The organism is Nocardioides sp., assembly GCF_014360585.1.
GTDB lineage: Bacteria > Actinomycetota > Actinomycetes > Propionibacteriales > Nocardioidaceae > Nocardioides.
Genome location: NZ_JACIXG010000012.1, coordinates 1 through 57,671, shown reverse-complemented (window position 1 = coordinate 57,671; position 57,671 = coordinate 1). Strand labels below are relative to the sequence as shown.

Sequence of the window (57,671 nt, the reverse complement as noted above, 5' to 3'; positions counted from 1 at the left end):
CTAGCTCCTCGCTGCCAGCTTCTCCACGAGCCTGGGAGTGACGGAGGCGTACGCCTTCGGGTCGATCGGCAGCAGCCACTGCGCCGCCTTGGTCCGCTTGCTGACATCGAGACCGACGTCGTCGAGGACCTCGTCGATGTTGTGCATCGAGAACGGGATGATGTTGGTGCCGCGAGCGTGGTGGCCGTCGGTGCGCTCCCGCAACCACGCGACCCGCGAGGCCACGTGCGCCTCCATCTCCTCCGCCGGCGGGACCTCGTGGCCACCGCCCAGGTAGGAGCCGATCCAGACGGCGCTCATCTCGGCCGACAGCGGCGAGAAGAACGATGAGTTGTAGCCCGCGAAGGTCAGGTCCTTCACCGTCAGCGGGAGGATCTGCCGGTAGAGCTGGTAGTCGCCGTTGTCGTCGGTGAGCTGGTCCTGGATCTCCGCAGGGAAGAACGGCAGCTCCTGCTTGAAGCCGGTCGCGGTCACCACGACGTCGGCGGGCAGTGCCCGGCCGTTGGCCAGCTCGGCGTACGCCTTGCCGTCCTTGCTCACGAACGTGGCGATCTCGGTGTCGCGCTCGACGGTGATGTCACCGGCCTCGACGCCCTCGAAGAAGCCCTCGGTGGCCAGCGAGACCGTCGATCGGGCGATGTCGGTGAACTGGCCCTTCGGGAGCAGCCCGAGCTTCTTCAGCTTGAGCTGGCCGCTGGTGACCGACTCGACGCTGCCGATCATCGAGCCCGCCATCTTCGAGCCGCCCGCGTGCAGGACCTTCTCCGGCCCGCGCACGCTCTGGTAGGGGAACAGCCCCTCGCCCAGACGGGTCAGCAACAGCATCTTGTAGTTGAGGACGCCCTTGATCTTGCGGGGCATCTTCCACAGCAGCTGGCGCGCGACCACGGTGGTCGAGGCCGCCTCCTTGGCGATCTCGACGGCGACGTCACAGGCTGACTTCCCATAGCCGACGATCACGACGTCCTTGCCCCTGACGGTCTCCAGGTCGTGCAGCTCGCTCGCCGCGAGGATCCTGCCGCCGGTGGCCTCGAGCTCGTCGACCCCGTCGTACGCAGGGGCGAACGGCTCCGAGAAGACGCCGCTGGCCACGATCAGGTGGTCGTAGTGCTCGGTCGTCTCGCCGTCGGTCCCCACCGCGGAGCTGGGTGCGGAGGTAATGGCCCAGCCGCCCCCTCCAGCCGGCTGGGCCTTACGCACCTCGGTGTCGAGCCTGATCATCGAGGCGAGCTCGAACTTCTCGACATACATCTCGAGGTAGCACTGGACCTGCTCGCCACTGAGCCACTCGGGGAACACCTTCGGCATCCTCAGATCCGAGAGCGTGTAGGAGTCCTTGTTGTTCTGCGTCGTCAGGCCTGGGTAACGACGGGTCCGGCTCCAGACGCCGCCGATGTCCGGCGCCTTCTCGTAGACGGTGACGTCATGACCGAGCTCAGTGAGCACCTTCGCCGAGGCGATGCCTGCGAACCCGGCGCCGATGACCGCGATCTTCACTTTTGGGTTTCCTCTCGCAGTGGGGCTGCGTAGTGGAAACGCTAGAGAGGTCGCCGGGCGCCCGCTATCCGCGTCGCGCGGCCGATATCCGGTTTGCGCGACGGGTTCGTCACCCGGCCGGTCTCAGCCGCGCAGCAGCTTGTAGGCGATGACCGCCGCGGCCACCACGACGGCTCCGACGGCGATCTTCTTGCCGTAGTTCTTGACCAGCACCGGCATGACCGTCGCTCCCAGGTCGAGCGCCTCGGGCGCCCTGCTGGTCGAGCCGGATTCGTGAGGTACGAACGAATCCGTGTCGAGACCAACACGGCCCCCTCCCGCGCTCGATGGGACTGTGTTGGTCTCGACACCGCTCGCTTCGCTCGCGGGTCTGAACGGAGTGGCCCCGACCAGCGGCTCGACCTCCGGGGCGGACTTCTGCTCCAAGCACGCGACGAACTGGCCGAGGAGCTTGTCGGAGACGTCCTGCATGACCCCGCGCCCGAACTGGGCCGGCTTGCCGGTGACGGCCAGGTCGGTGACGATCTCGACCTTGGTGCCGGTGCCCTCCGCCGCCATCGTCAGGGTCGCGTTGGCGCCGGCGGTGCCGTTGCCGCGCTTGTCCCGCCCCTTCGCCTCGACGACCAGACGCCGGGCGACCTCGTCCTTCTCGACGAAGGTGCCGGAGCCGGCGTAGACCATGGCGATCGGGCCGAGCTTCACCTTCACCGTGCCGGTGAAGGTGTCCCCCTCGACCGAGGTGACCTGGGCTCCCGGGAAGCACTCGGCCATCGAGCCGATGTCCAAGAAGCTGTCCCAGGTCTCCTCGACCGAGATCGGAACCGTGAACTGGTGCGTCAGATCCACGCCTCAGCCCCCGAGCGCCTGGATGATGGCCCGACGGGTGAGCACCGTGACCAGATGACGCCGGTAGTCGGCGTCGCCGTTGAGGTCGGAGGGCGGGTCAGCACCCTCCGCGGCCAGGGCCGCGGCGCTGCGTACGACCTCCTCGGTCGCCTGCTGGCCGACCAGCGCCTGCTCGACGCCGGTGGCACGCAACGGGGTCGACCCCATGTTGGTGAGCCCGACCGCCGCCCCCTCGATCACGCCGCCGGAGACCTTGAGGGTCGCGCCGACCGCGCAGATCGGCCACTGGTGGGCCACCCGGACGAACTTCTCGTAGTGGGCCGTCCATCCGGTGTGCTTCGGGATGCGTACGCCGGTGAGCAGCTCGTCCTCGGAGACGGCGGTCTCGAAGAGGCCCTGGAAGAACTCCGTGCCCGGGACCACCCGCTCCCCTGCCGGCCCGGCGATGACGAACTCGGCGCCCAGGGCGAGCGCCGGAGCTCCGAGGTCGCCCGCCGGGTCGGCGTGGGCGAGCGCGCCGCCGAACGTGCCGCGGTGGCGTACCTGCTCGTCGGCGACCGTCGCGGTGGCACGCGCGACCAGGGCCGCATGCTCGGCGACCAGAGGATCGGTCGCGACGTCGCAGTGGCGGGTCATGGCGCCGACGAGGATCGAGTCACCCTCGTCTCGTACGCCGCGAAGCGAGTCGATGCGACCGAGGTCGATGACCCACTCCGGGGCGTTGAGGCGCATCCTCAGCACGGGCAGCAGGCTCTGCCCACCGGCGATCACCTTGGCCTCGTCGCCGTACTGCGCGAGCGCGGCCAGCGCCTCCTCGACGGTGGTCGGGGCGACGTAGTCGAACGATGCGGGAATCACTGGACGTCTCCTTCTGTGCGGTCGACGTTCCCGGACATGCCCGTCGACGAATCGAAGTGTGCGGCGGCGGCACCGGTGGTCTCGCCACCGGCCGAGCCCTCGTTGATCGCCCGCCACACCCGCTCCGGCGTGCAGGGCATGGTCACGTCGTGCACGCCCAGCGGACGCAGCGCGTCGACGACCGCGTTGACCACCGCCGGGGTGGAGGCGATCGTGCCGGCCTCGCCGACGCCCTTGGTGCCGAGCGTGTTGGTCGTCGCAGGTGAGGTGGTGTGGTCGATCTCGAAGCTGATCGTGTCGGCCGCGGTCGGCAGCAGGTAGTCCACGAACGAGCCCGACACCAGCGTGCCGGCGTCGTCGTAGACCGCCTCCTCCCACAGCGCCTGGGCGATGCCCTGGACCAGTCCACCGTGCACCTGACCTGCGACGATGAGCGGGTTGATGATGTTGCCGATGTCGTCGCAGCAGACGTACTTCCGCATCTTCACCTGCCCGGTCTCGGTATCGACCTCCATCGCGCACAGGTGGGTGCCGTGCGGGAAGTTGAAGTTCTCCGGGTCGAAGGTGGCCTCGGAGTCGAGGTTGGCCTCGACCCCGTCGGGCAGGTTGTGCGCGGCGAAGACCGCCGTGGACAGCTCGCCGATGGACATGCCCTGGTCGGTGCCGCGCACCGTCCACCTGCCGCCGGTGAACTCCATGTCGTCGACGCTGGCCTCGAGCAGGTGGGCCGCGATCGGCTTGGCCTTCTCGAGCACCTTGTCGGCCGCCCGCACCAGCGCCTCGCCACCCACGACCAGCGACCTGGACCCGTAGGTGTCATAGCCCTTGGCCGCGATCTGGGTGTCCCCGTGGAGCACCTCGACGTCCTCGAAAGCCACGCCGAGGCGGTCTGCCACGATCTGGCTGAACGCGGTCTCGTGCCCCTGACCGTGAGCACTGGCGCCGGTGATGACCTCGACCTTGCCGGTAGGCGTCAGGCGCACCTGGGCGTGCTCCCAGCCGCCGGCGCCGTAGTCGAGGCTGCCGAGGACCCTGGACGGCGCCAGACCACACATCTCGGTGAAGGTCGAGATGCCGATGCCGAGCTGGACCGGGTCGTTGTTGGCACGGCGCTCGGCCTGCTCACGACGGAGCTCGTCGTAGCCGAACATCTCCTTCGCCTTGGCGGTCGCCGCCTCGTAGTTCCCGGAGTCGTAGGTCAGGCCCGCGATGGTGGTGAACGGGAACTCCTCGTGCTTGATCCAGTTCTTCTCCCGGATCTCGAGCGGGTCGACCCCGACCTCGGCGGCCAGCTCGTCCATCAGCCGCTCGATGGCGTACGTCGCCTCCGGCCGTCCCGCGCCGCGGTAGGCGTCGGTCCACGTGGTGTTGGTGAACACCGTCTGGCAGTTGAACTGATAGGCCGGGAACTTGTAGATCGCGTTGAACATGAAGGCGCCGAGCACCGGGACACCGCCGCCGACGATGGCGACGTAGGCCCCCAGGTTGGCGTCGAGCTCGACCTTGAGGCCGGTGACCTGACCGTCCTTGGTGGCCGAGAGGGTCAGCTTCTGGATCTGGTCGCGGCCATGGTGAGCGGCGAGGAGAGACTCCGAGCGGGTCTCGGTGTACTTCACCGGCTTGCCGAGCCGACGGGCGATCGCGAAGACGATCATCTCCTCCGGCGTCTGCTGGAGCTTGCCGCCGAAGCCGCCGCCGACGTCGGGCGCGATCACCCGGATCTTCGACTCGGGCACCCCGGTCGTCGCGGCGAACGCGAACCGCAGGATGTGCGGGATCTGGGTCGCGCTCCACACCGTGATCTGCTCCCCGGTCGGGTCGCACACCACGCTGCGGGGCTCCATGAACGCCGGGATCAGGCGCTGCTGGCGGTAGGTGCGCTCGATGACGATGCCGTCGCTCTTCGCGGAGGCGATCGCCTCCTCGACGTTGCCACCTGTGCCGGCCTGGGCGCTGTCGAAGACCCACAGCGCGGACTTGTTGGTGCCGAGGTCGGGGTGCGCGAGCACCTCGTCCTTGACCGCCTCCTCGAGGGAGACGACCGCGGGAAGCTCCTCGTAGTCGACCTCGACCATCTCGGCGGCGTCCCGCGCGGCGGCCGCGGACCGGGCGGCCACGACAGCGACGATCTCACCGGCGAAGGTGACCCGGTCGGAGGCGATCGGCGGGTGGGCCGGCGTCTTCTGGTCGGGCGTGATCGGCCAGGCGTTGATGCAGACGCCGAGGCTCTCGTCGAAGTCCTTGGCGGCCAGCACGGTCACCACACCCACGGACTCCTCCGCGGCGCTGGTGTCGATGCCGGTGATCCGGGCGTGGGCGAAGGGACTGCGCACCATCGCCAGGTGCAGCATCCCCGGCAGGTTGATGTTGTCGGTCCAGCGGGTCCGACCGGTGATCAGGCGCGCGTCCTCCTTGCGGCGCCGGTCGCGACCGATCTCGTTGGTCTGCTCCGGACGAGCGTCTACGGCGGTCACAGCGCGTTCACCTCCGTGCCGGCGGCCTGCTGCACCGCGCGGACGATGTTGTGGTAGCCGGTGCAGCGGCAGAGGTTGCCCTCGATGCCCTCACGGATCTCGTCCTCGGTCGGCTGAGGGTTGCGCTTGAGCAGGTCGACCGTCTGCATGATCATGCCCGGCGTACAGAAGCCGCACTGCAGGCCATGACACTCGCGGAACGCTTCTTGCATCGGGTGGAGGTCGGTCTCGACCGTGTCGGCGAGGCCCTCGATCGTGGTCACCTCGCACCCGTCGGCCTGCACCGCGAGCACGTTGCACGACTTCACCGAGTCGCCGTCGAGATGGACCGTACAGGCGCCGCAGTTGCTGGTGTCGCAACCGATCACCGTGCCGGTCTTGCCGAGTCCTTCGCGCAGATACTGCACGAGCAGCGTCCGCGGTTCGATGTCGTCGGTGACCTTCATACCGTCGACGCGCATGCTGATCCGGGCCATGTTGTCTCCCTGCCAGACGTCACTGTTCTAGTCGAAGTTCCAGTCGAAACCGTGTGGGCCAGATCACAGTAGGACGCGCAGGGTTGGGCTCCGGTTGGCTGGCTATCGACTGGCCGCCAACCGCGCCCTGAGCAGCGGCAACGCCGGGTGGGCGCTCCCACCCACGCGGCGCAGACAGACGTCGACGACCTCGGTGTCGTACGGAGCCAGCTCGCTGTAGCTCAGCACCGCGTCGGGCTGCGGGTCGGCGATCAGCGCCTCGCGCAGCGCGACCGCGACGTAGTCGGCCATCTCGGCCAGCGCCGGGCTGTTGGTGCCGGGCAGGAGATCACCGCCGTACGCCTCGACGGCAGCGGCCACCCGGCCGTGCCGGACCAGGGCAAGGACCTGCTCGACGTCGGTCACGACCGGCATCAGCAGGCGGTAGGGGCGGGAGGCGACCTGGCCACCCAGCGCGTGGCGCAGGTGGGAGACCTCGGCCTTGAGCGTCGAGAAGGTGACCGCCTGGTCGCCGTAGACCATCGCGTGCAGCCGCTCGAGCGAGAGGCCCTCGGGGTGGAGCGCGAGCAGCGCGAGGATCTCGGTCTGGCGGCGGTTGAGCAGCAGCCGCTTCCCGTCGAGCCAGGTCTCCGCGGTGCCGAGCAGCGTGAGCACCAGGCCGGGCTGCTCGATCGCCTCGTCGCCACCTCGCTGGGTCGGCAGCTTCGGCAGCGCTCCCTCGATCAGGCGCGCCATCACCCGCGCGGTGGCCAGGCCGATCGGGTGGGTGCGGTCCCAGGTGGTGGAGAGGTCGAGGACGCCGAGGTGCTTGCCGGTGACCGGGTCGTGCAGCGGCGCCGCCCAGCAGACCCAGTTGTGCACGGCCTCGGCGTAGTGCTCGGGGCCGAAGACCATCGCCGGGGCTTCGGTGCGGTTGGCGAGGTCGAGCGCGTTGGTGCCGGCCGACCGGTCGTCCCATCGCCCTCCGGGCACGAAGTTCACCGACTCGGCCTTGTGGCGCATCACCCGGCCGCCGTACGTCCACAGGACCCGGGTGTCCGGGTCGGTGATCGCGATGACGAGATCACCGTCGTCGGCGGTGCACCGCAGCTCCTGCTCGACACGCTCGACGGCCACCTGGAGCGGGGAGTCGCGCCACATCTCCCGGGTCTCGTCCTCGTCGGCCAGCGGCGCCTCGCGCACGTCGGGTCTGATGGCCGTCGCCGAGCGCGTCCAGCTCGACAGGATCTCCGGCCTGACGAAGTCCTCGGCGGCATCGCCGCTCTCCACGAAGGCGGTCCACGCCCGCGCCGCGCTGATGCGGCGCTCCTGCAGATCGCTACGAACCATCACTCCCCCTTCGGAGCTCGGCCCTCGAGACTGGGTCCTGCCAAGGTAGCACCCTGTGACGTGCCTCACGATCCCCTCGGTGGTACCAGCTCGGCGATGGCACAGTGAGTGCATGGAGACGCGCACGGCCACGACCAAGGCCGACTTCGAGACCGCGGCCAGGCTGCAGGTCGACTTCAACACCGAGTACGGCGACCCCGCCCCGCCCACCGAGGAGCTCGCCCGGCACCTGAGCCGGCTGGTCGAGAACGGGGACACGACCGTGATGCTGATCGGCGACCCGGCGGTGGGCCACGGCATCACCCGCTTCCGACTGCGGTCCACGGCCGATGAGCTCGAGGCCTACCTCGCCGAGCTCTACGTCGTGCCCGACCGCCGCGGGCAGGGACTCGGCACCATCCTGCTGCAGGCGATCATCGACGAGGCGAAGGCCCGCGGTGTGACGTACATGGACCTGGGGACCAGCGAGGACGACACCTCGGCCCGCGCGCTGTACGAGAAGTTCGGCTTCGACAACCACGAGGGCCGCGGCTCCGGGCCGCGGGCGCTCTACTACGAGAAGGAGCTGTAGAGCTCCTTCTCAGCCTGGGGTGCTGACGGTCAGACCGGAACGCCTCGCTGCGGTTCGTCGTACGACAGTCCCCGAGCGATCCCGTGGAAGAGCATGGCGAGGACCAGGATGCCGGCGCAGACCAGTGCCACGACCGCCACCGAGGTGCTCTGCGACAGCTGGATCTGGCGGAGGCCGATCGCGCCCAGCGCCCAGGCGCAGGAGATCAGGAACGTCTGCTGTGTCCGTCTAACGCTCTTCGTGGATCCGTCCGGCGGTGATGGCCAGACGCTCGCCACTGCCGCCCCAGCGGCCGGCGATGATCTCGGCGGCGATCGAGATGGCGGTCTCCTCCGGCGTACGGGCGCCGAGGTCGAGACCGATGGGGCTGCTCAGACGGGCGATCTCCTCGTCGGTGAGGCCGGCGTCGATCAGACGGGCGAGGCGGTCGTCGTGGGTGCGACGCGAGCCCATCGCACCGACGTAGGCGATGTCGGGGAGGCGGAGGGCGACCTCGAGGAGAGGTACGTCGAACTTCGGGTCGTGGGTGAGGACGGCGATCACGGTGCGCTGGTCGATGCGGCCGGCCTCGACCTCCTGGTTGAGGAAGCGGTGGGGCCAGTCGACGACGACCTCGTCGGCCTCGGGGAAGCGGGAGTTGGTCGCGAAGACCGGGCGGGCGTCGCAGACGGTGACGTGATAGCCGAGGAACGCACCGACGCGGGCGACGGCGGCGGCGAAGTCGATCGCGCCGAAGACCAGCATCCGGGGCTTGGGCGCGAAGGACCAGACGAAGACCCGCATGCCCTCGCCGCGGCGCTCGCCGTCGATGCCGTAGGACAGGGTCTGATTGGTGCCCTGAGCCAGGAGCCCGAGCGCGTCGTCGTGGACGGCGTCGTCCATCCGCGCGCTGCCGAGCGACCCCTTGACCCCCTCTGGGCGGATGAGGACGCGGCGCCCGAGGATCTCGGGGTCGGGATGCTCGATGACGGTCGCGAGCGCGACCGGGCTGCCGCTGCGTACGTCCTCGGCGAGCTCGCCGAGCTCGGGGAACGTCTCCCTCGACACCTTCTCGACGAAGACGTCGAGGATGCCACCGCAGGTCAGACCGACGGAGAAGGCGTCGTCGTCGGAGACGCCGTAGCGGTTGAGCTCCGGGACCCCGGACCCGGCGACCTCGCGGGCGACCTCGTAGACGGCGCCCTCGACGCATCCGCCGGAGACCGAGCCGACCGCGGTCTCGTCGGGGCCGACGAGCATCGAGGCTCCCGGCGGCCTGGGTGCGGACTGGAACGTCGCCACCACGGTGGCGACCGCCACGGTCTCGCCGGACTCCCACCACTTCATCAGATCTTCGAGCACGTCACGCACGGGCGATCACCTCCACCAACTCCTCGTACGTCGCCAGCGAATGCCCGGCGACGAAGTCATCCACGTGCGGCAGCACCGCGACGATGCCTCGCTGCAGCGGTTCATATCCAACCTTGCCACGGTGTGGGTTGGCCCACACCACCCGATGAGCGAGACGATGCAGCCTCGCCGTCTGCTCCTCGAGGAGGGTCGGGTCGCCGCGCTCCCAGCCGTCGCTCGCGATGACCACCACGGCGCCTCTGGCCAGCCCCTGGTGTCGCTGCAGGAACGCCTGCAGGTTGTCACCGAGGCGGGTCCCGCCCGACCAGTCGGGCACCGTCTCGCCTGCCGCGGCGAGTGCTCGGTCGGGATCGCGGTGGCGCAGCGCGCGAGTGACGTTGGTGAGCCGGGTCCCCATCGTGAACACCGCGCCGCCCCTCGTGGTCGAGCTCGTCGAGACCACCCGGTGGGCGACTCGCAGCAAGACGTCCGCATAGGCGCTCATCGACCCGGACACGTCGATCAGCCACACGACGCGGCGCGGCCGCTCGCCGCGCCTGCGGTAGTGGATCCCGGCCGGCTCACCGAGGTGTCGCAGGCTGGCCCGCAGGGTGCGGTGGGCGTCGACCCGCCCGCGCCGCCAGGGGTCCTGCCTCGGGGTCCGTCGTCGCGGGGCTCGCGGCCGGAGGCGCGCGATCAGCGCGGCCACCCGCTCCTGCTCGGCCGGGTCGAGGTCGGCGACGTCCCGGTGACGCAGGGTCTCCAGATCGCTGGCGCGCGCCCGGACGACCTCGTCGGGGCCCTCGGCAGCCTCCTCCCCCGCCTGCGGCTCGGTCTCGGGAAGGGTGGAGAAGACCGAGACCGTACGCGGCGGCCCCTGCGGCTTCGGCAGCGTCGTCGTCGACCCGAACCAGGCCTCGAAGACCTGGTCGTAGCGGCGCAGGTCGTCCGGGCCGGCGCACAACGTGGCCCTTCCCGCTCGGTAGGTCGCGACCGGGTCGCCGGCGCCGACGATCGCCGTCGCCTGCAGGAACCCGTGGGCGCGGTCCTGGGTCACCGAGACCCCTGCTGCTCGGAGTGCTCGGGTGAAGCCGAGCAGGATCGCGGTCGGAATACCCGGTTCACCGGGTATCGCTGCACTTCTCTGGCGTTGGAATGCCTGAGAAGTGCAGCTATTGCCTGAGAAGTCGCTCATGCCAGCAGCCGGTCCAGGGCGACCCGGACGCGATCGGCATCCTCGCGGTGCTTCACGAGCGCTCCGAGCGTGGCCGCGGCGCTCTCCAGGTCCATCTCGGTCGAGCCGAGGTGGTGCAGGGCGCGCGCCCAGTCGAGCGTCTCGGCGACTCCGGGAGGCTTGAGCAGCGCGCTCGCGCCCTCTGCGCTGCGCAGCTGCTGGACCACCGTGACCACCTGGCGGGCGAGCTCGTCGGCGACCTCGGGGGCTCGGCTGCGTACGATCTCGATCTCGCGCTCCAGCCCCGGGTGGTCGATCCAGTGGTAGAGGCAGCGGCGCTTGAGGGCGTCGTGGAGCTCGCGGGTGCGGTTGGAGGTGAGCACGACGATCGGCGGGACCACAGCGGCGATCGTCCCGAACTCCGGGATCGTCACCCGATAGGTCGACAGCACCTCCAGCAGGAACGCCTCGAACTCGTCGTCGGCCCGGTCGATCTCGTCGACGAGCAGCACCGACGGCGCCTGTCGCAGCGCGGCCAGCACGGGCCGGGCGAGCAGGAACCGCTCGTCATAGAGGGACTTCTCGGCCTCCTCGACCTCGGCCGTGCCACCTGTCGCCTCGAGCGCGCGCAGATGCAGGATCTGGCGGGCGAAGTCCCAGTCGTAGAGCGCCTGGGTGGCATCGATCCCCTCATAGCACTGCAGCCGCACCAGCGGCAGGTCCAGCGCCTCGGCGACCGCCTCGGCGAGCGCGGTCTTGCCGGTGCCGGGCTCGCCCTCGAGCAGCAGCGGCCGCTGCATCCGCAGCGCGAGGAAGGTCACCGTCGCCAGCTCCGGATCGGCCAGATAGCCCGTCGCCGCCAGCCGGTCGGCGATCATCTCGGGCGTCAGCGACTCCATGGTCCTCAGCGTAGAGCGCGTGTCGTTGGTTGGTGGTTGGGCGGCGGGGTAGTCCGGTAGCGAACTGCCCATTTACCGGCGAGTAATAGGCAGGTCGCTACCGGACTACCCCGGCATCGCCCGTCACCGACTGTCGACGTCCCGCCCGCCAGCCAGGTCGCCGCACTCCACCAGGCGTACGTCGTGGGACCTCAGGTAGCGGCGGGCCCCTTCGTCGCCGACCGCGGCTTCGATGACCCTGGACCAATGGTCGCGGCCGATCAGCACCGGGTGGCCAGGGACGCCCGAGTACGCCGCGCGCGCCAACCCGGTGGTAGTGCCCGTCGAGACCACTCGTGAGACCACATCGGCACCGACATCCGGCAGGTCGACCAGGTGAACCACGGCAGCCTCCACGTCCGGCCCGAGCGTCTCCAGACCGACCCGAAGCGATGCTCCCATCCCCTCGTCCCAGTTTGCGGCGACGACGACCTGCTGTCCCTCCGGGAGCCGTGCTCGCGCCTCGTCCGCGGCGGCCCCGAGCACGACGAGCACCTCGTCGCAGCCGCCGTCGCGCAACACCTCGATCGAGCGGACCAGCCAGTCGTCGACGAGTGCCTTGGGCCCACCCATCCGCCGCCCGGCGCCGGCGGCGAGCAGCAGCCCCGCGATCATCTGGCCGTCACTTGAACGCGGTGGTGTACAGCTTCTGCAGATTAGCGCTCTTGGCGTCGCTGTAGCCGCAGCCGATGACCTTGCCATCGCCCTTGGCCGCGACCAGGTAGTCCTTGCCCTTCTCGAACTCGGGCATCGGGATCGTGCTCGGCGCCGGCAGGATGATCCGGACGGTGTCGGTGCCACCGACACCATCGGCGTACATCCACGTCTTGACCCGCAGGACGGCTTCATCCTTCTTCATGCTCTTCACGGTGCCCTCGAAGGCCAGCGCGGCGTTCTGCGAGAGCCACTTCGAGGTCGGCGGGAGGCAGCGGGCGGCGTCCGCGACGACGGTCAGCTCGGTCGCCCCGGCACCTCCGGAAGAAGCCGATGCCGACGGGACCGGCGCGGTCTCGGTGACCGTCGCGGTCGGCGACGGCGGCGCGGCAGCGGGATCGTCGGCGGTGTCGTCGGAGCCCAGGAGCCCGAACGAGGCGACGATGGCGACGAGCACGACCGCGGCAGCTCCGACCGCCGCCACCCAGCGCCACGGCGACCGCGGCTGCTCCATCCCGGTGTTCGGCCCGACATCGTCGCTCATGACCACATCATGCCTCATCCCTGGGTGCCATTCAGGGACCAGGTTGACACACGCAGGCGGGGCCCCGGCTTTGATGAACCCTGACCCCGCCCGCCGCTGCAGAACTTCACCCGGATACTCCCTTGGGCTTCAAAGCCCCCCAGATCCAGACGCTTCCCCGCAGTCGGCCACTGTGTGTGGAGCACCAATGTTGCGTTACCGAGCTGTTGTCGAGACAGTGTCGAAAGTCCCCAAAAAAGTGGGACCGCTGGGCCCCTCCTCATCGCCTGGTCAGGTCATGCCAGATGGCGATCGAGGAACCCGATGACGCGCCGGATCGAGAGGTCCCACTGCGGCCCGAAGGCGTGCTGCTCACCTTGGTAGACCCAGAGGCGCTGACGTACTCCCGCGGCCTCCATCAGGTCCCGGGTCGTGTAGGCCCATCTGATCGGGCAGGACTCGTCATCGGTCCCGTGGTGCATCTGCACCGGGACCTCGATGCGGTCGAAGTACGTCCGGGCCGACAGCCCTTCCCAGAACTCGGGCTGCTGCTCGGGATCGCCGTGCTGCCGGTAGAGCCGGGCAACCTCCTCGGGCCGCGACGGAACCGCCCACCGGTTGATGTTGTCGACGATGTCGGAGGAGACCGATGCGTACGTCACGCCGGCCCGCACCAGGTCCGGCTGGGCGACGAGCGCGTTCATCACCACTCCCCCGCCCATGGAGCGGCCGAGCAGGGCGGTGCGGTCGGGGTCGACGTACGGGAGTCTCTTCATCGCCTGGACCGCGTTGATGGTGTCCCGGGTGTAGCCGAGCCGGCTCTCGTCCTCCTCGGTGCCCTCCGGGATGGAGGATGACCCGGCGTGGCCGCGGTAGTCGGTGTGCAGGACGACGTAGCCCTCCCGCGCCAGCCGGTCCTGCTCGCGCCGAAGGCCCTGGCCGGTGACGTAGATGTCAGTGTCGATGTGGCCGTGCGCGAAGACCACGCCGGGGAACGGCCCCGCCCCGCGCGGCCGAAAGAGCACGCCGGTGATCGTGAGCGGGCCGCTCGGATGGCTGACCTCGAAGCGCCGATACGCGTCCGTGCTCCCCGACTCCCGCAGCACCTTCACCTCACCGCCCGGGAACTCCTCGCGCATCAGCTGCGGGAGCGAGACCTCGTCGGTCACCGGCGGCAGCGTCTCGGACGGGGACGGAGAGGGTGTGGCCGGGCTCGCCGAGGCCGACGGTGTCGTTCCGGGAGACGACGGCGCAGTGGCCGGCTCACCGCCGCATCCAGCGAGCAGCACAGCTGAGATCGCCAGCGCCGACATCGCCTTCGGACTCATGCCGTCGAGAGTAACCCGCACCCGTGAGCGGAGCACCAAGGTCGAAGATCACAGTCATCAGGTGGCTGCGATCTTCGACCTTGTGGTCACGGTCGGACGATCTGGGAGGTGATCGTCGTGTCTGTGATCTTGTCGTCGCTCGCCAGCAGCATCGCCTTGGAGAGGATGACGCTGAGCAGCTGGTCGCCTTCGAACGGCAGCATCACACCATCGGCGCCCTTCTCACCCCGGCCCGGCACGATGCACAGGTACTGGTCGTTGGGCGCCATCAGGATGTTGCCCGACCCCAGATGAATGCGATAGCGCCGTAGCCGCCCCTCCACCACCAGGAACCGGTCCTCGATCCGCGTCACATCCGCGATCGCCAGCCTGGGCAGCAGGCGGGAGAGCAGATCCTTGCGTACCTCAGCAGCCGCACCGAGCTCGCCGAAGGAGTACGAGCTCCAGTAGTCGCCCCAGGCGTCGCGACGCGCGCCACCGTTGTCCTGCCCCGCAGGGTCGCTGCCGATCGAGGCGACCCCGACAAAGAGGTCGACGTCCCTCAGCACCTCGCTGAGGACCCGCACCGGCACATCTCGCAGATGCACCGCATCGCGATCAGTGGTGAATCTGACCTGGTCGGTGAGCACATGGTTGAAGATGCCGGTGTCGTTCCAGTCGTCGTCCGCACCCCAGGGCCGGTCGACCCACAAGCTGGCGCGCAGCCCGTATTGCGGCAGCTGGATATGTGCTTGCTCGTCCGGTGCGTCGAACGCGCCTTGCAGGCGATAGCGCCAACCACGCCCGCGAGCAAGCGCCGCGAACTGGTGCTGCCTGATGATGTGTCCGGCGAAGCGGTTGGAGTAGAGGTCCGTACGTTCCTCGGCCGCCGTCAGCAGGTAGACCTCGCGATGTGCCTGCTTGAACGGTTGCACGACGCCCAGATCTTCGACCCGTCGACGCCAGGCGCCGACCTCCTCGGTCGGCACGGTCGCCGGGTGCCACAGCCGGATGCGATCCGTCGCGGCGACCTCGACAAGCTCACCGTCGATGTCGCGCAGCTCGCCATCGAACGCGACGACGGCCGTGAGCGACGCCCCGTTGTCCACCTGCCAGATCAGGTTGCGCGCGAGAACGGAGACCAGCAGATGGTCGACGTAGCGCTCCCGCCAGACGGCGGCGTCCCATTCCCGGTCATCGAGCAGTAGCCGTTCGAGCCGCATCCGCTGCGCGGCCACCATCGCCACGACATCCTTCGCCTGTACCTTGAGCGCCTTGAGCTCCTCGGCGAAGTCGCGCTTCACCGCGGCTGGCACTGTCTACCGGGTTTTCCCGTCCGCCGCCACGATCGTGATGCCAACCTTGCCGGCGGTGTACGCCAGGACCGCCGTGTGCTCTCCGAGAGCCAACTCCCTCCGCGCTCCGACGTCCAAGCCGTACGTCGGCACCACCCGCTCCTCGAACTCCTCTCGAGGGATCCCGAGCCGTTCCGCAGCCTCGTCGATCGCCGCATCGACCGACCTGACGGCCTGCGGCTGCTTGAGCACAGCCCGAGCCCGTCCTAGTTCCCCGGCACCCAGATCTCCGAGGCGAGCCAAGGCCCAAGCGGCGCCGGTTGCCACCCGCTGGCTCACCGGGCCGAACCCCGGAACCTTCGCCCACCCGGCTATGAGCCAACCTCCCACCGCAGTGGCCAAGCGGGTGTCGGCTGGCAGCGACGCCGCGATCCAGCACAGGCGGCGCAGCACATCACCTGTGATGCCGTCGACCTGTCCACGGGCTGCCGAGACCGGGAGCACAGACACCTCGAGCAGCATCACCACGGCCGTACGTAGATCTTCCGCGTCGTGGGCGTCGATCAGGCCATCGACCTTCTTGGTGAACACCGCGGTCGGCTTGGCCCCAGCGGACGACGCGGCGACACCGATCGCCGCCGACCCCGCGGCCGCAACCGTCGGAGGTTGGGACGCGATCCCCTGCTGCATCGCGGCCGCCCAAGGCCCTGCGGGGATCAACGGCTCATCGGAGTCACTGAGCAACTGGTCGATCTGATGGATCCAACGCTTCCGCTCAGCATCCATCCACGGTTGGCGGAGCGCCTCGCGCAGCACCCGGAGGAGCTTCTTCTCCTCAGGAATCCGATCGACGTCGCCGCCGCGTTCCAGCGCCCTGAGGACCGGCTTGACGAGATGCTCGACGTGGTAGGTCCAGGGCGCGCCATGGGTCGGCTCGGCTTCGCTGCCGCCCAGCAGCGAAGCAATCAGATCGACCCTGTCACCGGGACTCAACGCGATCTGCCGACGCAGCATCCCCGTCACGATGCCCGATGCGACGTTGCTGCCCCGTGACCAGGAACTCCCGGTTTGGTTCAGCTCACCCATGCGGCGCAAAGCACAGATCACCACGGCCGCACGAACGCTGTCCGGCGACTTCTGCAGGTCTGCCCAGACGCTCGACGCGCGAAGCCCTGCCGGGATGGCCGGCCCACTGGCCCGCTGTGCCGTCTCGGCGATGAGCGCCTCGACCACTTGGCCCGCGGCATCCTCGGTGACGGACTGAGCGATCGGTGTCATCAGCCACCCACCAACGGGGTGAGCTTGAGGAAGGACACCGCCGACCCAGTGCGCAGAACAACCCGTTCATCGAACTCGGTGACCTGACGGTCGTCGACGAGCAGCAGGAATCGGCCTCGTTCGAACGCCTCGACGGCGACCTTCGCCTGGATCTCCGCGTCGACCATGCGTGGCTCTCGCGGACCGTTGAGCGCCAGCTCTGCTTCGGGCGGCTGAACCAAGCCGCGGAAACCCCCGAGCACCTGTCCTGCGTTGTACGCCCGAACCTCCGATGCCACCCGGCTGATGATCAGCTCGCGCACCGTCACCTGCTCCGCCTCGAGCTGCAGTGCCAGTTCCTGCAGTACGTCTCCTGCGGTGGTCTCATCCCGCACCGTCACCTCGACTGTCATGCCGGCGGATCCTGCCACCCACCACCGACAAGGAGGATCAACCGAGCAGGTAGTCCGGGACGTTTTTGTCCCTCTACCAGCCAGTAACGGACAGGAACGTCCCGGACTATCCACAGATAGACGAGAAAGAGGGCCCCTCCCGAAGGAGGGGCCCTCTTTTGTGAGCTAGCGGGACGGGCTCAGCTGTGCTGATTGCTTCTTCGGCTTGCGCCTCAGAAGCCCATGCCGCCCATGTCGCCCATGCCACCGGTCGGGTCGCCACCAGCGGCGGCCTTCTCCGGCTTGTCGGCCACGACGGCCTCGGTGGTGAGGAACAGCGCGGCGATCGACGCGGCGTTCTGCAGCGCCGAGCGGGTCACCTTGGCCGGGTCGATGATGCCCGCGGCCAGCAGGTCGACGTACTCGCCCGTGGCAGCGTTGAGGCCGTGGCCCTGCGGGAGGCCGGCGACCTTCTCCGCCACGACGCCGCCCTCGAGGCCGGCGTTGATGGCGATCTGCTTCAGCGGTGCCGAGATGGCGGCCTTGACGATCGAGGCACCGGTGGCCTCGTCGCCCTCGAGCTCGAGCTTCTCGAACGCGACGGCGGCAGCCTGGATCAGCGCGACGCCACCGCCGGCGAGGATGCCCTCCTCGACAGCAGCCTTCGCGTTGCGAACGGCGTCCTCGATGCGGTGCTTGCGCTCCTTGAGCTCGACCTCGGTGGCCGCGCCGACCTTGATGACGGCCACGCCGCCGGCCAGCTTGGCGAGGCGCTCCTGGAGCTTCTCGCGGTCGTAGTCGGAGTCCGACTTCTCGATCTCGGCGCGGATCTGGTTGACCCGACCCTCGATCTGACCCTGGTCGCCCGAACCCTCGACGATGGTGGTCTCGTCCTTGGTGATGACGACCTTGCGGGCCTGGCCGAGCAGCTCGATGCCGGCGGTCTCCAGGGAGAGGCCGACCTCCTCGGAGATGACCTGGCCACCGGTGAGGATGGCGATGTCCTGCAGCATGGCCTTGCGACGGTCACCGAAGCCCGGAGCCTTGACGGCGACGGACTTGAAGGTGCCCTTGATCTTGTTGACGACCAGCGTCGAGAGAGCCTCGCCGTCGACGTCCTCGGCCAGGATGACCAGCGGCTTGCCGGTCTGCATGACCTTCTCCAGGACCGGGATCAGGTCCTTGACGCTGGAGATCTTCGAGTTGACGATCAGGATGTACGGGTCGTCGAGGACGGTCTCCATACGCTCCGGGTCGGTCACGAAGTAGGCCGAGATGTAGCCCTTGTCGAAGCGCATACCCTCGGTCAGCTCGAGGTCGAGCCCGAAGGTGTTCGACTCCTCGACGGTGATGACACCTTCCTTGCCGACCTTGTCCATCGCCTCGGCGATGATCTCGCCGACGGTGGAGTCAGCAGCGGAGATCGAGGCGGTAGCAGCAATCTGCTCCTTGGTCTCGATGTCCTTGGCCTGGGCGAGCAGCTGCTCGGTGACGGCGTCGACCGCCGCCTCGATGCCGCGCTTCAGGCCGGCCGGGTTGGCACCGGCGGCGACGTTGCGCAGGCCCTCGCGGACGAGCGCCTGGGCGAGAACGGTCGCGGTCGTCGTGCCGTCACCGGCGACGTCGTCGGTCTTCTTCGCGACCTCCTTGACCAGCTCGGCACCGATCTTCTCGTAGGGGTCCTCGAGCTCGATCTCCTTGGCGATGGAAACACCATCGTTGGTGATCGTGGGGGCACCCCACTTCTTCTCGAGCACTACGTTGCGGCCCTTGGGACCGAGGGTGACCTTGACGGCGTCGGCGAGGGTGTTGAGACCCTTCTCCAGACCCCGACGGGCCTCCTCGTTGAAAGCGATGAGCTTCGGCATTGCTCCTGCGATCCTTCACTTGGGAAGTTCGTTGGATCCGGTCCGATGGGTTGCCCGCGACGGACGACGCCACTTCCGGCAGAACCCTTCCCTGCCGCTCGCGACGCCTCAACGTCACCGGTCCGGTTTGTTGTCACTCTCATGGTAAGAGTGCCAGCCTCATGTTTAGCACTCGACCCCAGAGAGTGCAAGAAAATGGGCCCCGATCAGAGTCGTTTCGCAAGCTCGGCGAACTCCAGATCGTCACGCAGCGGGAGGCCGAAGCGCTCGTCGCCGTAGGGGAACGGCTCGAACCGCCCCGTACGCCGGAATCCCCGCCGCTCGTAGAACGCGATCAGGTCCTCGCGCTGGCGGATCACAGTCATCCGGATCTCCTCCGCGCCCCATTCGCGCGCGATCTGCTCGGCCTCGGCGATGACGGCCTTGCCGACACCGGCACCCTGGAGCTGCGGCGCGACGGAGAACATGCCGAAGTAGACGTACGCCTCGCGCTTCTGCAGCTGGCAGCAGGCGACGATCTCGCCCGGACGCTCGGCGACGAGGAGGCGGGATCCCGGCGCGGTGATCACCTCGCGTACGCCATCGGGATCGGTGCGCTGGCCGGCGAGCAGGTCGGCCTCGGTGGTCCACCCGGCCCGGGAGGCGTCGCCGCGGTATGCCGACTCGATCAGCTCGACCAGGGGGTCCACGTCGGAGAGGTTCGCGTCACGGAAGGTCAGTTCAAGCACGTCGCCGAGGGTAGCCGGAGCCAGCCGCCCGCTGGTCGAGCCGCGAGGCCGCCTGCGGCCGAGCGTGTCGACCAGCGGGGTGACCGTGTTCAGGCGGGCAGGTCCGGCAGGGCCGGCTGCCGTAGCCAGGCGTCGAAGAGCGGGGTGAGGTCGCGGCCGCAGACCTCGGCCGCGTGGGCCTCGAAGTCGGCGGTGGTGACCGAGCCGCCGCTGTGCTGGGACACCCAGGTACGCAGGAGCCGGAAGAACGGCTCGTCGCCGACCGTACGCCGCAGCGCGTGCAGGGTGACGGCTCCACGCTTGTAGACGCGGTCGTCGAACATGTCCTCCGGACCGGGGTCGGCGAGCACCAGGTCCTGCGGTAGCCCGGCCAGCCGGCGGTGGTGATGCCGGGCGTGCTCGCCGCACGCGCGCCCTCCGGACGCGTCGGACCACAGCCACTCGCTGTAGCAGGCGAAGCCCTCGTGCAGCCAGATGTCGCGCCATTCGCGCAGGGTCACCGCGTTGCCGAACCACTGGTGGGCGAGCTCATGGGCCACGAGGCGTACCTCCGCCCACTCGCCGGTGAGGTGGTTGCGCCCGAAGGTCGACAGCGACTGCGACTCGAGCGGGATCTCGAGCTCGTCGTCGGTGACCACGACGGAGTAGGAGGCGAACGGGTAGGGCCCGAAGATCGAGACGAAGTACGCCAACATCTCCCGCTGCCGCCCGAAGGAGGCGTCGAACTCGGCGGTGGCGTCGACCGGGTACGCAGCCCGGATCGGCACCTGGCCGCCCGGCCCCTCCGCCGGCGCCATGTCGACGACGCGGTAGCGCCCGATCTGCACCGTGGCGAGATAGGTCGCCATCGGCTCGGCCTGCCAGTAGCGCCACGTCTCCCCGCTGCCGCGGCGTACGCGGGAGGTCAGCTCGCCGTTGGAGACGACCGCGTAACCGGGCGCGGTGGTCACGCTGATCGCGTAGCGGGCCTTGTCGGAGGGCCGGTCGTTGCAGGGGAACCAGGTCGGCGCACCATGCGGCTGACCTGCGACGATGACGCCGTCGACGAGCTCCTCCCAGCCGGCGTCGCCGTGATGGGAGAGCACGACCGGACGGGGCTTGCCGGAGTATCTGACCGTGACCACGAACTCCTCGCCGGCCGCGATCCGCGAGCGGAGGTTCAGCACCAGCCGGTGGTCGTTGTGGGCCCACTTGGCCGGCGTACGGCCGTCGACCGCGACCTTCTGCACACGCAGGTGGGCGAGATCGAGGACGACGCGGCTGATGTCCTCGACGGCGACCGCGCGGATCGTGGCCGTGCCGGCGAGCCGGTTGCCGACCAGGTCGTAGGTGAGCTCGAGGTCGTAGTGGGTCGCGCTCCACGACAGGTCCCCGTGACCGGGAAGGTAGGGATCGGCTGTGGGGAGGTTCGGCACGGCGGTCATGTTAGAGGGTGTCCTCGCCCGATCGGTCCCACGGACCGATGGGGTTGCCGATCCAGAGCGTCTTGTCCGGAAGGCTCTCCCCGCGCATCACCAGCGACACCGGGCCGACGACCGCATGCCGGCCGATCGCGGCCGCGGGCAGGATCACCGAGTTCGGCCCCAGCGTGGCGCCGGTCTCGAGGACGACCGTGTCGAGGGCCAGCACACGGTCGTGGAAGAGATGGGTTTGCACGACCGTCCCGGCGTTGACCGTGGCGCCGTCGCCGAGCTCGACCAGGTCGGTCTCGGGTAGCCAGTGGGTCTCGATCCACACGCCCCGGCCGATCTTCGCCCCCAGCGCGCGGAACCACAGGTTGAGCACCGGGGTGCCCGACACCGCGCCGGTGAACCACGGCGCCGCGAGCACCTCGACGAAGGTGTCGGCCAGCTCGTTGGCCCACACGAACCAGCTCCACAGCGGGTGCGACCCGGCCCGGATCCGGCCGACGAGCAGCCACTTGGCGAGCACCGTGAGGCCGGCCGCGACCGCTCCGGCAAGCGCCAGGACCGGCCCGGCGACCAGGACCGCGACCAGGAGGTCGGTGGCCGCCCAGATCCGCACGAGCACATAGCCGACGCCGGCGTAGAGCAGCGCTGCGAGCGTCTGCGGCACCAGCCGGGCCAGCTCGACGAGCGCCCGGGCGATCCGGAGGCGGGTGGGTGGGTCATAGGTACGCCCCGAGTCGGCGTCACCGGCCGCTCTCCGCAGCGGCGCCGGCGGCGAGCCGAGCCAGCTCTCCCCCTTCTGGGCCCGCTTGCGGCGAGGAGCCGCGCTGAGAACGGCGACCAGGGACGCCTTCGGCACCTTGCGGCCCGGGGCAGCCATGCCCGAGTTGCCCACGAAGGCGCGCTTGCCGATCTTCACCCGCTCGACCCGGAGCCAGCCGCCGCCGAGCTCGTAGCCGCCGATCAGCGTGTCGTCGGCCAGGAAACTCTGGTCGTTGACCTGCGTCAGCCGGGGGATCATCAGCACCGTCGACGCCTCGACGCGCTTGCCGATCCTCGCGCCGAGCGCCCGCAGCCACAGCGGCGTCAGCGTCGAGGAGTAGAGCGGGAAGAGCCAGGTGCGCGCCTCGTCGAGCACCTGCATCGTCGACCAGACCGCGACACCGGCCAGGCTGCGTACCGGATGTACGCCGGGGGTGATCGCCAGCCCGGCCAGCCGCACCACCGCCCAGATCAGCGCGGCCAGGGCGCAGAAGCCGGCCGCCACCGCGACCGGGCTCCAGGCGAGCAGCAGCCCGATGTCGGTGTAGGACTCAGGCACGCCGGCCAGCGCGACCGCGACGAGCCCGCCGACGCCGATGGCGACCGCGGGCAGCAGCGCGAGCACGGCGGCGGCGATGCCGTAGAGAAGCATCCACACCCGGGCTCGCGCCTGGGGCGGCTGCCACGGGCCGCGTGCCTCCCGCGCGGCTCGGACGGCCGGGGATCCGGACCAGAACTCGCCCGCCGGCACCTCGCCGAAGACGGCCGACCCGGGCCCGACCTCGGCGTCGTCACCGACCCGGGCCCCCGGCAGCAGCGTGGACCGCGCGCCGATCCGGGCCCGTTCGCCGATCTCGACCGCGCCGAGATGGAGCACGTCACCCTCGATCCAGTGTCCGGAGAGGTCGACCTCCTGCTCGATCGAGCAGCCCTTGCCGAGGGTGAGCATGCCGGTGACGGGCGGGAGGCTGTGCAGGTCGACGTTCTTGCCCATCCGCACGCCGAGCAGCCTGGCGTACCAGAGCATCCAGGACGCCCCGGCGAGACCGTGCGCGCCGAGCTCGTCGACGGCGTGCGTCGCCAGCCAGAGCCGCAGATGGACCGTGCCGCCGCGCGGATACTCCCCCGGCCCGATCCCCCGCAGCACGAGCCTGGCGACCCCGGCCGCGACCAGCATCCGGCCGGGCGGGGTCAGGAAGAGCAGGATCGCCGGCACGAGGACCCACCAGCCGATCGAGGGCAGCCAGGGCGCCCACGGCTGGGCGAGCGTCGTCCCGAGCGCGATCCAGGTCAACCAGCGCGGTGCGGCGAGGCAGCGCAGCAGGATCGTCGCGACCACCTGCGCGAACTGGGTCCGGCGCCGGACCGCAGGCACCTCACGTTCGGAGACCGCAGCCGAGCTGCCCAGCTCGTCGATGTAGGCCGCCAGCGCGCCGAGCTTCGGCCGGTCGTAGATGTCACCGAGCGCGACATCGGGGAACCGTTCCCGGATCAGGCTCACCATCTGGGCTGCGGTCAGGCTGCCGCCGCCGAGGTCGAAGAAGTCCGCCGCCGGTCCGGCGACCTCAGCGCCGAGGATGTCGTTCCACAGTCCGGCCAGCCAGTTCTCGGTGTCACTGAGCTCCTCCCCCGCTCCCTCGGCCGAGACGAGCGGCCACGGCAGTGCGTCGCGGTCGACCTTCCCGCTCGTACGCGTCGGGAGGCTGTCGACCACGGCCAGCCGCGGCACCAGGGCTGCCGGCATGTCGGCCCGCAGCCGGGCGACGGAGGCGGCGTGGTCGAAGGCGTCCTCCACCGTGACGTAGCCGACCAGCAGGCTGTTGCCGGCAGCGCTCTTGCGGACGGCCGCCGCGGCGCCGACGACCCCGTCGAGCTGCAGCAGGGCACTGTCGATCTCACCGAGCTCGATGCGCCGGCCACCCAGCTTGATCTGGTCGTCGGCACGCCCGCCGAAGAGAAGCCCAGCGGGGTCGTTGACGACCAGGTCTCCGGAGCGGTAGGCCCGATCCCAGCCGAGGGTCGGCATCGGGGCGTACTTCTCGGCGTCCTTGGCCGCGTCCAGGTAGCGGGCCAGACCGACCCCGCCGATGATCAGCTCACCGGTCTCACCCGCGGGGACCGGGATGCCGGTCGCCGGGTCGACGACGGCCAGGTCCCAGCCGTCGAGCGGGAGGCCGATCCGTACGGGCCCCTCGGCGCTCAGCCGGGCACCGCAGGCCACCACCGTCGCCTCGGTCGGCCCGTAGGTGTTCCACACCTCCCGCTCGGGCGTGACCAGACGGGCGGCGAGCTCGGGCGGGATCGCCTCGCCGCCCGTGATCAGCAGCCGGACCTTGTCGAGCGACGACGGCGGCCACAGCGCCACCAGCGTCGGCACGGTCGAGACGACCGTGATCTGGTTGGCGACCAGCCACGGGCCGACGTCGACCCCGGAGCGCACCAGCGCACGGGGTGCCGGAACCAGGCAGGCGCCGTAGCGCCAGGCCAGCCAGATCTCCTCACAGCTCGCGTCGAAGGCGACCGAGAGACCGGCCATCACCCGGTCGCCGACCCCGATCGGGGCGTCTTGGAGGAAGAGGCGCGACTCGGCGTCGACGAACGCGGCGGCGCTGCGGTGGGTGACCGCGACGCCCTTGGGCGTGCCGGTCGACCCGGAGGTGAAGATCACCCAGGCGTCGTCGTCTGTCGAGGGCTCCTCCGGCTCACGGGTCTCGACAGGCTCGACCACCGGAGTCAGGGTGACCCGCAGGTCGTTGGTCACGACCGCGGCGACCTGCGCCTCGCCGAATACCAGCCTGGCCCGCTCCTCGGGGTCGTCGGCGTCGACCGGTACGTAGGCGGCGCCCGCACAGAGGATGCCGAGGATCGCGACGTACAGATCGGTGGTGCCACTTGCGATCCGCAGCCCGACCTTGTCCCCCGGCCCGATCCCGGCGGCGTTGAGCTCCGCGGCCAACCCGTCGGCGGCCTCCTCGAGCTCGGCGTACGTCAGCAGGCCGTTGCCCGCGTCGACGGCCGGCTCGTCGGGCACCTGGGCCGCAGTGGCGCGGAAGATGTCGACGAGGGTCCGGGGCTCAGGCGCGAGATCTGCTCGCAGCAAAGGGTCGATCACGCGGCCACCTCCGCAGCGCAAGCGCCAGGATACGGACGCGGTCGCGTGAAGCTTGGATGGTTCTCTCGCTGACGCTCGCTCACACGCGGAGCCTTCCGGGGCCAATTGAACGGACGACGTACATCTTCCTTCTTTCTGCCTGTCGATTTGTTCTCGTCCCACCCGTCACCCCCCGGGCCGGCCCGAGGCCTGGGGCCTCAGAAGGTTTTGCACCGCAACCGCTAGACGAGAACACGTTCTAGTTGCCACACTCGTTCATGTGACCCCGATCACTCTCCCCGACGTCCTCGAGGCGATGGCCGACGCCATCCCCGACCGCACCGCCGTGTTCACCTTGGAGCACGCCTACAGCTTCGCCGAGCTCGACGAGCGCGCCAGCCGGCTCGCGAACCACCTCATCGGCCAGGGCATCGAGCCGGGCGACCACGTCGCCGTGCACTCCCGCAACCGGATCGAGTGGGTCGACGCCTTCTACGGCTGCATGAAGGCCCGAGCGGTGCCGATCAACATCAACCACAAGTACCTCCACGACGAGCTCGACCACCTCTACCGCAACTCCGACGCGGTCGCGGCGATCATCGGACCGGAGCACGTCGAGGCCGTCGCAGCGCTCGACCTGGGGATCCCGACCCTGGTGATGGGCGAGGAGTACGACGCCGCGGTCGCCGCCGCCTCCAAGGAGCGTCCCGACATCGAGCGCAGCCCAGATGACCGCTACGTCATCTACACCGGCGGCACCACCGGGATGCCGAAGGGCGTCGTGTGGCGCCAGGAGGACATCATCCGCGCCGCGATGAACGCGAGCCGCTTCGGAGCACCCTTCGACACCGTCGAGCAGCTCGCCGAGGAGGCCGCCGCACAGGAGTCCCCGATGGTGCTCCTGGCCTGCGGTCCGATGATGCACGGCGGCAGCCAGTGGATCATGGGCAACGGCCATGTCGCCGGCTGCACGGTCTCGCTCTACACCGAGCCCGCCTGGTCGGCCGAGACGATCCTCGACCTCGTCCAGGCCGCCGGGGTCAACTCGCTCACCTTCCTCGGTGACGCGATGGGGCGCCCGGTCGCCGAGGCGATCCTGCGCGAGCCGGAGCGCTGGGACCTGAGCAGCCTGTTCGCGGTCTCCAACGGCGCCGCCCCGCTCTCCGCCGGCGTTCGCAGCCAGCTCCGGGAGGCGCTGCCGGGCCGCTACATCCTCGACTCCTACGGCGCCTCGGAGTCCGGGGCGACCGGCATGCAGGTCGACGAGGGCAACGAGGGCACGCAGGCCGCGCCGAGGTTCCAGGTCGGGATCGACGTACAGGTCTTCGACACCGAGCTGAGGCCGTGCGCACCGGGTGAGACCGGGATGCTCGCGCGCACCGGCTCGATCCCGCTCGGCTACTACAACGACCCGGTCAAGACCGCAGCGACCTTCAAGGAGGTCGACGGGCAGCGCTGGTCGATCCCGGGCGACTTCGCACGGCGGGAGGAGGACGGCTCGATCACCGTCCTGGGGCGCGGCTCGGGCTGCATCAACACCGGTGGCGAGAAGGTCTTCCCCGAGGAGGTCGAGTCCGTCCTGCTGCGTCACCCCGACGCCTTCGACACCGCGGTCGTCGGCACCCCGAACGAGCGCTGGGGCCAGCAGGTCACCGCCCTCGTACAGCTCCGAGAAGGGGCCGCGACCTCGACAGACGCGCTCCGAGAGCACTGTCGCAGCCTGATCTCCGCCTACAAGGTGCCCAAGGACATCCTGCTCGTGGAGCGAGTCCCTCGCACGCCGGTGAGCAAGGTGGACTATCGTGCCAGCGCTACGGTCGCCGCCGAGCTGCTCGAGGCGCGTACGTGACGACCGGGTGATCCGACGTACGGCTCGCTGCCGTACGGCGCTACCCCTGGCCCTACCAATTGGAAGGCGCAGAAGCCCTGTGTCCGCCGTGATCCCCCTCACACTGCCCGATATCCTGGAAGCGATGGCCGATGCCATCCCCGACCGCCCGGCAGTCATCACCACCGAGCGCGCCTACACGTACGCCGAGATCGACGAGCGTGCCACGCGCCTGGCCAACCACCTGCTGAGCGTCGGGCTCGAGCCGGGCGCCCAGGTCGCCATCCACGCGACCAACCGCATCGAGTGGGTCGACGCCCTCTACGGGTGTCTCAAGGCCCGCACGATCCCGGTCAACATCAACCACGCCTACCGGCGCGACGAGCTCGCCCGGACGTACGCCGCCACCGACTGTGTCGCGGCCATCGTCTCGCCCGAGTTCACCGGCGACCTCGACGAGCTCGACCTGAAGCTGGACCACCGGGTCGTCCTCGGCCCCGACTACGACGCCAAGGTCGCCGCGGCGTCCAAGGAACGGCCGACGGTCGGGCGCACCCCCGGCGACTGGCACATCATCTTCACCACCGGCACCACAGGCACCCCGAAGGGCGCGGTCTGGCGCCAGGAGGACCTGATCTGGGCCGCGCTGAACACGGTCCGCCACAACGCGCCGATCCCCTCGGTCGCGGGCCTCGCCGCCGAAGCGGCCGCCCGTGCCTCGAGCGTCGTCCTGCTCGCCGGCGGGCCGCTGCTGCACGGACAAAGCCAGCTGCTGCTCCTGCGGGCGCTGGTCGCCGGCGGCACCGCGGTGCTCGACACCTCTCCGACGTTCTCGGCGGAGGCCTTCCTCGACCTCGCCGAGAAGACCGGCGCGACCGCGATCACACTCCTCGGTGACGCCCAGGCGCGGCCGGTCGCCGCGGCGCGGCTGACCGGCAAGAAGCGCTGGCCGCTGCGCTCGCTCGCGGGCGTCTCCAGCACCGCGGCGCCGCTCTCCGACGGGGTGCTCTCGGTCCTGCGCAACGCGTTCGCCCGCCGGGTCATCGTCGACTCCTACGGCACCCTGGAGACCGGCGTCACCGGGTCCCGTGCCGACGACGGCTCGGCCGTCGCGCCCGGCGAGCCGCGGTTCATGGTCGGCCCGGAGGTGCAGGTCTTCAACCCCGACCTCACCCCGGCAGCCCCCGGGGTCGAGGGGCTGCTGGCGCGCTCCGGTCCGGCGGCGCTCGGCTACTACAACGACAACGCCCGCTCGGCCACCGCGATCAAGCTGATCGACAACCGCCGCTGGACCTTCCCCGGCGACCTCGCCCGCCGCGAGGAGGACGGCTCGATCACCTTGCTCGGCCGAGCCGCCACCCTCGTACGGACCGGCGATCTCCAGATCCACCCCGAGACCATCGAGGGCGTCCTCCTCGCGCACGACGACGTCGTCGACGCGGCCGTCTTCGGCATGCCCCACCCCCGCTGGGGCCAGCAGGTCGCGGCCCTGGTGCAGATGGCCCCGTCGGTCGAGACCACCGCCGCCGACCTGCGCAAGCACGCCCGCGACGTCCTCGGGGAGTCGTACGAGCCCAAGCTCGTCCTGCTGGTCGAGTCGGTGCCGCGTACGCCTGCGGGGACCGTGGACTACCGAGCCGCCACAGGCCTCACCGCCGACCTGCTCAGCACCGGCGGCAAGCGCCCCGACGAGGCCGGAACCGACGCCGGCGAGTAGACGCCTAGCTGAACCGGTCGAGTCGGCGCGTCATGACGAGCCGACTCGGCCCGCGTCTGCGTCAGGATGCGCCGACTCGGCGGGCTCGGGAAGATGGTGGCCGAAGGGCACCCGCTCCACATGCCCGAGGGCGGCCAGAATCGAGGGCAGCATCGCCTTGGCGGTGCGCTTGTATCCCATCGCGCTGGGGTGGAAGTGGTCGATGGCGAACATCTCGTCGGGGTTGGTGATGAAGAACGGGCCGACGACGTCGGAGAGCGAGACGACGTAGGCGCCCCGGGCGAGCGCGGTCTCCCGCTGTCCCTCGGCCAACTGCCGGGCGATCCTGCGCCCGAGCGAGCGCAGCGGCTGCGGAAGCGGCCGGACCGCGCCGACATCAGGGCAGGTCCCGACAACGACCTCGGCGCCGCGCTCCCGCAAGGCGTCGATGACCTCGCCCAGCACCCGGGCGGAGTCCTTCTGCGGCACCCGGTGGGTGACGTCGTTGCCGCCCACGATGACCACGGCGACGTCCGGCCGATAGTCGTCGGGCAGCGACTCGACCTGCGCGGGGACCATCGAGGTCTCGGCCCCGACGACCGCAGCGGTGCGCAGCCGCACCGGTCTCAGCAGGGCCTTGGCGATGCCCTTGGCCAGCCGTGCACCGAGGGTGCCACCCTTGGTCTCCGCACCCAGCCCGGCGGCGATCGAGTCGCCGAGGACGAGCAGCTCCACCGGCGTACCACCGTAGGTCTTCTTGTAGACCTTGTCGGCGTCGATGGCCTCCTCGCCGAGGGGTTTTCCGATCACGTCGCGCGCATGCGCGGCCTGTCTCTTCAGCAACGTCACGAACCCGGCACCGGCCGCCGCCCCGACCACACCGACCGCACCGGCGACCCCGGCAGTGGCGGCGACCATACCGAGCCACCTGGCCTCTTCACTCGTCTTCGCGGTGTTCACATTCCTTTGTGTACCTGACGTATGTGAACGTCCGGTTCCTTCGTCAAGGTATGCAGAGAAAAGCACGCTTCCCGCGCGGAGTTCCGCGTGGGGAGCGTGCCTTCACCTGCATACCTTGACGAAGGAACAGCCCTACGCCTGCGAGAGCCCGGCCGCCTCGAAGGCGTCGTAGTTGGGGGCGATGGTGGCGCGAGGGCCGACGATGCCGCTGATCGCGTCGAGCGTCTTGAGGCCGTGGCCGGTGTTGATGATCACCGTCTCCAGGCTCGGGTCGAGGAGACCGTTGTCGACGAGCTTCTTGGTGACCGCGAGCGTGGTGCCGCCGGCGGTCTCGGTGAAGATGCCCTCGGTGCGGGCCAGGAGCACGATCGCCGAGCGGATCTCGTCGTCGGTGACCTCCTCGACGGCGCCGCCGGAGGAGCGGGTGGCGTCGAGGACGTAGATGCCGTCGGCGGGGTTGCCGATGGCCAGCGACTTGGCGATGGTGTCGGGCTTGACCGGACGGATGGCGTCGACGCCGGCCTTGAAGGCGGTCGCGACCGGGTTGCAGCCGGTCGCCTGGGCGCCGAAGATCCGGTAGGGCTTCTCCTCGACCAGACCGAGCTTGATCAGCTCCTTGAAGGCCTTGTCGACCTTGGTCAGCTGCGAGCCGGAGGCCACCGGGATCACGATCTGGTCAGGCAGGCGCCAGCCGAGCTGCTCGGCGATCTCGAAGCCGAGCGTCTTGGAGCCCTCGGCGTAGAAGGGACGTACGTTGACGTTCACGAACGCCCAGCCGTCCTCCTCCGAGGCGATCTCCTGAGCGAGCTTGTTGACGTCGTCGTAGTTGCCGTCGACGGCGATCAGGTTGTCGGTGAAGACCGCGGAGTTGACCTGCTTGGGCTGCTCGAGGTTGCTCGGGATGAAGACGACGGTGGGGATCCCGGCCCGGGCCCCGGCGGCCGCGACCGCGTTGGCCAGGTTGCCGGTGCTGGGGCAGGCGAAGACCTTGGCATCGAACTCACGGGCGGCGCTCAGCGCGCAAGCCACGACGCGGTCCTTGAAGGAGTTGGTCGGGTTGGTCGAGTCGTCCTTCACCCAGATCTTCTCGATGCCGAGCTCCCGGGCGAGGTTCTTCGCATCCAGGAGCCGGGTGAAGCCGGGCTCGGTGTTGGGGCTCTGCTCGATGTCGTCGGGCACCGGCAGCAGCGCCTTGTAGCGCCAGATGTTGCGGGGGCCGGCCTCGATCTCCTCGCGGGTCACGGCCGGGAAGTCATAGGCCACCTCCAGTGGCCCGAAACACTCCGGACACGCGTACTGCGGTCCGAGATCGATCTGGTGGCCGCACTCGCGGCAGGACAGTGCCGAGGCGTTGCCGAACGCACCCTCGCGCAGACCCTTCTTCTCCGTGGTCGTGCCGTTGGGCTCCGATGTCACAGCGCTCATGAGAAACCTCCTCCTCATCTTCCCCGATCACGTCTCTCGCGCCGGGCCGGAATTAGCACCGTTTCCACGACCCGCCCACAGGTGGGAGGAGGCTCGTGGCGGTTGCCGGGACTTCTCAGGGCCGTTCCCTCAGTCCCTCTCGATGAGCAATACCGATCGTACGGCAGGCAGCCCGCCGCCAGCACACGCGGGTCCCACTCCGCGGACCGCGCGTCCACCATCCGGACCGGGCGGGCTCCCCTGCCTGCTGTAACACGCTGTTACACGGTCTATCCGGTCGTTGTAACGACCGGATAGACCTACGAACGACGTGTTACACCTCAGGCGGCGTGCGCGGCCCCGACCGCAGCCCCGACCTCAGCGCTGTCCCCGGCGGGCTCGGCGAGCGCACCACGTACGACATCGCGTACGTCGCTGACCAGGTTGATCTTCAGCGCCTGCTTCACCTCGTCGGGGACGTCGTCGAGGTCCGGCTCGTTGCGCTGCGGCACGAACACCTCGGTCAGGCCGGCTCGCTGGGCGGCGAGCAGCTTCTGCTTGAGTCCGCCGATGGGCAGCACCCGACCGGAGAGGGAGACCTCGCCGGTCATGCCTACCTCGCTGCGCACCGGGCGACCGGTCGCCAGCGAGGTGAGCGCGGTGACCATCGTGATCCCGGCCGACGGCCCGTCCTTGGGGACCGCCCCCGCGGGTACGTGGACGTGGAGCGAGCGGTCCAGCACGGCCGGGTCGACGCCGAGCTCGGCAGCGTGCGAGCGTACGAAGGAGAGCGCGATCTGCGCGGACTCCTTCATCACCTCGCCGAGCTGGCCGGTGATGTTGAGCCCGGTCCCCGAAGATCCAGCAGAGCCGTCGGCCGACGACGCCTCGATGAAGAGCACGTCCCCGCCGAGCCCCGTGACGGCCAGTCCGGTGGCGACACCCGGCACAGACGTACGCTCCGCCGACTCCGGAGTGAACCGCGGTCGCCCGACCAGGTCCTTGAGGTCGTCCAGGTCGATCTCGACGTGCTCCGCCCCGGTGGCCAGCCTCGTCGCCGCCTTGCGCAGCGCCTTGGCGATGAGCCGCTCGAGCTGGCGGACGCCCGCCTCGCGGGTGTAGTTCGCCGCCAGCTCACGCAGCGCCTCGTCGGTGACGGTGGCCTCCTCGGCGGTGACCGCGGCACGCTCGAGCTGCCGGGGCAGCAGGAAGTCGCGGGCGATGGCGACCTTGTCGTCCTCGGTGTAGCCGTCGATCGTGACCAGCTCCATCCGGTCCAGCAGCGCCGACGGGATCTGCTCGACGACATTGGCCGTGGCGACGAACAGGACGTCGGAGAGGTCGAGATCGAGCTCGAGGTAGTGGTCGCGGAAGGTGTGGTTCTGCGCCGGGTCGAGCACCTCCAGCAGCGCGGCGGCCGGGTCGCCCCGGTAGTCGGAGCCGACCTTGTCGACCTCGTCGAGGAGCACGACGGGGTTCATCGAGCCGGCCTCCTTGATGGCCCGCGCGATCCGGCCCGGGAGCGCGCCGACGTAGGTGCGCCGGTGACCACGGATCTCGGCCTCGTCACGGACCCCGCCCAGCGCGACGCGGACGAACTTCCGCCCCAGCGACCGCGCCACCGACTCACCGAGGGAGGTCTTGCCGACTCCTGGCGGGCCGGCGAGCAGCACCACGGCACCGGAGCCCCGGCCGCCGATGACCTGCAGGCCGCGCTCGGCGCGCCGGGCCCTCACCGCCAGATACTCGACGATCCGGTCCTTGACCTCGTCGAGGCCGTGGTGGTCGGCGTCGAGCACCTCGCGGGCGGCGGCCACGTCGGTGGAGTCCTCCGTGGTCACCCCCCAGGGCAGCTCCAGCACGGTGTCCAGCCAGGTGCGGATCCAGGCGGTCTCGGGGTTCTGCTCGGAACCACGCTCGAGCTTGTCGACCTCGCGCAGTGCGGCCTCGCGTACGGCCTCGGGAAGATCGGCGGACTCGACGCGGGCCCGGTAGTCGTCCGACCCCTCGGGCTCGCCCTCGCCGAGCTCCTTGCGGATCGCGGCGAGCTGCTGGCGCAACAGGAACTCCCGCTGCGTCTTCTCCATGCCCTCGCGTACGTCCTCGGCGATCTTGTCGGTGACCTCGGACTCGGCGTTGTACTCCTTGGCCCACTCGATCACCTTCTCGAGGCGCTCGGTGACGTCCGGCGTCTCCAGCAGCTCGCGCTTGGCCTCGTCGTCGAGGTAGGGCGCGTAGCCGGCGGTGTCGGCGATCTCGGCCGGGTCGGTCAGGCGGTTGATCTGGTCGATGACCGGCCAGGCCTCGCGACGCTGGAGCACCGCGACGACCAGCCGCTTGTACTCCTCGGCCAGCTCCTTCGCGTGCTCCGTGGTGGTCTCGACCGCGGGCTCGACCTCGACCCACAGGGCCGCACCGGGCCCGGTCACTCCGGCGCCGATCTTCGCGCGGCCGTCGGCCCTCAGCACCGCTGCGGGCTCACCGCCCCGGAAACGGCCGACGCGCTCGATCGTGGCGACGGCACCGTACGTCGCGTACCGGTCCCCCAGCCGCGGCGCGACCAGCAGCCGGCTCTCCGAGCCGGCCCTGGCAGCGTCGACGGCAGCCTGCGCGGCCTCGTCGAGCTCGATCGGCACGACCATGCCCGGCAGGACCACGGCGTCGGAGACGAACAGCACGGGAAGCTTGTCCATGACGGACCCTCCTACAGAAGTTGAGTGATACCCGCTCAACTTCCGGGAGCAACCGGATGTTCCCTCCGGTTAGCCTGTTCGCTGTCAGCGGACGGCGCCGGCTGCGTCGGCGCTCAGCCCCCGCAACAGCCCCAGCACACCATCCGGCCCGGCCACCTCGAGGTCGGCCAGCTCAGCGAGCGGGCCCCGGTCAGAACCCGCGTGGGAGTACACGAGAAGCGTGGGCGATCCGGTGGTCTTGCCCCAGGCCCTGACGGCCTCGAACGCCTCGATGTCACCGAGATCGTCGCCGCCGAAGAGGATCGCGCCGGGCGCGACCTCCGAGACCAGCGTGTCGATCGCGCGCCCCTTGTGCATGCCGGGGGCGCGCACCTCGATGACCTGCTTGCCGGGCTCGATCATCAGCCCGTGCTCGGCGGCCAGCTCGGTCAGCGGCGGGAGCAGGCGCTCGGCGAGTCCGTCGGGGTCGGGGAACCGGCGAGTGTGCACCCCGACGGCAAGACCTTTCTCCTCGATGTAGGCGTCCTGCGCCCCATGGGCGGAGAGCACCTCCGGAAGCGCCGCCTCGAAGGCAGCCAGCCCCTCGGGCGGGGGCGGGCCGACGACGCCCCGCTCCGAGCCGCTCCAGCGCTCGTTGCCGTACTGCCCGAAGACATAGATCTCCTTGCCCATCTCCGCGAGCGCGTCGGCTATCGCGCCCAGTCCGCCGAGCTCGACGACCTGTCCGGCGGGGCGGCCCGTCACGATGGCCAGCGCCTTCACCCGGGAGGCGAGATCGATCAGGACCGACGCGGCGTCCTCATGGATCCGCGCGGTAGAGGGGTCTTCGACGATCGGCGAGAGCGTGCCGTCGAAGTCGAGCCCGACGAGGGTCTCGGCGGCAGCGGACACGACCGCGGCGTACTTCTGCTCACCTTCGGTGCCCGCGGACTGGAGTTCGGCCATGCATCAACTGTGACACGACAACGACCCCTGGACCGACCGGGCGCGGGTGGCCGTGCGACAGATCACACGCCGTCGAGAACGACCGGGAACCCTCAGAGAGCGCTGGTCAGCACGACCGTCAGCCGGTCGCCCTTCATCGAGCCCTCCACGGACAGATGGGTGCGTTTGATGCCGAGATCGTCGGCCAACTGCTGGCCCTCGCGCTTCATCCCAGGCGGGAAGTACACGGTGTTCTCCGGGATGGAGCCCATCCAGTTGTCCTCGCCGACGACGTTCCAGCCGACCGTCGTCGCCTTCGCAGCGACCTCACCGGCCAGGCCGGCGACGTTGCTGTTGTTGTAGACCTCGACGCTGATCTTGGCGCGGTCGACGGGCGAAGGCTCGGCCTTGGCCGGCTTCTTCGTCTCGGTCTTGGCCGCCTGCGGCGAAGCCGATGCCGAGGTGGAGGGGCTGCCACCGGCCTGGGCGATCTCCTTGCCCTCGTCGTCGCCCCCGGTCACCCAGAAGATGACCACGGCAACGACGACGGCCACCACGCTCAGCGCGATGACAGGTGCAGGGAGCGCGACGCCGCGCTCCCCTTTCGAAGGACGTACCCTCATTCAGACCTCGAAACCGAGCCGTCTCGCCGAGCGCTGACGCTGCCGCGCCGCGCGGAGCCGCCGCAACCGGCGTACCAGCAGCGGGTCGGCCTCGAGGGCCTCCGGCTTGTCGATCAGGGCGTTGAGCACCTGGTAGTAGCGAGTGGCCGACATGTTGAACGCCTCACGCACGGCAGCTTCCTTGGCACCTGCGTACTTCCACCACTGGCGCTCGAAGTCAAGGATCTGCTTGTCGCGCTCGCTGAGGCTCGCGGGGTCCTCACCTGGGCCTGTGACCTGCACGTTTACAGCGCTCATTCCTCGTCCCCCCGTGTTGCCTGCATCTGACGACAGCGTAACCCGCCGAACTACACGGCTGTGGTTCACCCTGCGGCGTGTTACTCGACAGGTATTCCGAACGGGGCCGGAAGTCGTGAGTGGAACGACAGCGCGCCGAACCTGGGTCCGGTCTACTAGAGTCGGCGACGTGCAGGCTGACCTGGTAATCGTGGCCAATCGGCTCCCCGTCGATCGAGTGGAGATGCCGGACGGCACGAAGGCGTGGCGGCGCTCCCCTGGGGGCCTGGTCAGCGCCCTCGAACCCGTCCTGCGCGCCAACGAGGGCGTCTGGATCGGATGGCCGGGAGGCACCGACGAGGACCTCGAGCCCTTCGAGGACGACGGTCTCAACCTGCTGCCGATGACGATGACCGCCCGGGACATCGAGGAGCACTACGAAGGCTTCTCCAACGGCACCCTGTGGCCGCTCTATCACGACGTCGTCGCCAAGCCCGAGTTCCACCGCGAGTGGTGGGACGGCTACCAGCGCGTCAACAAGAGGTTCGCCGAGAAGTGCGCCGAGGTCGCTGCCAAGGGCGCGACCGTGTGGGTGCAGGACTACCAGCTCCAGCTGGTCCCGCAGATGCTGCGCGAGCTCCGCCCCGACCTGCGCATCGGCTTCTACCTCCACATCCCGTTCCCACCTGCCGAGCTCTTCCAGCAGGTGCCGTGGCGCCGGCAGCTGCTCGAGGGCCTGCTGGGCGCCGACCTGGTCGGCTTCCAGCTTCCCCAGGCGGCGCAGAACTTCGTCCGGCTGGTGCGCCAGCGGGTCGGCCACAAGACCCATCGCGACCTCGTCTACCTGCCCGACGGGCGCACGGTGCACGCCGCCGCCTTCCCGATCTCGATCGACTTCATCGGCTTCGACGAGATGGCCCACGACGAGTCCGTCAACCAGCGCGCCAAGGAGATCCGCCAACAGCTCGGCGACCCGAAGAAGATCCTGCTCGGCGTCGACCGGCTCGACTACACCAAGGGCATCTACGCCCGTCTGCGCGCGTACGGCGAGATGCTGCGAGACACCGAGCTCGACGTCGAGGACGCGATCTTCGTCCAGGTCGCGGTGCCCTCGCGCGAGCGTGTCGAGCAGTACCGCAAGCTGCGCGACGACATCGACCGTCTCGTCGGCCACCTCAACGGCGACCTCGGCCGCATCGGCCGCCCGGCGATCTCCTACCTCCACACCTCGCTGCCACGACACGAGATGGCCGCGCTCTACCGCGCCGCCGACATCATGGTCGTCACCCCCTATCGCGACGGCATGAACCTGGTCGCGAAGGAGTACGTCGCCTGCCGCTACGACAACGACGGCGCCCTCGTCCTCTCCGAGTTCGCCGGCGCGGCCGAGGAGCTGCGCCAGGCCTGGCTGGTGAACCCCTACGACATCAACGGGATGAAGGCCGCGCTGCTGGAGGCGTACTCGGCCGACCCGAAGGAGCTCACCCGCCGGATGAGGGCGATGCGCAAGCAGGTCGCCTCCAAGGACGTCCGCCACTGGGCCGACACGTTCCTCGAGGTGCTCGCCGCGGTGCAGAGCAGCCACACCAAGAACGTCCTTCCGCCCAACGGCAACTAGCACCCGCCGGGCCACTAGAGTCGAGGCCGTGACCACCAACTCTGCTCCGATCAGATGGGGAATCCTCGGCACCGGCCGGATCGCCCACTCCCTAGCCACCGATCTGATGCTCGTCCCCGACGGCCAACTCGTGGCAGTCGGATCGCGGAGCAAGGAGTCCGCGGAGACGTTCGCGAAGGTGTACGCCGCCCACGGCCCGGTTCGCGCGCACGGCTCCTACGAGGAGCTGGCCGCCGATGAGGACGTCGACGTCGTCTACGTCGCCTCGCCCCACTCCCACCACCTCGAGCACGCCACCCTCGTGCTGGAGGCCGGCAAGCACGTGCTGTGCGAAAAGGCGCTGACGCTCAACAGCGCCGACTCGCAGACGATGGTCGACCTGGCCACCTCCAAGAAGCTGTTCCTCATGGAGGCCATGTGGATGGCGACCAACCCGATCGTCCGGCGCGTCGTCGCCGACGTGCGGTCTGGCCGCTTCGGGTTCCCCCGCCACGTACACGCCGAGCTCGGCTTCGTCGCCGACCCCGACAAGCACCAGCGCCTGCTCGACCCCGCCCTCGGCGCGAGCGCGCTGCTCGACATGGGCATCTACCCGCTCACCTTCGCCCACCTGCTCTTCGGCGAGGCCCGAGCGCTGACCGCTCAGGCCAACATCGGCACCGGTCCTGACAGCGCCGCCGGCGGCACCTTCGACCTGGACCTGGTGATGACCGGGAAGTACGCCGGCAACGAGCTCTCCACCATGGTCGCCTCGGTCACCTCCCACTCCTCCCGCTCGGCGGCCATCGCCACCGACCAGGGCCGCATCGAGCTGACCGACTTCCACCACCCGTCCTCGGCGGTCTTCAAGCCCGCCAACGGAGACGAGCCCGTCGAGATCGTCGGCGACGAGCCCGTCATCGGCGCTGCGTACGGCAACGAGATCGTCGAGGTGCAGCGCTGCCTGCGCGAGGGGCTCCTGGAGTCCCCGCTGGTCCCGCACAGCCAGACACTCAGCCTGATGCGCCAGATGGACATGATCCGCGAGTCCGTCGGCGCCCGCTACGCCACCGAGTCCTGACGAGACGTCACCCCCGCAGGCCGAGACGTCACGCGCGTCGGTCGAGCTGGCACCTTGGTGACATCTCGACCGACGCAAGCGACGTCTCGGGCGACGTACCTGACGTCTCGGCTCTCAGGCGGTGTTCGGCTTCTCGTTGAAGGAGCCGTGCGGGTGGACGACGTCGAGGAGGTCGCGGATCACGTCGGGCCCGAGGCCTCCCCAGTGGTTCTTGTAGCCGTAGACGCCGGCGAGGGTGCGTGACTCGTAGTCGCCGTTCATGACCTCGATGTCGTGCGGCGTGATCAGGCCCGGGTGGGGGACACCGACGGCGGCGGAGACCTTGGTCAGCTCCCTGCGCAGGGTCCTGAGATAGCTGGCGCAGCGATCGCCCTTGTCCTGCGGGTCGAGGCCGCCGGAGAGCCACTTGTTCTGGGTCGCGACGCCGGTCGGACAGGTGTCGTCGTGGCACTTCTGCGCCTGGATGCAGCCGACCGACAGCATCGCCTCGCGGCCGACGTTGAGCATGTCGGCACCGAGCGCGAAGGCGACGGCAGCGTTCTCGGGCAGGCCGAGCTTGGCCGACCCGATGAAGGTGATCGAGTCGGTGAGACCGAGCTCGGCGAAGGTGCCGTAGACCCGCGAGAAGCCGATCCGATAGGGCATCGCGACGGCGTCGGCGAAGATCAGCGGCGCGGCGCCGGTGCCGCCCTCGCTGCCGTCGACGGTGATGAAGTCGACGCCCCGCTCTCCCGACAGCATCTGGCCGGCGAGCTCCTGCCAGAACTCCATCTCACCGACCGCCGACTTGATGCCGACCGGGAGCCCGGTCTCGGCGGCGATCATCTCGACGAAGTCGAGCATCGAGTCGACGTCGGAGAAGGCGGAGTGCCGAGACGGTGAGGCGCAGTCCTTGCCGACCTCGATCCCGCGGATCTCGGCGATCTCCGGGGTCACCTTGGCCGCCGGCAGCAACCCGCCGAGACCCGGCTTCGCACCCTGGGACAGCTTGATCTCGATCGCCTTGACCGGCGCCGCGGCGACCTTCTCCTTCAACCGCTCGATCGAGAAGGTGCCGTCCGGGTTCCGGCAACCGAAGTAGGCGGTGCCGATCTGCCACACCAGATCCGCGCCACCCGCGAGGTGGTAGGACGAGATGCCGCCCTCGCCGGTGTTGTGCATCGCCCCGGCGCGCTGTGCACCCAGGCTGAGAGCCTTGATCGCCGGACCCGACAGCGACCCGAACGACATCGCCGAGATGTTGACGACCGACTCCGGCCGGAACGCCTTCGCGCGCCCCAGCGGGCCCCCGAGCACCTTCGCCGAGGGCAGCTTCGCGGCCATGTCGTGGTCGTCGGGGAGGCTGTCGGCGAACGTACGGTGCTTGATGTGGATGTGGCCCTGCACGTGCTCGATGTCGTTGTCGGTGCCGAAGCCGAAGTAGTTGTTCTGACCCTTGGACGAGGCGTACACCCAGCGCCGCTGGTCACGGCTGAAGGGCCGCTCCTCGTCGTTGCTGGTCACGATGTACTGCCGCAGCTCCGGACCGATCTTCTCCATCAGGTAGCGCGCATGCCCGATCACCGGGAAGTTCCGCCGGATCGCGTGCTTGCGCTGAGTCAGGTCGCGCGCGGCGACCACACCGGCAGCAACCGCTGCTCCTCCGAGGAGAGTCGTCATCTTCATGTACGTCTTCCTACCGGGCGGTCACCCACTTGTAAAACGTCGCGACGCTGTCGCCGGCTGTGGCTCAGGTGAGCTCGGGGATGACCTGCGACTCGAAGAGCTCCAGCGAGGAGCGGTCGTAGGCGGCATCGGGGAAGTAGCCGATGGCGTACGTCATCCCGAGCTCCTCCACAGCCTTGAGCCGCTCGACGACCTGTTCGGGAGTGCCGGCGAGCCCGCCGGGGCCGCTGCTGTTCGCGATGATCTCGGCGGTCTTGTCCTCACCGAGGTGCGGCAGCAGCCGCGCCTTCCAGGCGGCGAGCTTGTCGGCGACCTCGGCCTCGTTCTCGCCCAGCACCACGTTGTAGTTGGAGGAACGGGTGATCTCGGAGAAGTCGCGCCCGAGGCTCTCGCAGTGTGCCGCGAGGATGTCCGACTTGGCCTTGAACGTCTCCGGGTCACCCATGAAGTTGGTGTAGTCGGCGTACTGCGCGGCGATCTTGAGGGTCACCTTCTCGCCGCCGCCGGCGATCCACAGCGGGATGCCGGAACGGCCCTGCTGAAGAGGCAGCGGCTGACAGATGGCGCCGTCGACCTGGTAGTACTTCCCGTCCAGCGACGAGACGCCCGTGGTCCAGGCCTGCTGGAAGATCTGGACGCCCTCGCGGAGCATCCCGAGCCGGTCGCGGGCCTCGGGGAAGCCGTAGCCGTAGGCGCGCCACTCGTGCTCGTACCACCCCGCGCCGATCCCCATCTCGATCCGGCCACCGCTGATGTGGTCGGTGGTCGCGGCGACCTTCGCCAGGTAGGCCGGGTTGCGGTAGGACATGCACGAGCACATCTGACCGAGCCGCACCCGCGACGTCACCGCGCCCAGACCGGCCATCAGCGACCAGGCCTCGTGGGTCGCCTGGTCGGAGGGCTCCGGTGTGGTGTGGAAGTGGTCGTAGACCCAGATGCTCTCCCAGGAGGAGCCGGAGTCTGCGTACGTCGCCAGGTCCTTCATCGTCGTCCACTGGTCCGCCGGGTCGATCCCGACGAGGTCGAAGCGCCATCCCTGCGGGACGAAGAAACCGAACTTCATGTCTACTCCTTGATGAGTCCACCTGAGTTGCCACGGACAACTTATCCGTCGGTGCCAGCCGATACCCTCACCATTTATGAGCGCACTCGCCGGACTCGTGGACAAGGGCCTGATGGCTGCCGACTGGGCCGAGGCGCTGGCGCCGGCCGAGCCGCAGATCGAGCAGATGGGCCGCTTCCTGCGCGACGAGCTGGCAGCGAGACGGCCCTACCTCCCCGACGGGGACCGGATCTTCAACGCCTTCCGGCGGCCGCTGCGAGACGTACGCGTCCTGATCGTCGGTCAGGACCCCTACCCGACCATCGGCCACCCGATCGGCCTCAGCTTCGCGGTCGAGAAGGACGTACGACCGCTGCCGGCGTCGCTACGCAACATCTACGCCGAGCTGGCCACCGACCTCGACCTGAAGATGCCCGAGCACGGCGACCTGTCGGCCTGGGCCGACCGCGGGGTGATGCTGCTCAACACCTCGCTGACCGTGCGCCCCGGCGCTCCCGCCTCGCACTCCAAGAAAGGCTGGGAGGAGGTCACCGGGCGGGCGATCGACGTGCTCGGCAACCGCGGCGGGCCGCTGGTCGCGATCCTGTGGGGCAGGCACGCCCAGAACCTCGAGCCGCGCCTCGACAAGGTGCCGGCGATCAAGTCCGTCCACCCCTCGCCTCTCTCCGCGCGCCGGGGGTTCTTCGGGTCCCGGCCGTTCTCGCGCGCCAACGCGTTGCTGGTCGAGCAGGGCAGTTCGCCGATCGACTGGTCCCTGCCTGACTAGGATCGGACCATCGGCGGTGAACGGGGGGCACGTGGACGAGAAAGCGACCGGACCGACGCTGTCGGTGCCACGCCGGCTCAAGATCACCGGCACCATCTTCATCGTCCTGCTGGCGGTCTGGGCCGCCGCGCTCGGCGCCCGGACCCTGCTGGACCGGGCCGCTCCTCCGGAGTTCCCCGCGGCCGACGTACGCGACTGGGCGACTTTCGCCGACCACGTCGTCCTGGGCACCGCCGGCCCTGCAGACACGGACCGGCTCGACGTCACGACCGTCCTGTGGAGCCGACAGGGGTCCCACCCGATCGGTCGCCAGATCGAGATCGATGCCGAGATGACCGAGGACGAGGCGTACGCCGTGCCGGTGGCCTGGTTCGAGGACGGCAGCAGCGACGGGCGCTGGGTCGCGCTGGCGGCCGATGCCGTGATCCCCATCGACGGCGGACGGCTGGATCCCGATGCCCTGGCCGGGGGTGGCAACACCTGGGCAGCCGACCACGCCGGGGAGTCACCTCGGGCCCTCGCCACCGAGCTCTACGAGACCGGGCCTCACCCGGCCGCCGTCCCCTATCTCTACGAGAGTCTCGAGCAACGGCTCGCCGCTGTGGAGCGGTAGGTAGAATTCAGGCGTGAGCCAGGATTCCCCCACACGGCCCCAGCGCGCCAACTGGCTTCGGGCCGGCATTTGGTCGCTCGGCTTCGTCGCCCTGCTCTGGGTGCTCGAGGCCACCGACTACGTCAGCGGACACCAGCTCGACACGCTCGGCATCGTGCCGCGCACCGACGCCGGCCTGCTCGGCATCGTCTTCGCCCCGGTGCTCCACTTCGGCTGGGCCCACCTCTACGGCAACACCGTGCCCGCGCTCGTCCTCGGCTTCCTGGTCCTCGCCTCCGGCGTCGGTCGAGGGATCGTGGCGACGCTGATCATCTGGGTCGTCGGCGGCGTCGGCGTCTGGGTGATGTCGCCTCCGGGCAGCATCACCGCCGGGACCTCGATGCTGATCTTCGGCTGGCTGGTCTACCTGATCATGCGCGGCCTGTTCAGCCACCGCGTCAGCCAGATCGTCATCGGCGTGCTCATCTTCCTCGCCTACGGCAGCCTGCTGCTCGGGGTCCTCCCCGGACAGACCGGTGTCTCCTGGCAGGGCCACCTCTTCGGCGCCATCGGCGGCGCTGTGGCCGCCTGGCTGCTCCACGACCCGTCCCAGAAGCAGACCCAGAAGCAGGCCCAGAAGAAGACCGCCTGAGCGAGCTGATGGAGACTGGTTCCATGCAGATCCTCTCCATCCAGTCGCACGTGGCCTTCGGCTACGTCGGCAACTCGGCGGCCGTCTTCCCGATCCAGCGCCTCGGGCACGAGGTCTGGCCGGTGCTCACCGTCAACTTCTCCAACCACACCGGCTACGGCGCGTGGCGCGGACCGGTCGTGGACGCCGATCAGGTCGCCGGGGTCATCGAGGGGATCTCCGAGCGCGACGCTCTCTCCACCGTCTCCGCGGTGCTGTCCGGCTACCAGGGCGACCCGGCCGTCGGCGCGGTGATCCTGGACTCCGTACGCCGCGTGAAGGCGCTCAACCCGCGAGCCCTCTACTGCTGCGACCCGGTGATGGGCGACGTCGGGCGCGGGATGTTCGTCCGGGAGGGCATCCCGGAGTTCATGCGCGACGAGGTCGTCCCGGCGGCCGACGTGATCACGCCCAACCACTTCGAGCTCAACTTCCTCGCCGGCGTGGAGTCCACGAACACCGTCGAGGAGGTGCTCGCCGCCGTCGACGTCGTCCGCGCGTCGGGCCCCTCCAACGTGCTCGTGACCTCGGTGATCACCCAGGACGACCCCACCCACCTCGACCTGATCGCGGTCTCCGAGGAGGGCGCTTGGTCGGTCACCACTCCCCTGCTCCCGATCTCCCCCAACGGTGGCGGCGACGTCACCGCGGCGGTCTACCTCTCCCACCTGCTCTCGACTGGCTCGACCCCCACCGCACTGGGCCGCACTGCCAACACCCTCTTCGCCATCCTCGACCGCACCCTCAGGTCCGGCCGCCGCGAGCTCGAGCTCATCGCCTCGCAGGACGACATCGCCGACCCGCCGACGACGTACGAGGTCACTCAGCTCCGCTGAGTCAGGGACTGGAGCCGGTGACAGGAGTCGAACCCGCGACATCCTCATTACAAGTGAGGCGCTCTACCAACTGAGCTACACCGGCATGCCGTGCGTCTCCGCGACGGCGGGACAATCGTAGCCAGTCACAGCCCCGAGTGCGTATCCGGCGTGTCGTCAGACCCTCGGCTCACGCAGAAGGAACCCCTCGGGAACACTCGCGTGGCGGGCGTCTGAGAGTGTTTCCCTTCATCCGAGCGACTTGTAGATGAAGGGAAGACGGATGACGGACATCTTGGGCGCCATCAACGGTGTCATATGGAGCAACTGGCTCGTGTATCTGTGTCTCGCCGCGGGGGTGTACTTCTCCGTGCGGTCACGGCTACTCCAGGTGAGGCACTTCCCGGAGATGATCCGGCTCCTCGCGCGCGGGAAGAAGTCGCCCTCTGGGGTCTCCTCGTTCCAGGCGCTCGCGATGTCGTTGGCCGGACGCGTGGGGACGGGCAACATCGCCGGTGTCGCCACCGCGATCGCGTTCGGTGGCCCCGGCGCGATGTTCTGGATGTGGGCAGTCGCGTTCCTCGGCGCCTCGACCTCGTTCGTGGAGAGCACGCTGGGCCAGATCTACAAGACCCGCGACCCACTGACCGGTGAGTACCGCGGCGGCCCGGCCTACTACTTCAGCCGCGCCTTCGCGCACACCCGCGCCCACCGCTACTTCACCGTCTACGGGTTCATCTTCGCGGCCGTGACCGTGCTCGCGTGCGGCGTACTCCTTCCCGGCGTCCAGGCGAACTCGATGACCGCCGCGATGGGCAACGCCTGGGACGTGCCGTCGTGGGCCGTTGCGGTCGGAACGGTCATCGTCCTCGCGTTCGTCGTGATCGGCGGCGTCAAGCGGATCGCGTCGTTCGCGACGCTCGTGGTGCCGTTCATGGCGGTGACGTACGTCCTCGTCGCCATGATCGTCGTGTTCGTCAATGCCGAGAAGATCCCGGCGGTCCTCAACGACGTCTTCTCGAGCGCCTTCGGCCTCCACTCCACGTTCGGTGCGGTGCTCGGTCTGGCCGTGATGTGGGGCGTCAAGCGCGGCGTCTACTCCAACGAGGCGGGGCAGGGCACGGGGCCGCACGCGGCTGCCGCTGCCGAGGTCTCCCACCCGGCGAAGCAGGGCCTGGTCCAGGCGTTCGCCGTGTACGTCGACACCCTGTTCGTCTGCACAGCGACGGGTTTCCTGATCCTGTCCACCGGTGCCTACCGCGTCTTCGACAACGGCAGCGAGAGCGGTGACGTGCTCGCCGACGGTGGCATCCTCGCCGCCGGCGCGGAGGTCGGCCCGGCCTACACGCAGTCGGCTTTCGACACCGTGTTCCCCGGGATCGGCGCCTCCTTCATCGCGGTCTCGCTGGCGTTCTTCTGCTTCACGACGATGGTCGCCTACTACTACATGGCCGAGACGAACCTGCGCTTCATCGTCGGCCGCTTCGCAACCGTCCGGCTGGGCGGGCAGCGCGGTGTCACCATCGGGCGGGCGACCACGCTGGGCCTGCAGGCCGTCATCCTGGTCGCGTCCGCGTACGGCTGCGTGTCGACGGCCAGCGGCGCCTGGACGCTCGGTGACATCGGCGTCGGCCTGATGGCATGGCTCAACATCCTCGGGATCCTCGTCCTCCAGCAGCCCGCGTTCGCTGCTCTCCGCGACTTCGAGCGGCAGAAGAAGCAGGGTCTGGACCCGGTCTTCGACCCGCTGGCGCTCGGCATCACCGGGGCGACGTACTGGGAGACCTACGACCCGAAGGGCGAGCGGGTCGAGGCCTGACCTCACTCGCTCTCTGCGGGGCGTTCCAGCGGGACGTACTCGTGGGCGGTGAGGGCCCCGTTGGTCTCCAGCTCGACCGACTGGAGGCCGACGGGGAGCTCGTCGGCGTAGGTGATCAGGGTGACCTCGGCGGTGCGGCGGATCTTGCCCATCGCGAAGGCGTACGCAGCGCCGCCCGTGGTGCCGTTGGTGTAGGTCCAGCCGGTCTCACCGTTCTCGCCGGTCACCTCGGTCGGGCCATGGTGGACGTGGCGGTGGCCGCCGACGACGAGGGTCGCGCAGCCCCGGCTCAGGGTCTCGCGCCCCAGCGCCGGGTCGTGGACTAGGAGGGTCGCGACCGGTTCGCCCTCCTCCTTCGACGCACAGGCGATGTCGGCCAGCTTCGAGCCGGCCTCCTCGAGGCTGACGCCCTTCTCGTCGATCCAGTTGCCGAGGCCGCTGGTGCGAGGGTCGGGGGCACCGAGGAGCGTCGAGCCGCCGGGACCGTCGACGACCTCGCCCTCGAGCATGGTCCAGCCCTTGTCGGCCAGGTAGTCGCCGACCGTCGGGCCGTGATCGTGGTTGCCGGTGACCGCCCACTTGTCCAGGCCGTCGCTCGCGTCGGTCAGGGAGTCGAGGGAGAAGGTCTCCCAGTCGGACCCGGTCGAGGTGTCGTCGCCGCCGCCGAGGATGCCGGTCGCCCCGCCCCCGTCGGCGATCGCACGCACCACCGAGTCCATGCCGATGTTGTCGTGCCGGTCGGAGACCAGGGCCACCACCGTCTCGTCCTCGGCCGGCTCCCGCAACTCCAGGTCCGGGACCTTCTCGACGACCTTCTCGTAGAAGGTCCGGCTGGAGTTGTAGGTGTCGACGGCGCTGGCCACCAGCCGACGGGTCTGGTTGGCGTAGGCATCGCCACGGACCTCCACCCCGGCCAGCTCGTCGGGCACCGGGATCTCCGGACCGAGGAAGTCGGCCAGCAGGCTCCAGTCACCGGAGACCGGGCCGGCCTCCTTGTCTGACGCGGGCGCGATGGACTCGCCCCAGGGCTGCCAGACCGCGACCGCGAGCAGCGACACCGTCACCACGACGACGCCGGCAGCGGTGAGTCCGCGTCTCGTCCGGGTCGCTGCGGACATCCGTCCGCGCAGGTCAGCGCGGCGCGATGGACCGGGAAGCCACCAGATCAGCACCACGCCGCCGACGATCGTCAAGGAGATCGCGGCGCCACGGAGCAGCGCCGCCACGAGCATCGACTCGACCTTCTCCACCACGACGGCACGCTGGCCGTCGGGCGCAGAGCCGAGCACCGCGTAGCGCTCGAAGAGCTCGTCCATCGATCTCAGCTCGGTCTTCCCGAGGGTGACGTCGACACCGACCGGGCCGTCGACATCCAGACGTACGTCGGGGAGCACCGGTCCGGTGTGGATGATCGCCTTGCCCGACAGCGTCGGGCGCAGGACCGAGTCGTGACCGGCCAGGACCACCTGGCGCTCGCTGGACAGGAAGAGCCACGTGCTCACCAACGCGGCGAGCACGAGCCACAACGCGCCTAGCCCCGCCCAGACGGCGAGGCCACGGAGCAGAGTTCGGCGAGAGATCAGCGCCGCGCCTCCGCGACGGCGTACAGCACGACCGACGCAGCGACGCCGGCGTTGAGGGACTCGACTGAGTTGGCCATCGGGATCGACACTATCTGGTCGCAGGTCTCCTGGACCAGGCGCGAGAGCCCGCCGCCCTCGGCACCGACGACGATCACCAGCGGCCCGTCGGCGAGACCGTCGGGGGCGCCCAGCTCGGGCAGCGTGATGTCGCCCTCCATGTCGAGCCCGACGACCATGCAGCCGGCCTCCTGGTAGGCCTTGAGCTGACGGGTCAGGTTGACCGTCTGGGCGACCGGGATCCGGGACGCGGCGCCGGCACTCGTCTTCCAGGCGGCGGCGGTGATCCCGGCGGCACGCCGCTCCGGGATCACGACGCCGTGGGCGCCGAAGCCCGCGGCCGAACGCACGATGGCACCCAGGTTGCGCGGGTCGGTGATCTGGTCGAGCACCACGATCAGCGGCTTCTCCCCGATCTCGGCAGCGCGGTCGAGCAGGTCGTCGGCATGGGCGTACTCGTAGGCGGGGATCCGCGCGGCCAGCCCCTGGTGGCCGTTGAACCCGGTCATCCGGTCGAGCTCGATCTTGGTCACCTCGAGCAGCGAGATGCCCTTCTCGGAGGCGAGCAGGAACGCCTCGCGCAGCCGCCCGTCGCGCTCGGCGCCCTCGGCGACGTAGAGACCGTTGACCGGTACGTCCTCGCGCAGCGCCTCCACCACGGAGTTGCGCCCGATGATCCACTCCGCGTCGCCGGCGGCCCGCTTGCGCGGGCCCTTGTTGCGCTGCTCGGAGGCCTGAGCCGCCTTGTGGGCCTTGTGGTAGGGCCGGTCCTTCGCCTTCGGCGTCGGACCCTTGCCTTCCAGGCCCTTACGCCGGTTGCCGCCGGTGCCGGCCTGGGCACCCTTCTTACGGCCCTTCGCGATCGCGCCGCGACGTTGGGAGTTGCCTGCCATCAGTTAACGCTCCATTTCGGACCCTCAGGGGTGTCCTCGATCTCGATCCCGGCTTCCTTGAGCCGGTCTCGCATTGCATCAGCGCGGGCCCAGTCCTTGGCGGCGCGCGCCTGCGCGCGCTCGTCCAGGACCCCGCGGACCAGTACGTCCAGCGCACCGGTCAGCTTCTCGTCCTCGCCGCGCGCCGGCCCCCACGCGGGGTCGGCGGGGTCGAGGCCGAGGATGTCCAGCATCGCCCGGACGCTCGCGGCGACCCCGCGCAGCGCCGGGCTGTCGCCGTCCGCGAGCAGCTTGTTGCCCTCGCGGACGGTCTCGTGCAGGGCGGCGACGGCGGCGGGAGTGCCGAGGTCGTCGTCCATGGCATTGACGAAGTCGGCGCACGGGACGCCGTTGGCCCCGCCGGCCTCCGCCGAGTCGGCCCCGATGACGGACGCCGCCCGCTCCAGGAAGCCTTCGATCCGCTGGAACCCGGCGGCCGCCTCATGGAGGGCCTCGAAGGAGAACTCGACGTGGGAGCGGTAGTGGGCCGCGACCAGGTAGTAGCGCAGCTCGATGCCGCGTACCTGCTTCAGGACTTCCGGGATGACCAGCGAGTTGCCCAGCGACTTCGACATCTTCTCGCCGGAGGTGGTGATCCAGGCGTTGTGCAGCCAGAAGCTCGCGAACGGACGGCCGGCGGCGCGTGACTGCGCCTGCTCGTTCTCGTGGTGCGGGAAGCGCAGGTCCAGGCCGCCACCGTGGAAGTCGAAGGCGGGGCCGAGGTATTTCCCGGCCATCGCCGAGCACTCGATGTGCCAGCCGGGTCGGCCCAGACCCCAGGGCGAGGGCCAGGATGCGGTCTCCGGCTCGGAGACCTTGCGGCCCTTCCAGAGCGCGAAGTCACGCGGGTCGCGCTTGCCCCGCGGGTCGGCGTCGGCGGCGGCCTCCATGTCTTCGACCTTCTGTCCGGAGAGCTCGCCGTAGTTCGGCCAGGAGCGCACGTCGAAGTAGACGTCTGCCGAACCGTCTTCGGCGGCGTAGGCGTGCCCCTTCGCGATCAGCTCCTCGATCAGCGTGACGATCTCGGGGATGTGGCCGGTCGCCAGCGGCTCGTAGGTCGGCCGGGCGACGTTGAGCGAGGCGTAGGCGGCGTCGAGCTCGCGGTGCATCTCGTAGCCGAGGTTGTACCAGGGGCGGCCCTGGTCGGCCGACTTCGCCAGGATCTTGTCGTCGATGTCGGTGACGTTGCGGATGAACGTGGTCTCGTAGCCCGATGCCCGCAGCCAGCGCTGCAGCACGTCGAAGTTGACCCCGCTCCGCACATGTCCGACATGCGGCTCGCTCTGGACCGTCAGGCCACAGACATAGAGCGACGCCTTGCCGGGCTGCAAGGGCGTGAAGTCACGCACTTCACGGGTCGCCGAGTCATAGAGCCTGAGTGCCATGCTCCAAGTCTAGGGAAGTACGGGTGTTCCCTAGCCATCGCGACGCACGGTGAGCGAGCGCCAGCGAGCGAACGGTGGAGATTTCATCGGGCCATGTCGGTACCCTCGCGCTTGCGCTACCGGCGTGGCACGATGAGCGAGGTTGCTATCGCCGCGACGCCCTCGCCGCGTCCGGTGAGCCCGAGCCCGTCGGTGGTCGTCGCCGTCACGGTGACTGACGCGCCGGCCGCCGTGGAGAGCGCTTGGTTGGCCTCGTCCCGCCGGGGACCGATCTTGGGCCGGTTGCCGATCACCTGGACCGCGACGTTGCCGATCTCGAAGCCGGCCTCGCGGACCCGCCGCGCGGCCTCCGCCAGCAGGACGACCCCGGCTGCCCCGGCCCACTCGGGCTCGGAGGTGCCGAAGTTCGACCCCAGGTCGCCGAGCCCGGCCGCGGAGAAGAGCGCGTCACAGCAGGCGTGGGCGGCGACGTCGCCGTCGGAGTGTCCGGCCAGCCCCTGCAGCTCGTCGGGAAAGGCCAGGCCGGCCACGTGCATCGGGACACCGTCGGCAAGGCTGTGTACGTCGGTCCCGATGCCGACCAGAGGAAGCTGCACGTTCCGCAGTCTCCCAGATCCCCGGCCGATCGGACGCAGTCAGGTCGTCTTCCGGTGCCCGACCTGGACGAGGCCGTCGAGGACCCGGACCTCGTAGGCGGGGATGGTCACGTGCGGGTCGTCCAGGCACTGTCCCGTACGCAGGTCGAACCCGTGCCGGTGGACGGGCGAGGCCACGAACGGCACCCCGTCACGGACCCCGACGATGCCCCTGGCGATCACCGACGCCTTGGCGAACGGATCGTGGTTGCCCAGCGCGTAGACGACGTCGTCGGGCATCCGGAAGATGGCGACGGCCTGGCCGTGGACCAGCGCCGTGGCGCCGCGCTTCACCTCGAGCTCGTCGACCTGGCAGACGTGCTGCCAGTCGCCCTCCTCATGCCGCGGTATCCGCTCCCTCATGCCGTCGCAGGCCCGAGCCGCTTCGTCGACATACGTCGGTCCTCCCTTCGGTGGAACCGACCGTAGGGCGCGTGGTGGTCGCCTCCTGTTTCGGTTTGTAACGGGTGCGTAAACACCAGCGCCCAGGCCATCGGTCCAGCTTGTCGGCCGAGCGGATAATCTCCTGGGGTGCCCGCCGCTCTCGTACTCCTGGCCGCCGGCTCCGGCACCCGCGTCGGAGCCGCCACCAACAAGGTGCTGCTCCCGCTCGACGGGTCCGACGATCCGGCCTCCTCGGCCCTCGGCCTCTCGCTCCGGACGGCTCTCGAGGTGCCCGACGTGCACCGCGTCGTCCTGGTCGTACGCAGCGGCGACGAGGAGGCGGTCGCGGCCGTCGCTCAGCCTCTGCTCGGTGAGCGCGAGGTCGCGATGGTCGCCGGCGGCGAGACCCGCCACGCCTCCGAGCAGGTCGCGCTCGGGGTGCTCCGGGCCGACATCGAGGCCGGCGCGATCGACGTGGTGGCGATCCACGACACCGCCCGGCCGCTGGCCACCCCCGAGCTCTACACAACGGTCATCGGCGTCGCCCGCGAGCACGGCGGCGCCATCCCCGCCGCCCCGCTCACCCACCTCTCGACGCGTGACCTCCGGCCTGTGCGCGGTGCTCTCGTCGGCGTACAGACGCCGCAGGCCTTCCGGGCGGCCGATCTCCTGGCCGCCTATGCGCAGGCGTCGGCCGACGGCTTCGACGGAACCGACACCGGCGCCACCCTGGAGCGCTACTCCCCCGGCGTACGCATCGTCGCGGTCCCCAGCACTCAGCTGAACCTCAAGGTGACGTTCGCCGACGATCTCCGCGCGGCCAGGGCACTGCTCAGCTGACCACGAGCCCCTCGAGCAGGCGGATGTCCTCCTCCGAGGCCACTCGGCGACCGATCGGCGGCGCCTCGATCGAGACGACCGGGAACCGACTGGCCAGCTCAGCCGTGATCTCGGCGAAGTCGCCGGTCGGCCAGTCGTCCAGCGCGGCGACGACGGCCGGCGGCAGCACGATCGGCGAGGTGACCGAGACCATCGCGTCGCGGTCGACGGTCTCGCCGAGCACCGGCATCCCCTCCTCGACAGCGAGCTTCTTCACCGTGTCGGTGACCGGGCGTACGCCGATCACGACCGCCTCACGCTCGAGCGCGGTCGAGACGCAGTGGACGATGAAGGCCGGCGGGGTCATCGGGCACAGCGAGTCGTGGAGCACCAACGGCTCCTCGGCGGCCACGATCCCTTCCCAGGATGCGGTGAAGTCGACGGGGGTCACTCCGGACTCCCCGAGGGACCAGGTCGCCGCGGCGACCAGCGCCTCGCCCTGGATCAGCGCGAACGGCAGCGATCCGCGGCCGTCCTCGGCGACCGTCCCGAGCGCGGACGGGAGCTCGGCTGTCTCATCGATCTCGTCGTAGTCGGCGTAAGGATCCTCCATGTCAGCCACGCTAGCGGCTGGCCGGGCAACCCGGCGACGAGCCCACTAAAACGCGAAACAGGCCCCGGGATGACCCGGAGCCTGTCGCGCAGACCGAGACCAGCGTCAGCTGGCCAGCACCTCGTCGAGGAGGACTTCAGCCTTGTCTTCGTTGGTGTGCTCGCACAGCGCGAGCTCCGATACGAGGATCTGGCGTGCCTTGGCGAGCATGCGCTTCTCCCCGGCGGAGAGGCCACGGTCACGCTCACGACGCCACAGGTCACGCACGACCTCGGCGACCTTCATGACATCGCCGCTGTGCAGCTTCTCCAGATTTGCCTTGTAACGGCGCGACCAGTTGGTCGGCTCTTCGACGTGCTCCGCACGAAGCACCTCGAAGACCCGATCAAGCCCGTCCTTGTCTACGACGTCCCGAACTCCGACGAGCTCGAGGTTGTTGGCCGGAACACGCACTACGAGGTCCTGCTGAGCGATGATGCGGAGGACCAGATACTGCCGCTCCTCGCCCTTGATGGTGCGCATCTCGATGTCTTCGATGACGGCCGCGCCATGGTTCGGGTATACGACGGTCTCGCCGACGGTGAAAGTCATATTTTTAGGTACCCCTTCCTAGGGAACCAAGTCTACCACGGATCTTAGAATTCGGATTCCGTGTTTATGCAGGTCAGGGCATTATTGAGGGGTTGACAGATCGACAAGTTGTGTGGTTCCGCGCGCGCAGGTCGGTCAAGCGTGGCAGCATGGCTGATTTCGAAACCCGGCCGAAATCTCGTCGTAGCCAGCCTGTTGTCCTGCGCGGCTTGGCGCAGTGCCCGATACTGCCGCCATGGCGAATGCATCGCAGAGCGCCCCCAAGACCATCTTCACCGTGTCGCCGCACGCCCAGGATCAGGACCAGCAACGGACGCAGGCCAGCGCGTCCGCCGTTCCCGATGCCTCGGCGGGCAGAGAAGGCGTCATGGCCAAGGTCGGCAACTGGGCCCCGCTCCTCCTCATCCGTTCCGCCCACCCGCGCCAGGCGGTGCTGACCGCCATCGGCCTCTCAGGGGCAGCCGTCATCGCCGGGCTGGCGACTCGCGAGGTCGCGCTGATCGCGGTCACCGTCCTCGTCGGCCAGGCCGTCCTCGGCTGGCACAACGACCTCGTCGACCAAGGCGTCGACCGTCGTCACGAGCGTGAGGGCAAACCGATCTCCGACGGCCGCCTCGAGCCTGGCGGCGTCTGGTTCGCGTTGTGCTGCGGCGTACTGCTCGTGATTCCGCTCTCGGTCACCTCGGGCACCGTCGCGGGGCTGTTCTACCTGGGTTCGCTGGTGTTCGGGATGCTCGCCAACGTACTGCTGCGCAGGGGCCTGCTGTCCTGGGTCCCGTGGGCCGCCGCCTTCGCCTGCTACCCCGGATACCTGTCGTACGCGGGCTGGGCCGGCGAGGCCGCGGGCGGGCCGCCGCACTGGGCGATGGTCGCGCTCGCCGCGGCGCTGGGTCTCGGCGTACATTTCCTGACCGCCCTGTGGGGCCTGGTCGCCGACAACGCGGACGGGTGGACGTACCTGCCCCTCAAGGCCGGCCTGAAGCTGGGAGCCGGGAAGCTCCTCCTCGTCACGCTGGTCTACCTCGCCGTCGTGGTAGGCGCGATGCTGTACGTCGCGGGCGTCGTCGGACTGCGCGCATGAGCGGTGTCTGACCTGCGACCCTGACCCTTTTCTGAGATCGCCGGATCGGGCGGATAGAGTGTCGCGCGTGACGACCAAGGTTATGCAGAAGCGGCTCGCAGTGACGGGCGCCCTCGTGGCTCTCGCCCTTCCGGCGCTCACCGCCTGCAGCAGCTTCGACTACGCGACCGACCGGCCCAACGAGATCATCCACGGCGGCACGACGCTCGATGGCGCCGTCCGGATCAACGCAGCCCGCATCGTGACCGCGCAGGAGGGCTCCGGCGTCCTGATCGGCACCTTCTCGCTGGACCCGGCGATCAACCCGGCGGTCGCCGGCAAGCCGCTGCCGTCGGTCACCTCGATCGAGACGGCGCCCAAGGCCACCGAGACGGTCACGCCCGAGTCGTTCACGCCGATCGAGCTGCCCACCCGCGGCATCATCAACCTGGCTGACCCGACCATCGGCGGCATCCCGGTCACCGGCGACTTCAAGCCGGGCGACAGCATCCCGATGACCTTCACCTTCTCCGAGGGCGAGGAGAAGACCGTCGCGGTCCCGGTGGTCACCCAGTGCGGTCCGTACGCCGAGGTCGTCGCCGCCGCCGGCGAGACCGAGAAGCCCGCGAAGAAGGGCAAGAACGCGCAGGCTCAGGAGTCCGAGGGTGCTGCCGGCGAGGAAGCTTCCGGCGAGGCTGGCACCGAAGGATCCGAGGAGGTCTCGACCCTGCCGGCCGACACCTCGACCGAGGGCGAGCACGGCACCGAAGACGAGCACGCCGCCGAGGGTGAGCACGGCTCGATCTCCGAGGACCCCTACTCCTGTGAGTTCCCCCCGGCTGCCCTCGCCGGCGCCGAGGAAGCCCACTGATGACCTACAAGCTCGTCCTCCTGCGCCACGGCCAGAGCGAGTGGAACGCGCTCAACCTCTCCACCGGCTGGGTCGACGTCGACCTCACCGACAAGGGCCGGGATGAGGCCGTCAACGGCGGCAGGTTGCTCACCGAGGCCGGGATCCTTCCTGACCTGGTCCACACCAGCCTGCTGCGCCGCGCGATCACCACCGCCAACATCGCCCTCGACGTCGCCGACCGCCACTGGATCCCGGTGCGCCGCGACTGGCGCCTCAACGAGCGCCACTACGGCGCGCTCCAGGGCAAGAACAAGTCCGAGACGCTGAAGAAGTTCGGCGAGGAGCAGTTCCAGCTCTGGCGCCGCTCCTACGACATCCCGCCGCCGCCGATCGAGCCCGACTCCGAGTTCTCCCAGGCCGACGACCCGCGCTACGCCGACATCGAGGTACCCACCACCGAGTGCCTCAAGGACGTCGTCGCCCGAATGCTCCCCTACTGGGACTCCGCCATCGTGCCCGACCTGAAGACCGGCAACACGGTCCTGGTCACCGCCCACGGCAACAGCCTGCGCGCGCTGGTCAAGCACCTCGACAATGTCTCCGAGGCCGCGATCGCCGAGCTCAACATCCCCACGGGCCAGCCGCTGGTCTACGAGCTCGACGAGTCGCTGAAGCCGGTCGTCGCCGGCGGCACCTACCTCGACCCCGAGGCCGCGGCGGCCGCGGCCGAGGCCGTCGCCAACCAGGGCAAGCAGTAACAACAGCAATCCGCCGAGCCGGCTCGTCTTGACGATCCGGCTCGGCGGTATTTCCGGTCAGGTTGAGCCGACTCGGCGGGTCAGGAGTCGGCGGGGGTCTCGCCGGTCACCACGAAGACGACCCTGTTGGCCACCGTGACGGCGTGGTCGGCGATGCGCTCGTAGTAACGGCCCAGAAGGGCTACGTCGACGGCGGGCTCGACGCCGTGGGTCCAGTCCTGGCCCAGCAGCTCGGCGAAGGACTGGCGGCGCAGCCGGTCCATCTCGTCGTCGTCGGCGACCAGGTCCTGCGCCGCGGAGACGTCGCGGGTGCGCAGGATCTGGCAGGTGCGCTCGACCATCTGCTGGGCGATCTCGGCCATCTTGGCGATGGTCGGCTGAGCCAGCTCGGGGACGGCCTTGTTCGGCGTACGCAGCCTGGCGATCTTGGCGACGTGGACCGAGAGGTCACCCATCCGCTCGAGGTCGGAGATCATCCGCAGCGCAGCGACGACGACGCGGAGGTCGCCGGCCACCGGAGACTGCAGACCGAGCAGCTCGAGGGCGTTCTCCTCGATGCGCTCACGGGCGTCGTCGATCTCGACGTCCTTGTCGATCACCTGCTCGGCGAGGTCGTTGCGGGCCTCCAGAAGAGCGGTGGTCGCGTCGCGTACGGCCACTGACACCAGCTCACAGACACTGGTGAGGTCGTTGAAGATGGCATCGAGGTCGTCATGGAAAGCAGCGCGCATGTCCCGATCCTAGACACTCGACATGTACGGGTCTTCATCGCGAGTGAACCGATGGTGAACGTTCGGCGCGCAGGCGTCCAGTGGTGAAGAACGGGTGTTTGATGGGATTACCCTGATCGTGTGGACTCGACGACGCAGGCCTTTCTTGCTGCGCTCCTCGGCGCGGTCGTCGCCGGAGCGGCGGTGCTTGCGTGGGCGATGAGCGAACGCTCGCGCCGTCGGATACCCGAGGTCGAGCCCCCGAAGGTTCCCTCCGAGGTCGCCGCGGTCCTCTCGGTCCTGCGCAGCAGCGCGGTCGTCGTCGACGAGCACGACACGGTGCTCAAGGCCAGCGCCCCGGCGTACGCGCTCGGGCTGGTGCGCGGCACCTCGCTGGTCTCGCCCGAGCTGTCCGAGCTCGTCCACGCTGTTCGTCGTGACGGTCAGATCCGGGAGATCGAGCTGGTGATCTCACGCGCCAACGGGGCCTCGCGGCACGTCACCGCTCGCGTCGCTCCACTGGGCACCCGCCTTGCCCTCGCCCTGGTCGAGGACCGCACGCGCGAGCGCCGCGTGGAGGCCGTACGCCGCGACTTCGTCGCCAACGTCAGCCACGAGCTCAAGACGCCGGTCGGCGCGATCAGGGTGCTCGCCGATGCGGTCACCGAGGCCTCCGACGACCCCGAGGCCGTCCGCCGCTTCTCCAACCGGATGATCACCGAGTCCGAGCGGCTGACCGCGCTCGTCCAGCAGATCATCGAGCTCTCCCGCTTGCAGGGTGACGAGCCGCTGGAGGCGCCGGTCGCTGTCGACGTCGACAAGGTCATCGTGGCCGCCGTCGACAGCTCGATCGTCGACGCCAGTGCGAAGGGGATCAACGTGGTCAGCGCCGGCACCGCCGGGCTGCACGTCTTCGGCAACGACGAGCAGGTCTCGACCGCCGTCACCAACCTGGTCTCCAACGCGGTCGCATACTCCGACCCCGGATCGACGGTGACCGTCTCGACCCGCGCGACCGACGGCTCCGTCGAGATCTCCGTGGTCGACCAGGGCATCGGCATCCCGTCCACGGAGATCGACCGGATCTTCGAGCGCTTCTATCGCGTCGACCCCGCCCGCCACCGCTCCACCGGCGGCACCGGGCTCGGCCTGTCGATCGTCAAGCACGTCGCCGCCACGCATGGCGGCGAGGTCAAGGTCTGGTCGCAGGAGGGTCAAGGTTCCACCTTCACCCTCACCCTGCCCCAGCACCTACCAACTGCCGGGCAGTCCGGCACAAGCAAGGAGGAACGCCCGTGACCCGGGTACTCGTCGTCGAAGATGAAGCCAGCTACAGCGAGGCACTGTCCTACATGCTCCGCAAGGAGGGCTTCGAGGTCGCCGTCGCCGAGGACGGCACCGACGCTCTGAAGGAGTTCGACCGCAACGGGGCAGACATCGTGCTGCTCGACCTGATGCTTCCCGGCCTCTCGGGCACCGAGGTGTGCCGACAGATCCGGGCCACCTCTTCGGTCCCGGTCATCATGGTGACCGCCAAGGACGACGAGGTCGACAAGGTCGTCGGCCTCGAACTCGGCGCTGACGACTACGTCACCAAGCCTTACTCCCCGCGCGAGCTCGTCGCCCGGATCCGCGCCGTGCTCCGGCGAGGCACCGAGCCCGACGCCGCCCCGGCGACCCTCGAGGCCGGTCCGGTCCGGATGGACGTGGAGCGCCACGTCGTGACCGTGGACGGCAACGAGCAGCGCCTTCCGCTCAAGGAGTTCGAGCTCCTGGAGATGTTCCTGCGCAACCCCGGCCGGGTGCTGACCCGCGGCCAGCTCATCGACCGCGTCTGGGGCTCCGACTACGTCGGCGACACCAAGACCCTCGACGTCCACGTCAAGCGCCTGCGCGCCAAGCTCGAGCCGGACCCGTCCGAGCCGAAGTTCCTGGTGACGGTAAGAGGCCTAGGCTACAAGCTGGACCTGTAAGGCACAAGCGACGTGGGAGTCCTGAGGTCACGGGGTGACCTCAGGAC

Annotated in this window: 51 protein-coding genes, 1 tRNA gene and 1 riboswitch; of the genes, 16 read left to right on the top strand and 36 right to left on the bottom strand. The window is 69.5% G+C overall.

Features of this window, described 5'->3' with window-relative positions; genetic code table 11:
* The 6 genes from H5T77_RS06435 to H5T77_RS06410 all read right to left on the bottom strand — a co-directional run bounded on the left by H5T77_RS06435 (position 1) and on the right by H5T77_RS06410 (position 7,480).
* On the bottom strand, positions 1 to 1,497 hold the full coding sequence (locus tag H5T77_RS06435) for a flavin-containing monooxygenase (protein WP_292646571.1): 1,497 nt from the start codon (positions 1,495 to 1,497) through the stop codon (positions 1 to 3).
* A gap of 123 nt (positions 1,498 to 1,620) precedes the next feature.
* Positions 1,621 to 2,343: an SRPBCC family protein gene (locus H5T77_RS06430; RefSeq protein ID WP_292646568.1), complete on the bottom strand. Its 723-nt coding sequence runs from the start codon at positions 2,341 to 2,343 to the stop codon at positions 1,621 to 1,623.
* A gap of 3 nt (positions 2,344 to 2,346) precedes the next feature.
* Positions 2,347 to 3,201 (bottom strand): FAD binding domain-containing protein, encoded by an 855-nt coding sequence (locus tag H5T77_RS06425; protein ID WP_292646565.1) that lies wholly within the window; start codon positions 3,199 to 3,201, stop codon positions 2,347 to 2,349.
* Positions 3,198 to 5,675 carry a xanthine dehydrogenase family protein molybdopterin-binding subunit gene (locus H5T77_RS06420; RefSeq protein ID WP_292646561.1) on the bottom strand — a complete coding sequence of 826 codons (2,478 nt, stop codon included), beginning with the start codon at positions 5,673 to 5,675 and terminating at the stop codon, positions 3,198 to 3,200. Before H5T77_RS06420 ends, H5T77_RS06425 begins: the two co-directional genes overlap by 4 nt.
* Entirely contained in the window at positions 5,672 to 6,151 is a 480-nt protein-coding gene (locus H5T77_RS06415; protein WP_292646557.1) for a (2Fe-2S)-binding protein, read from the bottom strand. Before H5T77_RS06415 ends, H5T77_RS06420 begins: the two co-directional genes overlap by 4 nt.
* Before the next feature lie 102 nt (positions 6,152 to 6,253).
* Complete coding sequence (locus H5T77_RS06410; RefSeq protein ID WP_292646554.1) at positions 6,254 to 7,480, bottom strand: helix-turn-helix domain-containing protein; 1,227 nt, start codon at positions 7,478 to 7,480, stop codon at positions 6,254 to 6,256.
* Positions 7,481 to 7,592: 112 nt separating this feature from the next.
* Here H5T77_RS06410 and H5T77_RS06405 point away from each other — a divergent pair, with 112 nt between their 5' ends.
* Positions 7,593 to 8,051, top strand: a complete 459-nt coding sequence (locus H5T77_RS06405; RefSeq protein ID WP_292646551.1) for a GNAT family N-acetyltransferase — start codon at positions 7,593 to 7,595, stop codon at positions 8,049 to 8,051.
* Positions 8,052 to 8,279: 228 nt separating this feature from the next.
* Here H5T77_RS06405 and H5T77_RS06400 read toward each other — a convergent pair whose 3' ends face one another.
* The 13 genes from H5T77_RS06400 to H5T77_RS06340 all read right to left on the bottom strand — a co-directional run bounded on the left by H5T77_RS06400 (position 8,280) and on the right by H5T77_RS06340 (position 24,799).
* A complete protein-coding gene (locus H5T77_RS06400) occupies positions 8,280 to 9,401 on the bottom strand; it encodes an XdhC family protein (protein WP_292646548.1) in 1,122 nt (373 codons plus the stop codon).
* Entirely contained in the window at positions 9,394 to 10,437 is a 1,044-nt protein-coding gene (locus tag H5T77_RS06395; protein WP_292646545.1) for a vWA domain-containing protein, read from the bottom strand. The genes H5T77_RS06400 and H5T77_RS06395 overlap by 8 nt, the downstream gene beginning before the upstream one ends.
* 134 nt (positions 10,438 to 10,571) lie before the next feature.
* Positions 10,572 to 11,453, bottom strand: a complete 882-nt coding sequence (locus H5T77_RS06390) for an AAA family ATPase (RefSeq protein ID WP_292646542.1) — start codon at positions 11,451 to 11,453, stop codon at positions 10,572 to 10,574.
* A gap of 123 nt (positions 11,454 to 11,576) precedes the next feature.
* Positions 11,577 to 12,107, bottom strand: coding sequence for a nucleotidyltransferase family protein (locus H5T77_RS06385; protein WP_292646541.1), 531 nt, complete (start codon positions 12,105 to 12,107; stop codon positions 11,577 to 11,579).
* Between the two features lie 7 nt (positions 12,108 to 12,114).
* A complete protein-coding gene (locus H5T77_RS06380) occupies positions 12,115 to 12,690 on the bottom strand; it encodes a hypothetical protein (protein WP_292646539.1) in 576 nt (191 codons plus the stop codon).
* Between the two features lie 275 nt (positions 12,691 to 12,965).
* The gene (locus H5T77_RS06375; RefSeq protein ID WP_292646536.1) at positions 12,966 to 13,997 is read right to left on the bottom strand and encodes an alpha/beta hydrolase family protein; all 1,032 of its coding nucleotides are present in this window, start codon (positions 13,995 to 13,997) and stop codon (positions 12,966 to 12,968) included.
* A gap of 86 nt (positions 13,998 to 14,083) precedes the next feature.
* Positions 14,084 to 15,292, bottom strand: a complete 1,209-nt coding sequence (locus H5T77_RS06370; protein WP_292646534.1) for a DUF4132 domain-containing protein — start codon at positions 15,290 to 15,292, stop codon at positions 14,084 to 14,086.
* 3 nt (positions 15,293 to 15,295) lie between these two features.
* A complete protein-coding gene (locus tag H5T77_RS06365; RefSeq protein ID WP_292646531.1) occupies positions 15,296 to 16,549 on the bottom strand; it encodes a hypothetical protein in 1,254 nt (417 codons plus the stop codon).
* Positions 16,549 to 16,941, bottom strand: coding sequence for a hypothetical protein (locus H5T77_RS06360; RefSeq protein ID WP_292646528.1), 393 nt, complete (start codon positions 16,939 to 16,941; stop codon positions 16,549 to 16,551). Before H5T77_RS06360 ends, H5T77_RS06365 begins: the two co-directional genes overlap by 1 nt.
* A 212-nt stretch (positions 16,942 to 17,153) precedes the next feature.
* Positions 17,154 to 18,788 (bottom strand): chaperonin GroEL, encoded by a 1,635-nt coding sequence (gene groL, locus H5T77_RS06355; protein ID WP_292646525.1) that lies wholly within the window; start codon positions 18,786 to 18,788, stop codon positions 17,154 to 17,156.
* Positions 18,789 to 18,994: 206 nt separating this feature from the next.
* On the bottom strand, positions 18,995 to 19,516 hold the full coding sequence (locus H5T77_RS06350) for a GNAT family N-acetyltransferase (protein ID WP_292646522.1): 522 nt from the start codon (positions 19,514 to 19,516) through the stop codon (positions 18,995 to 18,997).
* A gap of 89 nt (positions 19,517 to 19,605) precedes the next feature.
* Positions 19,606 to 20,940, bottom strand: a complete 1,335-nt coding sequence (locus H5T77_RS06345) for a M1 family metallopeptidase (RefSeq protein ID WP_292646520.1) — start codon at positions 20,938 to 20,940, stop codon at positions 19,606 to 19,608.
* A 1-nt stretch (position 20,941) separates the two neighbouring features.
* Entirely contained in the window at positions 20,942 to 24,799 is a 3,858-nt protein-coding gene (locus H5T77_RS06340; RefSeq protein WP_292646518.1) for a Pls/PosA family non-ribosomal peptide synthetase, read from the bottom strand.
* A 259-nt stretch (positions 24,800 to 25,058) separates the two neighbouring features.
* Here H5T77_RS06340 and H5T77_RS06335 point away from each other — a divergent pair, with 259 nt between their 5' ends.
* Positions 25,059 to 26,627 (top strand): AMP-binding protein, encoded by a 1,569-nt coding sequence (locus H5T77_RS06335; protein ID WP_292646516.1) that lies wholly within the window; start codon positions 25,059 to 25,061, stop codon positions 26,625 to 26,627.
* 124 nt (positions 26,628 to 26,751) lie between these two features.
* The gene (locus tag H5T77_RS06330) at positions 26,752 to 28,323 is read left to right on the top strand and encodes an AMP-binding protein (protein WP_292646514.1); all 1,572 of its coding nucleotides are present in this window, start codon (positions 26,752 to 26,754) and stop codon (positions 28,321 to 28,323) included.
* A gap of 30 nt (positions 28,324 to 28,353) precedes the next feature.
* On the opposite strand, the gene H5T77_RS06325 is transcribed toward H5T77_RS06330, so the two are convergent.
* From H5T77_RS06325 to H5T77_RS06300, 6 genes are all read right to left on the bottom strand, one after another.
* Positions 28,354 to 29,262 carry an SGNH/GDSL hydrolase family protein gene (locus tag H5T77_RS06325; RefSeq protein ID WP_292646513.1) on the bottom strand — a complete coding sequence of 303 codons (909 nt, stop codon included), beginning with the start codon at positions 29,260 to 29,262 and terminating at the stop codon, positions 28,354 to 28,356.
* A 132-nt stretch (positions 29,263 to 29,394) separates the two neighbouring features.
* Entirely contained in the window at positions 29,395 to 30,687 is a 1,293-nt protein-coding gene (gene thrC / locus H5T77_RS06320; protein ID WP_292646512.1) for a threonine synthase, read from the bottom strand.
* 11 nt (positions 30,688 to 30,698) lie between these two features.
* A riboswitch (SAM riboswitch) is annotated at positions 30,699 to 30,836 on the bottom strand.
* Between the two features lie 171 nt (positions 30,837 to 31,007).
* Positions 31,008 to 33,359, bottom strand: a complete 2,352-nt coding sequence (lon, locus tag H5T77_RS06315; RefSeq protein WP_292646511.1) for an endopeptidase La — start codon at positions 33,357 to 33,359, stop codon at positions 31,008 to 31,010.
* 84 nt (positions 33,360 to 33,443) lie between these two features.
* Complete coding sequence (otsB, locus tag H5T77_RS06310) at positions 33,444 to 34,304, bottom strand: trehalose-phosphatase (protein ID WP_292646510.1); 861 nt, start codon at positions 34,302 to 34,304, stop codon at positions 33,444 to 33,446.
* Between the two features lie 92 nt (positions 34,305 to 34,396).
* Complete coding sequence (locus tag H5T77_RS06305; protein ID WP_292646508.1) at positions 34,397 to 34,906, bottom strand: LytR C-terminal domain-containing protein; 510 nt, start codon at positions 34,904 to 34,906, stop codon at positions 34,397 to 34,399.
* Complete coding sequence (locus H5T77_RS06300; RefSeq protein WP_091046051.1) at positions 34,907 to 35,203, bottom strand: DUF3263 domain-containing protein; 297 nt, start codon at positions 35,201 to 35,203, stop codon at positions 34,907 to 34,909. It lies immediately after the preceding gene.
* Positions 35,204 to 35,372: 169 nt separating this feature from the next.
* On the opposite strand from H5T77_RS06300, the gene H5T77_RS06295 reads away from it, so the two are divergent.
* Complete coding sequence (locus tag H5T77_RS06295; RefSeq protein WP_292646507.1) at positions 35,373 to 36,800, top strand: alpha,alpha-trehalose-phosphate synthase (UDP-forming); 1,428 nt, start codon at positions 35,373 to 35,375, stop codon at positions 36,798 to 36,800.
* Positions 36,801 to 36,828: 28 nt separating this feature from the next.
* Entirely contained in the window at positions 36,829 to 37,860 is a 1,032-nt protein-coding gene (locus tag H5T77_RS06290) for a Gfo/Idh/MocA family protein (protein ID WP_292646505.1), read from the top strand.
* A 114-nt stretch (positions 37,861 to 37,974) separates the two neighbouring features.
* On the opposite strand, the gene H5T77_RS06285 is transcribed toward H5T77_RS06290, so the two are convergent.
* On the bottom strand, positions 37,975 to 39,525 hold the full coding sequence (locus H5T77_RS06285; protein WP_292646503.1) for an FMN-binding glutamate synthase family protein: 1,551 nt from the start codon (positions 39,523 to 39,525) through the stop codon (positions 37,975 to 37,977).
* 64 nt (positions 39,526 to 39,589) lie between these two features.
* Positions 39,590 to 40,588: an LLM class F420-dependent oxidoreductase gene (locus H5T77_RS06280; RefSeq protein ID WP_292646501.1), complete on the bottom strand. Its 999-nt coding sequence runs from the start codon at positions 40,586 to 40,588 to the stop codon at positions 39,590 to 39,592.
* 76 nt (positions 40,589 to 40,664) lie between these two features.
* Here H5T77_RS06280 and H5T77_RS06275 point away from each other — a divergent pair, with 76 nt between their 5' ends.
* From H5T77_RS06275 to pdxY, 4 genes are read left to right on the top strand one after another with little or no spacing between them, the layout of a single operon-like run.
* Positions 40,665 to 41,354 carry a uracil-DNA glycosylase gene (locus H5T77_RS06275; RefSeq protein WP_292646499.1) on the top strand — a complete coding sequence of 230 codons (690 nt, stop codon included), beginning with the start codon at positions 40,665 to 40,667 and terminating at the stop codon, positions 41,352 to 41,354.
* Positions 41,355 to 41,385: 31 nt separating this feature from the next.
* A complete protein-coding gene (locus H5T77_RS06270; RefSeq protein ID WP_292646497.1) occupies positions 41,386 to 41,967 on the top strand; it encodes a hypothetical protein in 582 nt (193 codons plus the stop codon).
* Positions 41,968 to 41,980: 13 nt separating this feature from the next.
* A complete protein-coding gene (locus H5T77_RS06265) occupies positions 41,981 to 42,598 on the top strand; it encodes a rhomboid family intramembrane serine protease (protein ID WP_292646495.1) in 618 nt (205 codons plus the stop codon).
* Between the two features lie 23 nt (positions 42,599 to 42,621).
* Positions 42,622 to 43,473: a pyridoxal kinase PdxY gene (gene pdxY, locus H5T77_RS06260; RefSeq protein WP_292646493.1), complete on the top strand. Its 852-nt coding sequence runs from the start codon at positions 42,622 to 42,624 to the stop codon at positions 43,471 to 43,473.
* 9 nt (positions 43,474 to 43,482) lie between these two features.
* On the opposite strand, the gene H5T77_RS06255 is transcribed toward pdxY, so the two are convergent.
* Positions 43,483 to 43,558, bottom strand: a tRNA-Thr gene (locus tag H5T77_RS06255).
* Positions 43,559 to 43,735: 177 nt separating this feature from the next.
* On the opposite strand from H5T77_RS06255, the gene H5T77_RS06250 reads away from it, so the two are divergent.
* Positions 43,736 to 45,271, top strand: a complete 1,536-nt coding sequence (locus H5T77_RS06250; protein WP_292646491.1) for an alanine/glycine:cation symporter family protein — start codon at positions 43,736 to 43,738, stop codon at positions 45,269 to 45,271.
* Positions 45,272 to 45,273: 2 nt separating this feature from the next.
* On the opposite strand, the gene H5T77_RS06245 is transcribed toward H5T77_RS06250, so the two are convergent.
* The 5 genes from H5T77_RS06245 to nirD form a co-directional block, all read right to left on the bottom strand.
* Complete coding sequence (locus H5T77_RS06245; protein ID WP_292646488.1) at positions 45,274 to 46,788, bottom strand: metallophosphoesterase; 1,515 nt, start codon at positions 46,786 to 46,788, stop codon at positions 45,274 to 45,276.
* A 62-nt stretch (positions 46,789 to 46,850) separates the two neighbouring features.
* Positions 46,851 to 47,804 carry a 23S rRNA (guanosine(2251)-2'-O)-methyltransferase RlmB gene (rlmB, locus tag H5T77_RS06240; protein WP_292646485.1) on the bottom strand — a complete coding sequence of 318 codons (954 nt, stop codon included), beginning with the start codon at positions 47,802 to 47,804 and terminating at the stop codon, positions 46,851 to 46,853.
* On the bottom strand, positions 47,804 to 49,228 hold the full coding sequence (gene cysS / locus H5T77_RS06235; RefSeq protein WP_292646482.1) for a cysteine--tRNA ligase: 1,425 nt from the start codon (positions 49,226 to 49,228) through the stop codon (positions 47,804 to 47,806). The genes rlmB and cysS overlap by 1 nt, the downstream gene beginning before the upstream one ends.
* Positions 49,229 to 49,344: 116 nt before the next feature.
* Complete coding sequence (gene ispF, locus H5T77_RS06230) at positions 49,345 to 49,824, bottom strand: 2-C-methyl-D-erythritol 2,4-cyclodiphosphate synthase (protein ID WP_292646479.1); 480 nt, start codon at positions 49,822 to 49,824, stop codon at positions 49,345 to 49,347.
* 39 nt (positions 49,825 to 49,863) lie between these two features.
* The gene (nirD, locus tag H5T77_RS06225) at positions 49,864 to 50,226 is read right to left on the bottom strand and encodes a nitrite reductase small subunit NirD (protein ID WP_292646476.1); all 363 of its coding nucleotides are present in this window, start codon (positions 50,224 to 50,226) and stop codon (positions 49,864 to 49,866) included.
* Positions 50,227 to 50,394: 168 nt separating this feature from the next.
* Between nirD and H5T77_RS06220 the strand changes: the two genes are divergently transcribed.
* The gene (locus tag H5T77_RS06220; protein WP_292646473.1) at positions 50,395 to 51,087 is read left to right on the top strand and encodes an IspD/TarI family cytidylyltransferase; all 693 of its coding nucleotides are present in this window, start codon (positions 50,395 to 50,397) and stop codon (positions 51,085 to 51,087) included.
* Here the strand turns inward: H5T77_RS06220 and H5T77_RS06215 are convergent.
* Together H5T77_RS06215 and H5T77_RS06210 are read right to left on the bottom strand one after the other, a co-directional pair.
* Positions 51,080 to 51,679 (bottom strand): glycosyltransferase family protein, encoded by a 600-nt coding sequence (locus H5T77_RS06215; RefSeq protein ID WP_292646470.1) that lies wholly within the window; start codon positions 51,677 to 51,679, stop codon positions 51,080 to 51,082. The two genes, H5T77_RS06220 and H5T77_RS06215, sit on opposite strands and share 8 nt — an antisense overlap.
* Before the next feature lie 105 nt (positions 51,680 to 51,784).
* The gene (locus H5T77_RS06210) at positions 51,785 to 52,270 is read right to left on the bottom strand and encodes a CarD family transcriptional regulator (protein ID WP_008360791.1); all 486 of its coding nucleotides are present in this window, start codon (positions 52,268 to 52,270) and stop codon (positions 51,785 to 51,787) included.
* Positions 52,271 to 52,505: 235 nt separating this feature from the next.
* Between H5T77_RS06210 and H5T77_RS06205 the strand changes: the two genes are divergently transcribed.
* From H5T77_RS06205 to H5T77_RS06195, 3 genes are all read left to right on the top strand, one after another.
* On the top strand, positions 52,506 to 53,351 hold the full coding sequence (locus tag H5T77_RS06205) for a UbiA family prenyltransferase (RefSeq protein ID WP_292646453.1): 846 nt from the start codon (positions 52,506 to 52,508) through the stop codon (positions 53,349 to 53,351).
* A 67-nt stretch (positions 53,352 to 53,418) separates the two neighbouring features.
* Positions 53,419 to 54,201 (top strand): hypothetical protein, encoded by a 783-nt coding sequence (locus H5T77_RS06200; protein ID WP_292646451.1) that lies wholly within the window; start codon positions 53,419 to 53,421, stop codon positions 54,199 to 54,201.
* Complete coding sequence (locus H5T77_RS06195; protein WP_292646449.1) at positions 54,201 to 54,941, top strand: phosphoglyceromutase; 741 nt, start codon at positions 54,201 to 54,203, stop codon at positions 54,939 to 54,941. Before H5T77_RS06200 ends, H5T77_RS06195 begins: the two co-directional genes overlap by 1 nt.
* A gap of 80 nt (positions 54,942 to 55,021) precedes the next feature.
* On the opposite strand, the gene phoU is transcribed toward H5T77_RS06195, so the two are convergent.
* A complete protein-coding gene (gene phoU / locus H5T77_RS06190) occupies positions 55,022 to 55,672 on the bottom strand; it encodes a phosphate signaling complex protein PhoU (RefSeq protein ID WP_292646447.1) in 651 nt (216 codons plus the stop codon).
* Between the two features lie 120 nt (positions 55,673 to 55,792).
* Here phoU and H5T77_RS06185 point away from each other — a divergent pair, with 120 nt between their 5' ends.
* The gene (locus tag H5T77_RS06185; RefSeq protein WP_292646445.1) at positions 55,793 to 56,950 is read left to right on the top strand and encodes a sensor histidine kinase; all 1,158 of its coding nucleotides are present in this window, start codon (positions 55,793 to 55,795) and stop codon (positions 56,948 to 56,950) included.
* Positions 56,947 to 57,624, top strand: coding sequence for a response regulator transcription factor (locus tag H5T77_RS06180; RefSeq protein WP_008360778.1), 678 nt, complete (start codon positions 56,947 to 56,949; stop codon positions 57,622 to 57,624). The genes H5T77_RS06185 and H5T77_RS06180 overlap by 4 nt, the downstream gene beginning before the upstream one ends.
* Positions 57,625 to 57,671 lie beyond the last annotated feature (47 nt).

Bases quoted from the DNA above. Each gene is read 5' to 3' on its own strand.
- H5T77_RS06410 (WP_292646554.1), bottom strand. From the start codon at position 7,480: ATGGTTCGTAGCGATCTGCAGGAGCGCCGCATCAGCGCGGCGCGGGCG.
- H5T77_RS06285 (WP_292646503.1), bottom strand. From the start codon at position 39,525: ATGAAGATGACGACTCTCCTCGGAGGAGCAGCGGTTGCTGCCGGTGTG.
- thrC (WP_292646512.1), bottom strand. From the start codon at position 30,687: ATGAGCGCTGTGACATCGGAGCCCAACGGCACGACCACGGAGAAGAAG.
- H5T77_RS06275 (WP_292646499.1), top strand. From the start codon at position 40,665: ATGAGCGCACTCGCCGGACTCGTGGACAAGGGCCTGATGGCTGCCGAC.
- groL (WP_292646525.1), bottom strand. From the start codon at position 18,788: ATGCCGAAGCTCATCGCTTTCAACGAGGAGGCCCGTCGGGGTCTGGAG.
- otsB (WP_292646510.1), bottom strand. From the start codon at position 34,304: ATGGCCGAACTCCAGTCCGCGGGCACCGAAGGTGAGCAGAAGTACGCC.
- H5T77_RS06360 (WP_292646528.1), bottom strand. From the start codon at position 16,941: ATGACAGTCGAGGTGACGGTGCGGGATGAGACCACCGCAGGAGACGTA.
- nirD (WP_292646476.1), bottom strand. From the start codon at position 50,226: ATGAGGGAGCGGATACCGCGGCATGAGGAGGGCGACTGGCAGCACGTC.
- H5T77_RS06280 (WP_292646501.1), bottom strand. From the start codon at position 40,588: ATGAAGTTCGGTTTCTTCGTCCCGCAGGGATGGCGCTTCGACCTCGTC.
- cysS (WP_292646482.1), bottom strand. From the start codon at position 49,228: ATGGCACTCAGGCTCTATGACTCGGCGACCCGTGAAGTGCGTGACTTC.
- H5T77_RS06305 (WP_292646508.1), bottom strand. From the start codon at position 34,906: ATGAGGGTACGTCCTTCGAAAGGGGAGCGCGGCGTCGCGCTCCCTGCA.
- H5T77_RS06210 (WP_008360791.1), bottom strand. From the start codon at position 52,270: ATGACTTTCACCGTCGGCGAGACCGTCGTATACCCGAACCATGGCGCG.
- H5T77_RS06380 (WP_292646539.1), bottom strand. From the start codon at position 12,690: ATGAGCGACGATGTCGGGCCGAACACCGGGATGGAGCAGCCGCGGTCG.
- H5T77_RS06405 (WP_292646551.1), top strand. From the start codon at position 7,593: ATGGAGACGCGCACGGCCACGACCAAGGCCGACTTCGAGACCGCGGCC.
- H5T77_RS06195 (WP_292646449.1), top strand. From the start codon at position 54,201: ATGACCTACAAGCTCGTCCTCCTGCGCCACGGCCAGAGCGAGTGGAAC.
- H5T77_RS06250 (WP_292646491.1), top strand. From the start codon at position 43,736: ATGACGGACATCTTGGGCGCCATCAACGGTGTCATATGGAGCAACTGG.
- H5T77_RS06415 (WP_292646557.1), bottom strand. From the start codon at position 6,151: ATGGCCCGGATCAGCATGCGCGTCGACGGTATGAAGGTCACCGACGAC.
- H5T77_RS06330 (WP_292646514.1), top strand. From the start codon at position 26,752: ATGGCCGATGCCATCCCCGACCGCCCGGCAGTCATCACCACCGAGCGC.
- H5T77_RS06390 (WP_292646542.1), bottom strand. From the start codon at position 11,453: ATGGAGTCGCTGACGCCCGAGATGATCGCCGACCGGCTGGCGGCGACG.
- H5T77_RS06365 (WP_292646531.1), bottom strand. From the start codon at position 16,549: ATGACACCGATCGCTCAGTCCGTCACCGAGGATGCCGCGGGCCAAGTG.
- pdxY (WP_292646493.1), top strand. From the start codon at position 42,622: ATGCAGATCCTCTCCATCCAGTCGCACGTGGCCTTCGGCTACGTCGGC.
- H5T77_RS06300 (WP_091046051.1), bottom strand. From the start codon at position 35,203: ATGAGCGCTGTAAACGTGCAGGTCACAGGCCCAGGTGAGGACCCCGCG.
- H5T77_RS06345 (WP_292646520.1), bottom strand. From the start codon at position 20,940: ATGACCGCCGTGCCGAACCTCCCCACAGCCGATCCCTACCTTCCCGGT.
- H5T77_RS06215 (WP_292646470.1), bottom strand. From the start codon at position 51,679: ATGGAGGATCCTTACGCCGACTACGACGAGATCGATGAGACAGCCGAG.
- H5T77_RS06385 (WP_292646541.1), bottom strand. From the start codon at position 12,107: ATGATCGCGGGGCTGCTGCTCGCCGCCGGCGCCGGGCGGCGGATGGGT.
- phoU (WP_292646447.1), bottom strand. From the start codon at position 55,672: ATGCGCGCTGCTTTCCATGACGACCTCGATGCCATCTTCAACGACCTC.
- lon (WP_292646511.1), bottom strand. From the start codon at position 33,359: ATGGACAAGCTTCCCGTGCTGTTCGTCTCCGACGCCGTGGTCCTGCCG.
- rlmB (WP_292646485.1), bottom strand. From the start codon at position 47,804: ATGGCAGGCAACTCCCAACGTCGCGGCGCGATCGCGAAGGGCCGTAAG.
- H5T77_RS06205 (WP_292646453.1), top strand. From the start codon at position 52,506: ATGGCGAATGCATCGCAGAGCGCCCCCAAGACCATCTTCACCGTGTCG.
- H5T77_RS06375 (WP_292646536.1), bottom strand. From the start codon at position 13,997: ATGAGTCCGAAGGCGATGTCGGCGCTGGCGATCTCAGCTGTGCTGCTC.